The organism is Mangrovibacter yixingensis, from assembly GCF_020523985.1.
Taxonomy (GTDB): domain Bacteria; phylum Pseudomonadota; class Gammaproteobacteria; order Enterobacterales; family Enterobacteriaceae; genus Mangrovibacter; species Mangrovibacter yixingensis.
The window spans coordinates 171,771-229,441 of sequence record NZ_JAIVKM010000001.1; the positions used below are offsets into that span (position 1 = coordinate 171,771).

The 57,671-nt window shown below is 52.4% G+C and carries 49 protein-coding genes and 1 riboswitch (2 of these 50 cut by a window edge); of the genes, 24 read left to right on the forward strand and 25 right to left on the reverse strand.

Going from position 1 to position 57,671, the window contains the following annotated elements; genetic code table 11:
- Both LC084_RS00875 and LC084_RS00880 read left to right on the forward strand, forming a co-directional pair.
- On the forward strand, positions 1-1,090 hold the 3' portion of the coding sequence (locus LC084_RS00875) for an L-fucose/L-arabinose isomerase family protein (RefSeq protein ID WP_226568544.1). Its footprint begins 329 nt before the window's first position; the window shows 1,090 of its 1,419 coding nt (coding positions 330-1,419); its start codon lies off the left edge, out of view; the stop codon is at positions 1,088-1,090.
- 24 nt (positions 1,091-1,114) lie between these two features.
- Entirely contained in the window at positions 1,115-2,665 is a 1,551-nt protein-coding gene (locus LC084_RS00880; RefSeq protein ID WP_404808344.1) for an FGGY family carbohydrate kinase, read from the forward strand.
- A 60-nt stretch (positions 2,666-2,725) separates the two neighbouring features.
- On the opposite strand, the gene uca is transcribed toward LC084_RS00880, so the two are convergent.
- The 7 genes from uca to LC084_RS00915 form a co-directional block, all read right to left on the reverse strand.
- Positions 2,726-6,304, reverse strand: a complete 3,579-nt coding sequence (uca, locus tag LC084_RS00885; protein WP_226568546.1) for an urea carboxylase — start codon at positions 6,302-6,304, stop codon at positions 2,726-2,728.
- Between the two features lie 80 nt (positions 6,305-6,384).
- Positions 6,385-7,020, reverse strand: a complete 636-nt coding sequence (locus LC084_RS00890) for an urea amidolyase associated protein UAAP2 (RefSeq protein ID WP_226568547.1) — start codon at positions 7,018-7,020, stop codon at positions 6,385-6,387.
- 2 nt (positions 7,021-7,022) lie between these two features.
- On the reverse strand, positions 7,023-7,736 hold the full coding sequence (locus LC084_RS00895; RefSeq protein ID WP_226568548.1) for an urea amidolyase associated protein UAAP1: 714 nt from the start codon (positions 7,734-7,736) through the stop codon (positions 7,023-7,025).
- Between the two features lie 21 nt (positions 7,737-7,757).
- The gene (locus LC084_RS00900; protein WP_226568549.1) at positions 7,758-8,531 is read right to left on the reverse strand and encodes an ATP-binding cassette domain-containing protein; all 774 of its coding nucleotides are present in this window, start codon (positions 8,529-8,531) and stop codon (positions 7,758-7,760) included.
- Positions 8,532-8,555: 24 nt separating this feature from the next.
- Positions 8,556-9,368, reverse strand: a complete 813-nt coding sequence (locus tag LC084_RS00905; RefSeq protein WP_226568550.1) for an ABC transporter permease — start codon at positions 9,366-9,368, stop codon at positions 8,556-8,558.
- Between the two features lie 14 nt (positions 9,369-9,382).
- Positions 9,383-10,438: a putative urea ABC transporter substrate-binding protein gene (locus LC084_RS00910; protein WP_226568551.1), complete on the reverse strand. Its 1,056-nt coding sequence runs from the start codon at positions 10,436-10,438 to the stop codon at positions 9,383-9,385.
- Positions 10,439-10,498: 60 nt separating this feature from the next.
- Positions 10,499-10,593: riboswitch (guanidine-I (ykkC/yxkD leader) on the reverse strand.
- 204 nt (positions 10,594-10,797) lie between these two features.
- Positions 10,798-11,733 (reverse strand): LysR family transcriptional regulator, encoded by a 936-nt coding sequence (locus LC084_RS00915; protein ID WP_226568552.1) that lies wholly within the window; start codon positions 11,731-11,733, stop codon positions 10,798-10,800.
- A 170-nt stretch (positions 11,734-11,903) separates the two neighbouring features.
- Here LC084_RS00915 and LC084_RS00920 point away from each other — a divergent pair, with 170 nt between their 5' ends.
- Together LC084_RS00920 and LC084_RS00925 are read left to right on the forward strand one after the other, a co-directional pair.
- A complete protein-coding gene (locus LC084_RS00920) occupies positions 11,904-13,328 on the forward strand; it encodes a M20 family metallopeptidase (RefSeq protein WP_226568553.1) in 1,425 nt (474 codons plus the stop codon).
- Entirely contained in the window at positions 13,325-14,599 is a 1,275-nt protein-coding gene (locus LC084_RS00925) for an MFS transporter (RefSeq protein ID WP_226568554.1), read from the forward strand. The genes LC084_RS00920 and LC084_RS00925 overlap by 4 nt, the downstream gene beginning before the upstream one ends.
- Before the next feature lie 77 nt (positions 14,600-14,676).
- Here LC084_RS00925 and LC084_RS00930 read toward each other — a convergent pair whose 3' ends face one another.
- From LC084_RS00930 to LC084_RS00940, 3 genes are all read right to left on the reverse strand, one after another.
- Positions 14,677-15,096 (reverse strand): helix-turn-helix domain-containing protein, encoded by a 420-nt coding sequence (locus LC084_RS00930; RefSeq protein ID WP_226568555.1) that lies wholly within the window; start codon positions 15,094-15,096, stop codon positions 14,677-14,679.
- Entirely contained in the window at positions 15,093-15,404 is a 312-nt protein-coding gene (locus tag LC084_RS00935) for a type II toxin-antitoxin system HigB family toxin (protein ID WP_226568556.1), read from the reverse strand. The genes LC084_RS00930 and LC084_RS00935 overlap by 4 nt, the downstream gene beginning before the upstream one ends.
- Positions 15,405-15,584: 180 nt before the next feature.
- On the reverse strand, positions 15,585-17,027 hold the full coding sequence (locus LC084_RS00940; RefSeq protein WP_226568557.1) for an MFS transporter: 1,443 nt from the start codon (positions 17,025-17,027) through the stop codon (positions 15,585-15,587).
- A 107-nt stretch (positions 17,028-17,134) separates the two neighbouring features.
- Here LC084_RS00940 and LC084_RS00945 point away from each other — a divergent pair, with 107 nt between their 5' ends.
- The 3 genes from LC084_RS00945 (at position 17,135) to LC084_RS00955 (ending at position 20,471) form a co-directional block, all read left to right on the forward strand.
- Positions 17,135-17,989, forward strand: coding sequence for a helix-turn-helix transcriptional regulator (locus tag LC084_RS00945; RefSeq protein ID WP_226568558.1), 855 nt, complete (start codon positions 17,135-17,137; stop codon positions 17,987-17,989).
- A 247-nt stretch (positions 17,990-18,236) separates the two neighbouring features.
- Complete coding sequence (locus tag LC084_RS00950) at positions 18,237-19,253, forward strand: ABC transporter substrate-binding protein (protein WP_226568559.1); 1,017 nt, start codon at positions 18,237-18,239, stop codon at positions 19,251-19,253.
- Between the two features lie 135 nt (positions 19,254-19,388).
- Positions 19,389-20,471, forward strand: a complete 1,083-nt coding sequence (locus LC084_RS00955; protein WP_226568560.1) for an MBL fold metallo-hydrolase — start codon at positions 19,389-19,391, stop codon at positions 20,469-20,471.
- A 21-nt stretch (positions 20,472-20,492) separates the two neighbouring features.
- On the opposite strand, the gene LC084_RS00960 is transcribed toward LC084_RS00955, so the two are convergent.
- From LC084_RS00960 to LC084_RS00970, 3 genes are all read right to left on the reverse strand, one after another.
- Complete coding sequence (locus tag LC084_RS00960) at positions 20,493-21,575, reverse strand: GGDEF domain-containing protein (RefSeq protein WP_226568561.1); 1,083 nt, start codon at positions 21,573-21,575, stop codon at positions 20,493-20,495.
- 350 nt (positions 21,576-21,925) lie between these two features.
- Positions 21,926-22,711 carry an SDR family oxidoreductase gene (locus LC084_RS00965; protein ID WP_226568562.1) on the reverse strand — a complete coding sequence of 262 codons (786 nt, stop codon included), beginning with the start codon at positions 22,709-22,711 and terminating at the stop codon, positions 21,926-21,928.
- Positions 22,712-22,782: 71 nt separating this feature from the next.
- Positions 22,783-23,679: a GntR family transcriptional regulator gene (locus tag LC084_RS00970; RefSeq protein WP_226568563.1), complete on the reverse strand. Its 897-nt coding sequence runs from the start codon at positions 23,677-23,679 to the stop codon at positions 22,783-22,785.
- 188 nt (positions 23,680-23,867) lie between these two features.
- On the opposite strand from LC084_RS00970, the gene LC084_RS00975 reads away from it, so the two are divergent.
- From LC084_RS00975 to LC084_RS01005, 7 genes are read left to right on the forward strand one after another with little or no spacing between them, the layout of a single operon-like run.
- The gene (locus LC084_RS00975) at positions 23,868-24,680 is read left to right on the forward strand and encodes an ABC transporter substrate-binding protein (RefSeq protein WP_226568564.1); all 813 of its coding nucleotides are present in this window, start codon (positions 23,868-23,870) and stop codon (positions 24,678-24,680) included.
- Positions 24,681-24,710: 30 nt separating this feature from the next.
- Positions 24,711-25,436, forward strand: a complete 726-nt coding sequence (locus tag LC084_RS00980; protein ID WP_226568566.1) for an amino acid ABC transporter permease — start codon at positions 24,711-24,713, stop codon at positions 25,434-25,436.
- On the forward strand, positions 25,433-26,179 hold the full coding sequence (locus tag LC084_RS00985) for an amino acid ABC transporter ATP-binding protein (protein ID WP_319004386.1): 747 nt from the start codon (positions 25,433-25,435) through the stop codon (positions 26,177-26,179). Before LC084_RS00980 ends, LC084_RS00985 begins: the two co-directional genes overlap by 4 nt.
- A gap of 11 nt (positions 26,180-26,190) precedes the next feature.
- Positions 26,191-27,366 (forward strand): M20 family metallopeptidase, encoded by a 1,176-nt coding sequence (locus LC084_RS00990; protein WP_226568568.1) that lies wholly within the window; start codon positions 26,191-26,193, stop codon positions 27,364-27,366.
- Entirely contained in the window at positions 27,363-28,460 is a 1,098-nt protein-coding gene (locus tag LC084_RS00995) for a mandelate racemase/muconate lactonizing enzyme family protein (RefSeq protein ID WP_226568570.1), read from the forward strand. Before LC084_RS00990 ends, LC084_RS00995 begins: the two co-directional genes overlap by 4 nt.
- Positions 28,450-29,613, forward strand: a complete 1,164-nt coding sequence (locus LC084_RS01000) for a M24 family metallopeptidase (protein ID WP_226568571.1) — start codon at positions 28,450-28,452, stop codon at positions 29,611-29,613. The genes LC084_RS00995 and LC084_RS01000 overlap by 11 nt, the downstream gene beginning before the upstream one ends.
- A gap of 10 nt (positions 29,614-29,623) precedes the next feature.
- The gene (locus tag LC084_RS01005; RefSeq protein WP_319004387.1) at positions 29,624-30,544 is read left to right on the forward strand and encodes a dihydrodipicolinate synthase family protein; all 921 of its coding nucleotides are present in this window, start codon (positions 29,624-29,626) and stop codon (positions 30,542-30,544) included.
- On the opposite strand, the gene LC084_RS01010 is transcribed toward LC084_RS01005, so the two are convergent.
- Complete coding sequence (locus LC084_RS01010; protein ID WP_226568573.1) at positions 30,531-31,646, reverse strand: glutamine amidotransferase-related protein; 1,116 nt, start codon at positions 31,644-31,646, stop codon at positions 30,531-30,533. The genes LC084_RS01005 and LC084_RS01010 overlap by 14 nt on opposite strands.
- A 77-nt stretch (positions 31,647-31,723) precedes the next feature.
- Between LC084_RS01010 and LC084_RS01015 the strand changes: the two genes are divergently transcribed.
- From LC084_RS01015 to LC084_RS01030, 4 genes are all read left to right on the forward strand, one after another.
- Positions 31,724-32,935, forward strand: a complete 1,212-nt coding sequence (locus tag LC084_RS01015) for a pyridoxal phosphate-dependent aminotransferase (protein WP_226568575.1) — start codon at positions 31,724-31,726, stop codon at positions 32,933-32,935.
- Positions 32,936-33,322: 387 nt separating this feature from the next.
- The gene (locus LC084_RS01020; protein WP_226568576.1) at positions 33,323-34,477 is read left to right on the forward strand and encodes a mandelate racemase family protein; all 1,155 of its coding nucleotides are present in this window, start codon (positions 33,323-33,325) and stop codon (positions 34,475-34,477) included.
- Positions 34,478-34,982: 505 nt separating this feature from the next.
- Positions 34,983-36,155, forward strand: a complete 1,173-nt coding sequence (locus LC084_RS01025) for an ATP-binding protein (RefSeq protein WP_226568577.1) — start codon at positions 34,983-34,985, stop codon at positions 36,153-36,155.
- A gap of 454 nt (positions 36,156-36,609) precedes the next feature.
- Positions 36,610-38,424 (forward strand): diguanylate cyclase domain-containing protein, encoded by a 1,815-nt coding sequence (locus LC084_RS01030; protein WP_226568578.1) that lies wholly within the window; start codon positions 36,610-36,612, stop codon positions 38,422-38,424.
- Here LC084_RS01030 and dhaM read toward each other — a convergent pair whose 3' ends face one another.
- Genes dhaM through dhaK form a run of 3 tightly spaced genes read right to left on the reverse strand, consistent with a single transcriptional unit; the run spans position 38,425 to position 41,581 of the window.
- The gene (dhaM, locus tag LC084_RS01035; RefSeq protein WP_226568579.1) at positions 38,425-39,858 is read right to left on the reverse strand and encodes a dihydroxyacetone kinase phosphoryl donor subunit DhaM; all 1,434 of its coding nucleotides are present in this window, start codon (positions 39,856-39,858) and stop codon (positions 38,425-38,427) included. It abuts the gene before it with no gap.
- Positions 39,859-39,863: 5 nt separating this feature from the next.
- Positions 39,864-40,508 (reverse strand): dihydroxyacetone kinase subunit DhaL, encoded by a 645-nt coding sequence (gene dhaL / locus LC084_RS01040; protein WP_226568580.1) that lies wholly within the window; start codon positions 40,506-40,508, stop codon positions 39,864-39,866.
- Positions 40,509-40,510: 2 nt separating this feature from the next.
- A complete protein-coding gene (gene dhaK, locus LC084_RS01045) occupies positions 40,511-41,581 on the reverse strand; it encodes a dihydroxyacetone kinase subunit DhaK (RefSeq protein WP_226568581.1) in 1,071 nt (356 codons plus the stop codon).
- Between the two features lie 606 nt (positions 41,582-42,187).
- Between dhaK and LC084_RS01050 the strand changes: the two genes are divergently transcribed.
- Complete coding sequence (locus LC084_RS01050) at positions 42,188-43,285, forward strand: glycerol dehydrogenase (protein WP_226568582.1); 1,098 nt, start codon at positions 42,188-42,190, stop codon at positions 43,283-43,285.
- 225 nt (positions 43,286-43,510) lie between these two features.
- Positions 43,511-45,424 (forward strand): dihydroxyacetone kinase operon transcriptional regulator DhaR, encoded by a 1,914-nt coding sequence (gene dhaR / locus LC084_RS01055; RefSeq protein ID WP_226568584.1) that lies wholly within the window; start codon positions 43,511-43,513, stop codon positions 45,422-45,424.
- A gap of 34 nt (positions 45,425-45,458) precedes the next feature.
- On the opposite strand, the gene acuI is transcribed toward dhaR, so the two are convergent.
- The 3 genes from acuI to LC084_RS01070 form a co-directional block, all read right to left on the reverse strand.
- Positions 45,459-46,448 carry an acrylyl-CoA reductase (NADPH) gene (acuI, locus tag LC084_RS01060; RefSeq protein ID WP_226568586.1) on the reverse strand — a complete coding sequence of 330 codons (990 nt, stop codon included), beginning with the start codon at positions 46,446-46,448 and terminating at the stop codon, positions 45,459-45,461.
- Positions 46,449-46,469: 21 nt separating this feature from the next.
- Positions 46,470-47,090, reverse strand: a complete 621-nt coding sequence (acuR, locus tag LC084_RS01065) for an acrylate utilization transcriptional regulator AcuR (protein ID WP_226568588.1) — start codon at positions 47,088-47,090, stop codon at positions 46,470-46,472.
- A gap of 297 nt (positions 47,091-47,387) precedes the next feature.
- Positions 47,388-48,584: an MFS transporter gene (locus LC084_RS01070; protein WP_226568590.1), complete on the reverse strand. Its 1,197-nt coding sequence runs from the start codon at positions 48,582-48,584 to the stop codon at positions 47,388-47,390.
- Between the two features lie 541 nt (positions 48,585-49,125).
- Between LC084_RS01070 and LC084_RS01075 the strand changes: the two genes are divergently transcribed.
- On the forward strand, positions 49,126-51,198 hold the full coding sequence (locus tag LC084_RS01075) for a DUF4034 domain-containing protein (protein WP_226568591.1): 2,073 nt from the start codon (positions 49,126-49,128) through the stop codon (positions 51,196-51,198).
- 190 nt (positions 51,199-51,388) lie between these two features.
- Here LC084_RS01075 and LC084_RS01080 read toward each other — a convergent pair whose 3' ends face one another.
- The 5 genes from LC084_RS01080 to LC084_RS01100 form a co-directional block, all read right to left on the reverse strand.
- Positions 51,389-52,225, reverse strand: coding sequence for an urea carboxylase-associated family protein (locus LC084_RS01080; protein WP_226568593.1), 837 nt, complete (start codon positions 52,223-52,225; stop codon positions 51,389-51,391).
- A gap of 1 nt (position 52,226) precedes the next feature.
- On the reverse strand, positions 52,227-52,919 hold the full coding sequence (locus LC084_RS01085; protein ID WP_226568595.1) for a GntR family transcriptional regulator: 693 nt from the start codon (positions 52,917-52,919) through the stop codon (positions 52,227-52,229).
- A gap of 10 nt (positions 52,920-52,929) precedes the next feature.
- Entirely contained in the window at positions 52,930-54,438 is a 1,509-nt protein-coding gene (locus LC084_RS01090) for an amino acid ABC transporter permease/ATP-binding protein (protein WP_226568596.1), read from the reverse strand.
- A 26-nt stretch (positions 54,439-54,464) separates the two neighbouring features.
- A complete protein-coding gene (locus LC084_RS01095; RefSeq protein ID WP_226568598.1) occupies positions 54,465-55,289 on the reverse strand; it encodes an ABC transporter substrate-binding protein in 825 nt (274 codons plus the stop codon).
- A gap of 227 nt (positions 55,290-55,516) precedes the next feature.
- Positions 55,517-55,828: a hypothetical protein gene (locus LC084_RS01100; RefSeq protein WP_226568600.1), complete on the reverse strand. Its 312-nt coding sequence runs from the start codon at positions 55,826-55,828 to the stop codon at positions 55,517-55,519.
- Between the two features lie 415 nt (positions 55,829-56,243).
- On the opposite strand from LC084_RS01100, the gene LC084_RS01105 reads away from it, so the two are divergent.
- The 3 genes from LC084_RS01105 to LC084_RS01115 all read left to right on the forward strand — a co-directional run.
- On the forward strand, positions 56,244-56,624 hold the full coding sequence (locus LC084_RS01105) for a MerR family transcriptional regulator (RefSeq protein WP_226568602.1): 381 nt from the start codon (positions 56,244-56,246) through the stop codon (positions 56,622-56,624).
- Positions 56,625-56,732: 108 nt separating this feature from the next.
- Entirely contained in the window at positions 56,733-57,122 is a 390-nt protein-coding gene (locus LC084_RS01110; protein WP_226568604.1) for a carboxymuconolactone decarboxylase family protein, read from the forward strand.
- Positions 57,123-57,281: 159 nt separating this feature from the next.
- A protein-coding gene (locus tag LC084_RS01115; RefSeq protein ID WP_226568606.1) for a TetR/AcrR family transcriptional regulator crosses the window boundary here: on the forward strand, positions 57,282-57,671 show its 5' portion. 228 nt of this gene lie beyond the right edge of the window; the window shows 390 of its 618 coding nt (coding positions 1-390); the start codon lies at positions 57,282-57,284; its stop codon lies off the right edge, out of view.

Below are 57,671 nucleotides of genomic sequence, written 5' to 3' on the forward strand. Positions count from 1 at the left end.
AGAAGATAATCTGGATAAAATGGGCCTTGCCACCCGCCGTGACAGCTTCTGCGGGAAAATTTCACTCTGTAATAACCTGCGCCAGTACAACATTCCCTTTACGCTGACCACACAGCATGTTTGTGCCCTTGATGGCGACGTGTTCGCGGGTGATCTGCGCCAGTTTGAACAAGTCTGCCGGGTCGTTTCGGCAATGCGTAATGTGCGCGTCGGCGCGATTGGTGCCCGCCCGGCAGGCTTTAACACTGTGCGTTATAGTGAAAAACTCCTGGAACGCATGGGAATTGCGGTGGAAACCCTCGATTTGTCAGAAGTCTTTACCCGTATTGGGCAACTGCGTGATGACGATATTCGTGTGGATGAAAAACGCCGAATCCTGCTTGATAACGCCGATGCCAGCGCTATTCCGGCAGATAAAATACTCACTATGGCAAAACTGTTTGTGGTGATTAGCGAGTGGACCACAGCAAACGATATTGATACCACCGCCATTCAGTGCTGGACATCGCTCCAGGAAAATCTTGGCATCAACGTGTGCTCCATTATGAGTGTGATGTCCGGGCAATTGATGCCCTCCGCCTGCGAAGTGGATGTGATGGGGGCGTTATCCATGTATGCCCTTGCCAGTTGCAACCTAAGCCCAGCTTCAATAGCCGACTGGAATAACAACTTCGGCGATGACCGGGACAAATGCGTCCTGTTTCATTGCGGCAATTTTGCAGCGGCCAGCCTGGAATCGCCCAAAATGGGTACCGCCGATATTATTGGCACCACGGTTGGGAAGGAAAATACCTGTGGTGCTGTGCATGGCCGCCTGAAAGCGGGGCCAATGACTTATTTTCGCTTGAGCACGGATGACCTGACTGGGGAAGTAAAAGCCTATGTGGGGGAAGCGCAATCGGTGAATGACCCGCTGGATACCCCAGGGTGCCGTGCAGTTATTCAGGTTCCTCACCTTGAAATGTTGTTAGCCTGGATTTGCCGCCAGGGCTTTGAACACCATGTTGCGATGAACCACTCATCAAGCAGTGCCGTATTGGTAGAGGCGTTCACCCGTTATTTGGGCGTGAATACTTACCTGCATCAATAACCAGGTCGTTTGATTTGGAGACGCATCATGTCGGTGAAGAAGAGTGTCATCATTGCACTGGATGAAGGGACCACCAATACAAAAGCGATTGCGATTGATGCAGAGGGGAAAATTGTCGCCAGCGCTTCACGCACGCTGAGCATCGAAACGCCCCATGAAGGTTGGGTACAACAATCAGGCGCATTATTGATTGAGGCTTCTTTCGATGTTGTATCCCAGGTTTGCCAGGCAGTTGGCAGTGAACAGGTTGCCGCCCTGGCTATCAGCAACCAGCGAGAAACTGCACTTGGCTGGGAACGGGCAACCGGCAAAGCCATTGGCCCGGCGATTACCTGGCAGTGTTCACGCAGTGCCGGGTTTTGCCACAGCCTGCGGGATAACGGGCTGGAAGCGCGAATCAGGGAACTGACCGGGCTGCCCGTTGCCCCGCTGTTCTCTGGTTCTAAAATGCGTTGGTTGCTCCAGTCCGTACCGGATGGCGAACAACGTGCAGCCCGGGGAGAGATTTGTTTGGGCACGGTAGATAGCTGGCTGCTGTGGCATTTTACTGGCGGGCAGGCATTTTGTTGCGATGAGTCCAATGCTTCCCGTACCCAGCTTTTCAATGTGCATACCGCAGGCTGGGACCCGGAGTTACTGGGTATTTTTTCGATTCCACGTTGTGCTTTACCGGAAGTGAGGCCTTCCAGTGGGCTGTTTGGTTATACCCACTGTCCAGGGGTATTACCGGACGGCGTCCCCATTCTGGCTATGGCGGGGGATTCCCATGCTGCACTGTTTGCCCATACCCTGGGTGAGGCCGGTTGCGTGAAAGCCACCTATGGTACGGGTTCATCCGTGATGGCACCCGTTAACCAACCCGGCGCGGATGTACCCAGCCTGGCAACGACCATTGCCTGGCATGATGGCAGCCAGCGGGTTTATGCCCTGGAGGGGAATATTCCCCATACCGGGGATGCGGTGACATGGATGGTGGAAAGCACCGGGTTAAGCGAGCTACCCGCAGCCGAGGTGCGCGACGCATTAAACCACTTGCCTTCAACGGTGGATTCAACGCTCGGTGTTTATTTTGTACCGGCGCTGACAGGCCTGGGTGCACCATGGTGGAATGACCGTGCCCGTGGGTTGATTCAGGGCTTATCCCGTGGTGTTAAGCGGGCGCATCTGATTCGTGCGGCTCTGGAATCCATTACTTACCAGGTGGCAGATGTGATTGACGCCATGCAGCAGTGCCATGGATTTCAATTGCATACGTTAATGGTGGATGGCGGGCCGACGAAAAATGACTGGTTAATGCAATACCAGGCGGATTTACTCGGATGCCCGGTTATGCGCAGCAATATTGCGGAGTTATCGGCAATGGGTGTGTCACTGATGGCAAGGAAAGCCCTGCTTAACCTGGCAACCCAGGAACTGCGGGCATTTTTGCCGGAGCACATTGCCTTCCAGCCAGACATGGCGCGCCATGAGCGCCTGCAGGTGCGCTGGCAGGAATGGCACCAGGCAGTTGAAAGAACCTTGTGGGCGTGCCGTTCGCCACAGAACAACCTGCCGTCTGCATCCTGCCCACGGTAGTTGTTTTATGTTCCCACCAGGTTTGCGCTGTGGCAGCCTGGCGGGAACACCTTTCTGTTATCAATCTACGGGTTCAATAATGGCAAGCAATTGCCCGGCATCTACCCGCTGGCCTTGCTGGCGCTGCACCTTACGGACCTTGCCCTGCACCGGGGAAACTACCGGGATCTCCATCTTCATGGATTCCAGCAGGCCAATCACCTGGCCGGGCTCAATGCTGTCGCCTTCGCTCACCATCCACTGCCAGATGCTGCCTGCCACCTGGCTTTCCACGCCATAACAGGCTTCCGGGATTTCATCATCGCCTGGTGTGGCGGGGGCATCTTCGGCAACATAGGTGAACTGGCCATCTGCTCGCCAGCGTGCCAGTTCGTCATCGAAAGCCGCCTGGCGCACAGCCTGGAAGTCTTCAATGCTTCGCGTTTCACTTGCCAGCCATTGCTGGTATTCCGCCAGGCTGAATTCACCTTCTTCAATGCGCAGTGGTACTTCGCCCCAGGGGAAACGTTCGCGCAATTGCATCAGTTCATCGTGGCTGACCGGGTAAAAACGGATTTGGTCAAAGAAACGCAGCAACCAGGGTTGGCTAAACTCACGGGTTTGCCGGTCACGGTTCCACATTTGAATCGTGCGGCCAACAAATTGGTAGCCGCCAGGCCCCTCCATGCCGTACACACACATATAAGCGCCGCCAATCCCTACTGAGTTTTCCGCAGTCCAGGTGCGTGCCGGGTTATATTTGGTGGTTACCAGGCGGTGGCGGGGATCCAGTGGTGTGGCAACGGGCGCGCCCAGATACACATCGCCCAGGCCCATCACCAGGTAACGGGCGTTGAACACAATGTCTTTCACCTCATCAATATGCTTCAGGCCGTTGATGCGCCGGATAAACTCAATATTGCTTGGGCACCAGGGGGCTCCTGGGCGAACAGACTGGGTGTAGTGATCGATCGCTTTCTGGCAGGCTTCGTCATTCCAGCTTAAAGGTAACCACAACGTGCGCGAAGGTACCCGCCCGTCGCGCAGGTCGCCCAGTTTTGCATCTGCGGCTGTAATGGCACTGATCAGTTGGTCGCGAGGTAACAGGTGTGGGTCAAAGTGAATCTGCAACGAACGAATACCCGGTGTTAACTCCAGTTGCCCGGCAAGGGGCGCATTTTCCAGTTCCTGCATCAGGGCATGAACACGAAAACGCAGGGTAATATCCAGGCGTTGTTCACCATATTCCACCAGTAAAAAGCGGTCACCTGCGGCCCGCAGGGTTAATTCTGGCATGCCGTCGCGCGCCGGGTCATGCAGCAATATGGGGGAGGGCAGTGAATCGGGGCTGGCTTCTTGCCCGCTTTGTAGCTCGCCAATTCCGCTTAGTGCATCTGCTGTGCTCAGTGTCACCGGAACAAACTGCACGCTGTCCCCGGCTTTAAGTTGCCCAAGCATCCATAAATCTGCATCTATGACTGTTGCCGGGCAGACAAAACCACCTAATGAAGGGCCGTCCGGGCCAAGGATAACCGGCATATCACCAGTGAAATCGACAGAGCCAAAAGCATAAGCATTGTCATGAATGTTTGACGGGTGCATCCCCGCTTCACCGCCATCTGGCCTTGCCCAGTTTGGTTTCGGGCCAATCAGGCGAATACCGGTACGGCTGGAGTTATAGTGCACTTGCCAGCGTGCAGCAAAAAATTCGGCAATGTCGTCCGGGGTAAAAAACTCGGGCGCGCCGTGGGGGCCATAAATCACCCGCAATTGCCAGTTGTTGCTCAGTTCTGGCATAGCGATATCGGTTGGTGTCACGTTGTTACGCACCGCTGGCGCAGCCAGGTGCAGTACATCACCCGTGCGGAGTGCCCGCCCGGCGTGCCCACCAAATTTCCCCAGCGTAAAGGTACTGCGGCTGCCCAGGTAATACGGGCAATCCAGCCCACCGGCAACCGCCAGGTAACTGCGGCAACCTGGACCGTTAATTGCCCCCAGGCTCAGGGTTTGCCCGCGGTTTACGGTAATGACTTCGCCCATTGCTACCGGGGAACTGTCTAACGTGGCCTCGATTGTGGCACCCGTCAGTACAACGGAGCAGGGCTGGTTGAATTTCAGCACAGGCCCGCGCAGGGTGATTTCCAGCCCGGCGGCGTCTGGTGCATTTCCCAATAAAGTATTCGCCAGGCGAAATGAGCGTGAGTCGTAAGGGCCGGATGGGGGAACGCCCACATGCCAGTAGCCTGTCCGGCCCGGCATATCCTGAATTGTGGTCAGCGTTCCGCCACTTAGTACATCCAGCGTGTCAGGTTGCCAGTGGATTTGGCTCAGTGTGGAGGTTAGCATGCGCCCGCCACGCACAGCCGGTTGCTGAAGAATATGCTGCAACCACGCCAAATTGGTTTCAATGCCATATAAACGGGTTTGTGCCAGAGCTGTGTTCAGTGCGTTCAGCGCAGTGTCGCGGTCGGGGGCATGGGTAATGACTTTTGCCAGCATTGGGTCGTACAGCGGAGAAACCTCGGTACCAGTCGCAATGCCGTGGTCGATGCGCAAAGTTGCACCGCAAACCGATGTGGGGAAACTGACATCACTCAGTAACCCGGCAACGGGCTGGTAATCTTTCGCCGGGTTTTCGGCGTACAAACGCACCTGGATGGCATGGCCCTGCGGTTCAGTTTTCAGGCTGCTCAGTGGTGCGAGTGTCCCCTGTGCCAGTTCCACCATCCAGCGCACAATATCCACGCCAAACACCATTTCAGTCACACCATGTTCTACCTGCAGGCGGGTGTTCACTTCCAGAAAATAGAAACGGTCTGCCTCATCGTCGTAGACATATTCTACAGTACCGGCACTGCGGTATTTCACGGCCTGGCACAGGCGGATGGCGGTTTGCTGAAGGGCCTGGCGCGTTGGTGCGCTCAGGTGCGGTGCCGGGGTTTCTTCAATCACTTTCTGGTTGCGCCGTTGAGCGGAACAGTCACGCTCGCCCAGCGCCAGTACATTGCCCTGGCCATCACCAAATACTTGCACTTCAATATGGCGTGCCCGGGCAATAAATTTCTCCAGGAAAACACCGTCGTCGGCAAAGTTATTGCCTGCCAGGCGTTTTACCCGCTCAAAAGCGGCCTGCAGTTCACTGGCGTCATTGCAGCGCTGCATACCAATACCACCGCCCCCTGCGGTGCTTTTCAGCATCACCGGGTAGCCAATTGCCAGTGCTGCCTGCAATGCGGCGTCACAGTCCGTTAATAATGCACTGCCGGGTAACAACGGAACCTGCTGTTGTTCTGCTAATTCGCGTGCCCGGTGTTTCAGGCCAAAGGCGGCCATTTGCTCGGTGGTGGGGCCAAGAAACTTGACACCTGCGGCCTGGCAGGCGGCAACAAATTCGGCATTTTCACTTAAAAAACCATAACCCGGATGCACCGCCTGAGCGCCACTTTCACGGATAATAGCAAAGAGTTTTTCCTGGTTAAGGTAGGTTTCACGGACGTTGCCATCGCCCAGCGACCAGGCTTCATCGGCCAGCCGTACATGGCCTGCATGCTTATCCGCTTCGGCATACACCGCGATGGCGGTAATACCCATCTGTTTCAGGGTACGAATAATTCGCACCGCGATTGCGCCACGGTTGGCAATAAGAATTCGAGTTAACATAAATCACTGGCCTCAGGCTATGCAGGTCGTCCTGCGTCAATCCTGGCGCGTCCTTGCGGGTCGTCCCGCAGCGCCCAACCTTACCAGACCGCGACTTCAATAGGCGTGGGGTGATAACCGTTGCAGGGGTTGTTAAGTTGTGGGCAGTTGGAAATCAGCACCAGTACATTCATGTGAGCTTCCAGTTCAACGTATTTTCCGGGTGCGGAAATGCCATCGGCAAACGTCAGGTCACCCTGTTCAGTCACGGGGACATTCATAAAAAAGTTGATGTTATGGGTGATGTCACGCCGGGTCAGCCCATATTCCGGGTGTTCGGCAACCGCCAGCATCCAGGAATCACGGCAGGCGTGCATATGGCGCTTTTCCAGGTCGTAACGCACGGTGTTACTTTCGGTGGCACAGGCTCCACCCAGTGTGTCATGGCGGCCGCAGGTATCGGCAACAATGGTCAGCATCGGGCGGTCTTCATTGGAGCGCAACACACTACCCGTTGTCAGAAACAGATTCCCCTGGCCGCGCAGTGTGTCGGTCACGCTGTAACGTTCTGCTGTGTCATCGGCATTAAAAAACAGCGTGTCGGCGGCCTGATTACCTTCCAGGTCGGTTATCCGTAATGTTTGCCCGGCTTCTATGCGGTACAGCCAGTAATCTCCGGCCGGTACAGCCATGCGGTACAGCGCATCGTGGGTTACTCGTGGGCTGGTTTGTAACATGTTCAGACTCCTTCGCTCAGGTAATAGAGTTGGTTATTGCGCAGGCCACGCTGGTTTTCTTCCCGTGCCAGGCAGTGCTCTGCCAGTGGTTTACGTTCACCATCAAGGGTGATACCCAAAGAGGCGCGCGGGTAATCACCACCTGCATGTAATGGGTGCGGGCAGGTGTGCAGCAGCACCAGTGTGTCCATGGCAAAACGCAGGCGGACTTCAGCACCCGGCTTGCTGTGCTGCCCCTGGTGTAAAGTGCCGTCTGCGCCCGCAGTCACCTGGGTGAAAAAGTTGATATTGGCGGCCATATCACGTTTTCCCAGACCATATTTCGCCAGCTCAACCAGGAAGCTGTCGTAGCCGTTCTGGTGGCGTTCGTTGTGGGCGGTCTGGTAATTCAATGCACCGAAGCGCTCAGCAACCAGTGCGGCGTTGCTGTTACCACAAACCGTGTCGTGCCAGCCAAAACTGTCCTCTTCAATGGCACAGAAAATTCGCCCCATATCGGAATAGAGGCAGTGGCCACGGCCAAGGCGGAAAGTATGCTGGCATTTCAGCGTATCTGGCGCGTTATACCGTTCCAGTAAGTTCTCCGGGTTGTAAAACAGCATGGCCGCATTGGCTCCGCCGTCAATGTCGGTCAGGGTGAGTGCCGTACCACGGCGCATCACTAGTGACCAGTGGCTGCCCGCAGGCAAAACCGTGTGGTAGTTCAGGGTTGTCATGATTATCTCCGTCATGGTGTATCAGGCTGCGCGGTTAACCAGTGGGGATTGACCGGCAGCAGGAGAGCCCGCTGGAGAACGGTCCAGCGGGATGTCGTAAGTAATGCTGGCACCAAAGGCATCAGGGGCGTGTGGGTCGTGGCGTACTTTATCGAACACCCACAGGCGTGAACCCAGTGAGAAGCCCTCTTTGAGGTCATGGGTTATCATAAAAATAGTGAGCTGATGTCGGGTCCATAGCTCGCTTATTAGCGTGTGCATTTCCGCCCGAATGCCGGGGTCCAGCGCTCCAAAAGGTTCATCAAGCAATAAAATACGTGGTTGTTTGATAAGTGCCTGTGCCAGGGCCAGGCGTTGCTGCATCCCACCGGAAAGCTGGTGGGGGTATTTATCTTGTGCTGCCAGTAACCCTACCTGGTTGAGCATGTTGCGTGCCCGTTCACGAATGGCTGCACGGCGGCGGCCAAAGACTTTGCCAAGCCAGCGGGATTCACTGAATTCCTCCCCGAGCATGACATTGCCCAAAACTGTCAGGTGCGGGAATACCGAGTAGCGCTGAAAAACTACGCCACGGTTGGCATCCGGCTCTTTTGCCAGGGGTTTCCCTGCCAGCAGTAATTCGCCTTTGCTCGGGGCTTCTGTACCCAGCAGCATTTTCAAAAAGGTGGTTTTACCGCAGCCAGATGCCCCGACAATGGATACAAATTCCCCTTCATCGACACTGACATTCAGCCGCTCCAGCACGACTTGCCCGTCGTAGTGTTTCTCAAGGTTTTTCAGTTCAATTAACGGCATAACAGTTCCTTACATGGCTGGCTTTTATTTTGCGTAGTACCAGGGGAAACAGCGGCGATTGATAAAGCGCAAAGCGAAATCGAGCGCAAACGCCAGCAGTGTTATCCAGGCGACATAAGGCAAAATCACATCCATTGCCATATAACGGCGCATCAAGAAGATGCGGTAACCCAAACCGTCGGTTGCGGAAATGGCTTCTGCTGCAATCAAAAATAACCAGGCTGAACTCAGTGACAGGCGCACCGAATCCATCAGCCTTGGCAGTAATTGCGGCAGTACCACGCGCCACAAAATCTGCCCGGAATGCCCGCCGAGGGTTTGGGCTTTCACCAGTTGTTCCTCGGGAATCGACATCACGTGCAGTTGCAGGTCACGCACAATAAACGGTGTGATACCAATAATAATCAGCACGACTTTTGCCAGCTCGCCCAGGCCGAAACAAATAAACAGAATGGGCAGAATTGCCAGCGGCGGCACTAGCGCAATTACGGTGATTAGCGGTGAAAGAAACGCGCGAACTACTGGCAGCGCACCACAGAACAACCCGAAGATCAGCGCAAGCAGGGCGCTGAGCGCCGTGCCCATTAGCAGGCGAGCCAGGCTGGCGCTGGTATCGGCCCATAACAGATATTCCCCGGTGCGTGGGCTGGGGGTAAACGCCATACGCATAATGGCATCCCCCATGGCATTAAAACCGGGAAGTAACTTGTCGGCACTGTTGGCGGCCAGCCGCGCATCAGACGCGACCAGGTAGACAACCAGCACGACTAACAGTGGCAGGGTGCCCAGCAGCAGGCGATTCATCGGCTGGGGTTGGTAGTTGATGATTTTTTGCATTGGGCACCTCCGGGTTACAGTTGGTTACTGGCAGCCATGCGGATAAATTCATCATCAAAGCGCAGTTTGATGTTGCCTGGGTTCCCCCAGTTGCCAGCAGGTGTCGCGACACCCACCACGTCTGCAGAAGGTGCTGCATCGCCTAACAAGCCATGGGCGAAAGAGAACTCGGCCACTTTTTGCATGGTGGTTTTCAACTGCGGGCTGGTGGTGAAGTCCAGTGCTTTTTTCGGTGTGTCGAACAGCCAGGTATCTGCCAGTTGGGCATCAAACCCGGCGAGATCAGTACCGGAATCCGTTGCCATTTGAGTACGGGCCGCCTTCGCTGTGGCGCTGTCTCCTTCCATGGTTTTCAGCGTTTCAAACCAGGCACCTACCAGCGCTTTACCCAGCTCAGGGTGTTTTTTCAGGGTTGCGGTATTCACCACCAATAAGTCGAGAATTTCGCCAGGTATCTGGGCTGAGGTGAACAACGATTTGGCACCGGGTTGTTTGGCGGCTTCTGCCAGTAACGGGTTCCAGGTGACAATCGATTTAACTTCTGGCGTGGTGAATGCAGAGACGATATCGGCATCAGAGGTATTCACGACTTTGATGTCTTTTTCACTCATGCCCGATTGTTGCAGAGCACGGGCCAGTAAGTAGTGAGAAACGGACAACTGCACCAGGTTGATGTCCTGGCCTTTCAGGTCCTTAATGGATTTGGCTGTTTTTGACAGAATGCCATCGTTGCCGTTGGAGTAATCCCCGACAATCAGTGCCGTGCTGTCCACGCCGCCAGCCGCTGGAATCGTCAGAGCATCCATATTGGTCATGGTGCAGCCATCGAACCCGCCAGCGGTGTACTGGTTAACGGACTCAATGTAGTCGTTTACCTGCACGAATTTGATATTGATATGGTATTTATCTGCCCATTTTTTCAGGATGCCGCTTTGTTGAGCGTAATCCCACGGCATCCAGCCCGCGTAAATGGACCAGCACAGTTTGAAGGTTGGTGTGGCGGCGAGTGCGCCCGTGGTGAACAGGGCGAGCGTGACCAGGAGCAGGGCGCGTTTACAGGCTGTGAGCATGAAATTTCCTCTGACGTTGGAGTGAATAAAAGCAGGAGGGCGGCGCGTAATGGTCGCTTATCCTCCCGGGCTTTTATCCCGCCGTGTAACCGCCAGAGGGCGGTCGATCACTCTCGGACCTGCGTCAAAAGACCGGAACCCTAGTGATCCATTTCCAGATTGTCTGGCGACACCGGTTACCCGCTTGTCACCCCTGCTGTTTTAGCAAGGCAAGAATGGTGCCAGTCTGAACAATATTTTAAAAAAATATTTAAAAACAGCTAGATAACACCTGGTCTTCAGCAATATTCTCCCTGTGTCCTGTGGGTGATTTTGGTGCAATGCTCGTAACGGGTGCACTGAACTGGCGCAATTTTGAGTTATTTCGGGGCAGGGTCCGCTGGAGGAAAATGGCTGTGATGTGCCTGAGTAAGTGTTGCCACCGTCTCTTCTAAAAACAGATTCAGGGCGGCTGAGCGGTTCTGGCTTGCCGGGGTTTGTAACTGCAGAGTGCGCTGGCTTAATGTCGGGCTGTCGATGGGTTTTAACACCATGCCATCCTGTTTCGCACGCCACAGCACACTGAAATGGCTGCATACCGTTACGGCTCCAGGTAACTGGCGTGTTGCACCATAGAGTGTCGCGAAATTATTGCAGCTCAGTGCCGGTTCCAGAAATGTGCCGGCCAGGCGGCAGGAAAGGTCGAACAGTTGGCGAATGGTGGTGCCGGGTTCGGGTAATGCCATGGGGTAATCCTGTAAATCACTGATGGCAATTTTGTCCTGCTGTGCCAGGGGGTGTTCCGGATGTAACAGCAATAATACCGGTGCAGGCCAGGTAGTCACAATATCCACATCGCGTTCTGGTGCCAGACTGAACTGGCAGGCTGCGTCACAGGTGCCTTTACGCACCCACTCGGCAACGGCCTGTGCTGTGCCTACTTGTAAGTCAAAACTCACACTGGGGTATTGGCGGCGAAAGCGAGCTATTAATCCGGGAAATAAATCAAACGCCATGCCATCGGTGCAGGCCAGGCGCACCAGCGCCTTACGCACCGCTTTCAGCCCCTGAATTTCTGCCACTGCGTTATCCATATCGCGCAGGCTTTTGCGTACATGGTTTGCCAGTATTTGCCCGGCATCTGTCAGGACCATTCCCCGCGCATGGCGCTGAAACAGTGTGACACCCATACGGCTTTCCAGTTTATGAATTTGGCGGCTGATTGCAGAACCCGCCACATACAGTTGCTGGCTGGCCTGGCTCAATGAACCGGTGGTGGCAACAGCCAAAAAATAGCGTAACTCATTATTTAACATCGTGGTTCCTGCCTGTGCGCCAAAAGTGTGCATATCAGCGTTATAAAAAAGGCAACGCATAATTGCAATTATTATTATTGTGGCAATGCTCTAGTCTGGTTTAGAACAAAAAGAAAACAACAACAACCCGCGCAACATGCAGTGGGCTGATTCCGGACAGGGTACACAACATGAAAACACAACAAGTGATTAACCAGGCGCTGGACTGGTTTGACAGCGGGCACTTCAAAGCGCTGCTGGCAGAGCGTGTAGCGATTGCCAGTGAAAGCCAAAGAACAGACCGGGACGAACAACTGCGCCGCTATTATGACGATGCGTTTATTCCTGCATTCACACACATGGGTTTCACCACAGAAATCATCCCTAACCCGGTTAACCCGGCCCGGCCATTTTTACTGGCGGTACGCGAGGAAGACCCATCACTTCCCAGAGTGATGGGTTACGGCCACGGTGATGTGGTTTTTGGTGATGATGCCCGGTGGAGTGAAGGGTTGTCGCCCTGGCAGTTAGTGGAAAAAGACGGTAAATGGTACGGGCGCGGCAGTGCGGATAACAAGGGCCAGCACAGTGTTAACCTGGCAGCGCTGGAACAGGTGTGGCGTGCCCGTGAAGGGAGACTTGGTTTTAATTGTGTGTGGCTGTGTGAAATGGGGGAAGAAATTAGCTCCCCTGGGCTTGCACAAGTTTGCAGCCAATTGAAAAACCGCATTAATGCCGATTTGTTTATCGCGTCTGATGGCCCTCGCCTTAACGCAGAACGGCCAACGCTTTTCTTAGGGTCCCGTGGGTGTATCAACTTTCGCCTGAGTATTCACGCCCGTGCGAAAGATTACCATTCCGGCAACTGGGGTGGGCTGCTCAGCAACCCGGGTACTCAGTTGGCTAACGCCATTGCCTGCCTGGTGAACGGCCAGGGGGCGATTCAGGTTGCCGGCCTGAAACCACCGGCGTTAACCGAATCACTGAAAGCCATTCTTGCGGATGTTACCCCAGCCGGAAACCCAGGCGACCCGCAGACCGATGCTAACTGGGGCGAACCCGGCTTAAGTGCGGCAGAAAAACTGTTTGGCTGGAATACCCTTGAAGTGCTGGCTTTTCTGGCGGGTAACCCGGCACAACCCATGAATGCCATTCCCGGCCAGGCAACGGCTGTTTGCCAGTTACGCTTTGTGGTGGGAACGGACTGGGAAAATCTGGCCTCCCATGTGCGTGCGCACCTGGACGCCTGCGGTTTTTCCATGGTGGAAATCAGTGAAGTACGGGGAACCCCGGCGACCCGTTTCGACCCTTGCGACCCTCTGGTGAACTGGGCACTCAGTGCGATGGAACACACCACGGGGAAAAAACCTGCGTTATTACCCAACCTGGGCGGCTCCCTGCCAAATGATGTGTTCGCCGGGATCCTCGGTTTGCCCACCTTGTGGGTGCCGCACTCTTACCCGGCTTGTGGCCAGCATGCGCCAGACGAACATTTGCCAGTGTCTGTCGCCCGTGAAGGCCTGGCGATGATGACCCATTTATTCTGGGAGTTAGGCGAAAACGGCAATGCTTTGCTCGCCGCTCACCGCCAGTACCAGGCCGGAGGTGCGCAATGACCAGTTTAGCCCGTGAAAACGACACAATTGCAGTGCGCCCCAGCTTGTATAAAACCTTATTCGCCACCTGTATTGGTAATGCGCTGGAGTGGTTTGATATTGCGGTATACGGCTTTTTTGCCAGTTATATTGCCCATGCTTTTTTCCCGGTAACTGACCCGTCCGTTTCATTGTTACTGACATTCGGCAGCTTTGGTGTGGCATTTTTAATCCGCCCATTAGGGGCCATTGTGCTGGGGGCTTATGCCGACAAACATGGCCGCAAAGCCTCGCTCTTGTTGTCCATCAACCTGATGATGCTGGGCGGGGCGATAATCACTTTTATGCCCGGTTACCAGACCATTGGCCTGGCAGCACCACTGCTGATTTTGGTCGCCCGCCTGATTCAGGGCTTTTCTGCTGGTGGGGAGTTCGGCAGTTCTACCGCATTTCTGGTTGAACACTTTCCTGAGCGCAAGGCGTTTATTGCCAGTTGGCAGTTTGCCACCCAGGGCGCAAGCACGTTGCTGGCCTCGGCGTTTGGTTTAGGGCTGGCACAGTGCCTGTCCACGGACCAACTTATGGCGTGGGGCTGGCGCATTCCTTTCGCGTTTGGGTTAGTCATCGGCCCGATTGGGTTATACATTCGCCGCCATGTACATGAGCCGCAACGTTATGCCCAGGCAGAAAAAAGTACTCACCCGGTGCGGGCATTATTTGGGCGGCAGAAAAGCCTTATCGCAGTGGCGATTGGGTTGATGGTGGTCTCTACCGCCATTAACTACATGCTCAACTATGTACCAACATGGGCAACCCGCACTTTGGGGCTGCCAGCCTCAACTGCGTATACCGCCACACTGGTCGCCGGGATTATTCTCACTGTAGTCACGCCGATTGCCGGGCTGGTAGCCGAGCGTTTTGGGCGCGTGCGCTTGTTATGGAGTGCGCTGGGGTTGTTGGCCTTCACCATTCTTCCGGCATTCTGGCTAATGAGCCGGGATGTGACTGCCTTGTCGCTGATATTGTTAGTGGGGTGGATGGCACTGCTGAAATCGGTCTACTTCTCGACGATTCCTTCAATGATGGCGGATATTTTCCCCATCAGCACGCGGGCCAGCGGCATGGCGGTAAGCTATAACATTGCCGTCACGGTCTTCGGTGGGTTTGCGCCGTTCATTTGTACGCTGCTGATTCGCACGACTGGCTCTCACTTTGCCCCTGGTTTTTACCTGATGGCAACGGTGTTCCTGAGTGTGCTTGCCCTGTGGCAGGCGCAGAAAAAACAACGCTGAGAATAACAGGCAAGGCACCAGGTGTTTCCCGGTGCCTTGCCTGGCATTAAAGCAGTTGGCCTAATGTAAAACGAGGTTTAAAGAAACCACTCAGGTTTTACGCCGAAGCGGGCGGAGAGCGCTTTAATGTGCGTAATGGTCAGAGAACGCTGGCCGGATAAAATCTGGCTTACCAGCGATTTTGAACCGATCTCTTCTTTCAGGTCTGAATAGGTGAGTTTGTGCTGGTCAATAAGCGTTCGCAGCAGCGCCACGCCGACCGGCATTTCAGCCTGGGCTTTATTGAACTCAGCGAAGCGGTCGCTGGTATCCTCATAATCAGCTATTTTGCTCGCCAGGAAGTCAATAAGCGGGTTCTCATCATCGTTTTCGATCAAATAGTCTACCAACGACAGTGCCTCCCGGTAATCGCTCTCTGAAGCGTTACTTCCCAGAAAAGGGACTGCGTCTACGAGTTGTCTGGTAGCTTCAATGGCTTTTGCGGCGTTGGTTATCATTCTTTGTTCTCCCTGTAATAGCGGGTCAACTTGTCGTATTCAGAGTGGGTTGTAATATGCTTGACGTAAAAGCGTTTATTCACAAAGTTAATGTAAGCGACAACCCGAAGGTTGTTGCCTCCCGCATCCAAAACCCACCATTTGTTCCAGTGATTAAAATTGTCCAGGCCCGGAATCAGTGTTCTCATCTCAGCCGGAGAAGAGAAATCTATTTCACGCACTAAGCGGTACAGTGCCTGTATGGCTAACGAATCATTGGGGTACCGCTTTGCCGCGTCCTCGAAAGGCTCCTTTGAAATAACGTGCATCTTGCATTCGTTCCATCCGTTTACATTATGTAAACACTATGACGCTAAGCTGGATGGTTTACAATATGTAAACGAACAACCCGCATTGCTGGAATATCCATTCAGCGGCGCTGGATACCCTGACCGGTTGCGTGCGCGCTGCGGCCAGGGAGCAGTTACAACCCTGGCAGATAACTCTGCTCAGGTGCGTGCCGGTGCTGCCCGCAACAGGCGAACCACACTTGCGGCATGCAACGCGAATTGCAGCACCATCATGAATCCCAGCACCAGCAGGCCAGCTTCCAGCGCACTTAACTGGTGAATATCATCACCGGCGAGGTGCTGAATATACATCGCTCCCGCCAGTGCTGTACCCAGTGCAATAGCGGTTTGCTGCATGGTGGTCATCAGTGCACTGCCAGCACCGGCAAACTGAGAGGGCAAATCGGTTAACCCAATACGCACCGAACAGTTAACGGAAAAAGCATTGCCAATCCCCGTAATTGCCATTGGGGCAATCAGGTCCCAGGGGGTTAGTGCCCCTTGCCGGGCGGTAATCAAATCAAATAACAGCCAGTAACCGGCCAGGTTAATCAGGCTGGCGCACAGTACCACCGCAGAGTAAGAAAAGCGCCCAAACCATTTTGCTACCCGTTCGGTATACAGCGAAGTAATGAAGAAAGTCGCCCCAAGAGCAATAAACGCATTGCCGGATTCAACAGATGACCACTGAAAGCCCGACTGTAACGTCAGGGCCACCACAAACATAAAACCTCCATAAGACGCCACCTGGAGCACCAAACTGCTCACACCTGCCAGAAAAGTACGGCGTTGTAACAGCGCTGGCGGAAGCAGCGGTATTTTGCCAAGCCCTGCCAGGTTCTTTTCCACCCGCACCAGGCCGGGCAACAGTACGATAACTGCCGCAGCACAGAGCCAGACTGGCCAGCCCCATTGCCAATCAGGGCCCCAGGAAATGGCGGTTAAAATCAGCGTAATCACCAACGCCAGGAGTGCGGTACCGTTCCAGTCAAATACGGTTTGGCCGTCTTGTTGGGTTTCTGGAATAAATTTGCGGGCAAAAGAGAGAATGACCAGGCAGACAGGCAAATTAATATAAAACACGCTACGCCATGACAGGCCAAATAAATCGGCGGACACCAACCAACCACCCAACGCCTGGCCAATAACAAATGACAACCCGCCAACTGAGCTATAAATGCCAATTGCCTGCGAGTGGCGGGTACCGGAAAGTGAAACGTGAATAGTGGCAAGAATTTGCGGCATCAACAGTGCTGCAGCCACACCCTGGGCAATGCGGGCGACAATTAACTGATGGATAGTGGTTGCCAACCCACAGAAAAATGAAGCAACGGCAAACAGCGCAATGCCCAGCATAAAGAGCCGTCGCCGCCCGTAGCGGTCGCCCAACCGCCCACTTAACGCAAGGCTTACAGCAAATGCCAGCCCATATAATGAAACAATTAAGCCTAACTGAGTTTTACTGGCATGCAGCGAAATACTCACTGATTCCAGCGCAACGTTAACAATTGAAAAATCCATTTGTGGCATCAATTGCCCCGCAACCAACAACAGCAGACCGGCCATGGTCAATGTGTGGCGCTCCGGGGACGTTTTGTTCATGAAGTGCTCCGAAAAGTAACAGGTCATGCTATATTAGCGTCTATTAAAAGGTGTACCAGAAACCACTAAGACGTGTACTGGAAGTATCTGTTACAGGAAAATCTGCAATGACAAACCCAGAACGGCTGGGCGAATTTCTCCGCCTGAAACGTAACACTATTGCTCCGGAAAGCGTGGGGTTAGGTAAACCTTTGCGTTCCCGTACACCGGGGTTGCGCCGGGAAGATGTGGCAGAACTGGCCCAGATTAGCACTGTCTGGTATGCCAAACTGGAGCGGGGAAAAGCCGAACGCGTTTCCCGCCAGGTGTTACTGGGTATTGCGCACGCTATGCGGTGTGACGACAGCGAAACCCGTTATTTATTGCAACTGGCCGGTTACCAGGATGGCGCAGGGCGGATTGAAACCTGCAACAAACTATCTGTAGCCAGTAAAAATTTACTGGAAGCGCTCAACCCGGTTCCAGCACTGTTTTGTAATGACTTCTACGACATCCTGCAGGTTAACCAGGCTTTTGAATATATGGTGGGGTTCGATGTGAACGCGCTGCCAGTGCACCAGCGCAATACATTCTGGCTACTGGAGCACCACCCACAGTGGCAACATTGGTTGGATGCCAGCTCACCAGAAGAACTGAGAAACTGTATGCTCAATGCTTCTGCCCGGGTGCGCGCAGCACTCGCCAGCAGAGTGAGTGAGCAGGAGTGGCAACTTCGCCTGGAGCAACTGATGGCCTCAGGGCCAATATTTCGTGAAGTGTGGGCCAATCACCGGGTTAAAGCAAAAGAGCAAATTGTGCGCGACTACCGCCATTGCCGGGCAGGCCAGATGCGGCTGGTGAAACAGTCCTGGTCGAATGCCAGTGGGAATATTTCTGGCGATTTACAGGTTTTCTTACCGGAAAACGATACGGATAAAGCCCGGCTACAGGCGGTTATGGCGCTGGTGCCTGCTGTTGTGTAACCCTCTTTTTTTCCGGTGTTAATTCACCGGATCCCTTTCTTTCCATTCATTGATTTTTCCTGGTTTTTTTCTGATTGCAGCTAAATAGCACAAATTGTTATGCGATATATATTGATTTACATAACGAATCTGCGAGCATATTTGTCATACAAAAATAAGCTGTTCCCTTCATTTCCAGCAACAACTTTCCCCCAATGCTCTGCGTGAAGCAGTGCTTTCCATGCAAAATGATTTCCAGGATAAAGTGATGAAACAGCAGGTAGCAGTCTTTCTTTTGTGTCTCACTTGGCTTGCCGGGACAGCCCATGCCAGCCGTCAGGTGGTGGATGATGCCGGTAATACGGTGACAGTGCCAGATACTGTTACTCATATTGCGGATGGTTGGTACGCCCACCACTCCATGTTGATGACACTGGGCGTTGGGAATGAAATCGTGGCAACGGTGAATCACCCCGACAGCCACCCGTGGATGTTTAAAATAGACCCGGCACTTAATCAGGCGCTACAGGTTCACGGTATTACTTTTAACAGTGAAAGCCTGGTGACACGCCATACAGATGTGCTGTTTGTAGCAAAAGGCAACCCGGATGTTGCCGGATACCGCCAGGCTGGGATCCCTACGTTGGAAATGGCTTTTACGGATTACCCGTCCATGGCGCGTTCGATAATGACCACAGCAGAAGTGATTGGTACGAGTGCTGCACGCAACCGGGCGCAGGACTGGGTTGATTACCTGCACCAAACGGTTGCCAGCATTTCTGCCAAAACTGCAACACTTACTGATGCACAGCGCCCGAAGGTACTCCATATTCAGTCCCTTAACCCGCTAAAAGTAGATGGCAGCGGCACGTTGATTGATACCTGGATTCACCTCGCCGGAGGGAGAAACGCGGCAGCGGAAGTGAAGGGGAATATGAAAGAAGTCTCCCCAGAAATGGTGTTGTACTGGCAACCGGATGTCATCATTCTTGGCCAGGGTTGTGGCGATTTTGCCCATTCACGTTATGCCAGCCTGTTTGCCGGGTTAAAAGCGGTGAAGCAAGGGCGGGTATGGCAAAACCCGGCGGGCGTGTTCCCTTGGGATCGTTATGGTACGGAAAGCGCATTGCAGATCCAGTGGGCTGCACACAAGCTGCATCCTGAGTTATTTACCGCTACCAATATGACCAGGATAACCCAGGATTTTTACCAGCGTTTCTTTGACTATTCACTGACAACCGCGCAGGCACAACGCATCCTGCATGCACAACCGCCAGAGCAATAACACTCCAGCCCCGCACAGATTGTTACATCTTTTCCACCTTGAAAGTGGTTACATTACCACCAGTAATAAGGGGAAGGTGGCAGTGGCTGTTAAGGGCGCTGTCACCTCTCTTTTCTCTGCTAAAGTAGGTGGCTTATGTATGTTTTGCTGGTGGTGGCAATCGTTGTATTTGGTGTGTTTGTCTGGCTAAAACAGCCCCAATATGTTGCGCCCGAGCGTGATGCAGGCGGTGAAAGTGCGTTGTATCGTGACGGGCAATTCAGTAACCCCGTTTCGCCTGCACCAGCTAATAGCGGTGGCTCACGGGGCGTGATTGCTATTTGGTACCGTTTTTTGTTTTTCAAACCAAAGGACGCCATACCGCAGCAGGCATTGCCTTCACTTAAAGTGGACCTGCATGCACTGCCTGGTACCGATAACGTGATTATCTGGATGGGGCATTCCAGCTATTTTTGCCAGGTAGACGGGTACAGATTTTTGGTGGACCCGGTGTTCAGTGAAGATGCGTCTCCTGTGCCCGGAACCAACCGGGCCTTTAAAGGCAGCAATGTTTACCACGCCATTGATATACCAGAGATTGATTATCTGCTTATCACCCACGATCATTGGGATCACCTGGATTACCCAACCGTTTCCCAACTGCGTGACAAAATTCGCCATGTGGTAACACCCACAGGTGTTGGGTCTTATTTTAAAAAATGGGGGTTTCCTGACAGCGCTATTACACAAGGGGAGTGGTACAGCACGGTTGAACAGGGCGATTTAACACTGCATATTTTGCCCAGCCAACATTTTTCCGGGCGCTTATTTAAACGCAACCCAACACTGTGGGGATCCTTTGCCATTATTACGCCGCATCACCGCCTTTATTTCGGGGGTGACAGTGGTTATGGCCCGCATTTTCAGGAAATTTACCAACGGGTTGGCGAATTTGATATCAGCGTGCTGGAGTGCGGGCAATACGACGATGACTGGCCGCGTATCCATATGACTCCGGAACAAACCGCACAAGCTGCGTCCGATTTACACAGCACGGCGGTTTTGCCTTCCCACAATAGTAAATTCAAGCTGGCGCACCACGCCTGGTATGAACCACTGGAGCGTATTTCTGCCGCCAGCAAACACCATAGCTGGCAGCTAAAAACCCCACGCATTGGTGAACGCATTAACATTGATGACCCGCAACAAGCATTTACAGCCTGGTGGCGTAGCCAGTAATACTGCCTGGTTTGTTATTTGTTATGTGAGGGAAACAATACAATCTCTACCCTGTTTTTTCGCTTCATATAACGCACTGTCTGCCCGGCCCAGAATATCGGTAAATGTTTCTGGCGGGCGAAACTGCGTAACACCAAAACTGGCCGTGACGCTACCCGCAGCACCAAAGTTGCAGGCGTGGATCTTCGCCTGTAATTGCCGGGCCAGGTTACAGGCTTCAGCAAGGCGAGTTTGCGGCAATAAAATAATAAATTCTTCACCGCCCATGCGGGCTACATTATCTTCTGGGCGTATATCGTCACGCAGTAAATGGGCAAAGCGCACTAACACTTCATCGCCCGCAATATGGCCAAAGGTATCGTTAACCTGTTTGAAGTGGTCAATATCCAGCATAATCAGGGATAACGGCGTAGGGCTGTCAAGGGCCAGCGCTTTTTCCTGTTCGAACAACACTGTCATTCTTGCCCGGTTCCACAACCCTGTCAGGCTGTCGCGTGAGGCACTCCAGGCCAGGTCCATTTGCTGGAGGTACAGCGTTTTTTGTGCTTTCTCTATCACCATCCCACCCAACAGCCCAAACAAAAAAGCAGACGTTATCCATAACAGGTGCAGGTCGATAAAAACAGCGTTCACGCCGCGGTTGACTGTCATCAATAGTGCCATCAACACATTGACTGATGCTGCACTGATAGCGTATTTAAGCGTCAGGCCTGAAACCGTAAAGGTCCAAAAAATACACAGGTATATTTCAGGCGCAAAAAACGCAAAATCGGGTTTTCCCAGATTCAGCCACAGATTGGTTGCCATGGCACAGACTGGCGCAATAGTCAGCAGCAGGCGCATCCACCGATATAGCCGGGGGTAATAGCTCATTGCCGTTATTACCAGTAATGTGCCTGGTACAATAAAACCATGTACCAGCAGGCGTATTTCGCTGAAGTTTAGCGCCATGCTGTATTCAATTGATGCATAAAGGAAATACAGCATGGCAGTGAGGAATGCCATATAGCGAATTTGTGGCACTTTGCTGCGTAAATGCCACTGCTGGAACCCTTGCTGCCAGGGTTCACGCAGAGCAATGCTCTCAGGCGATACACTTAACAAGGTTGCAGGTATCCTCAGATTGATGAAAAAGAAGGGAAAAGCGTGGTTTTTCCTTCTTTTTAGTTAGCAGCCGAAAATCAATAAATTGATTTTCCTGGTCTTTTATTAGGTGACATCCTCTCGTTCTGTGCGAACATGAGGCTTGTAATCATACTCAGGAATCCTGTTGGTATTTTGCTGTGTGTTTTTTTATTCAGGCTAACAGTACAGAGTAAAAAAACAATGAAAATATATCCGGGAATACCCTTTATTCACACAGGCGGTTATTGGCTGGCTGGGAAGTATTGCGGGAAAGTTTCGAGGGAAAGTATTGCGGGCAGGAACCAGGCCAGCCCGCAATAAACTTAATATCAAATAGAAGGAATCAGCCCGCCGTCAACGCGCATCACGGTGCCGGTAATGTAACTGGCCTGTTGGCTTGCAAGGAAAGCCGCCGCCGCGCCATATTCGGTGGGTTTACCATAACGGCGTGCCGGAATACTCAGGCGGCTTTTCTCGGCAATGGCTTCCGGTGTGCTGTTTTCCCGGCCCGCTTTTGCAGCATCCAGTTGCGCGACCCGGTCAGTGGCGATACGCCCCGGAACCAGCACATTCACCGTCACGCCATCAGCTGCCACTTCGCTGGCCAGCGTTTTGGACCAGCCCAGTAAGCTCATGCGCAGTGCATTGGAAAGCGCCAGGCCCGGAATTGGTGTGATAACACCCGAGGATGTACTGGTAATAATTCGCCCCCAGCCCCGTTCACGCATGGCGGGAAGCAGTTTATCTGTCAGTTGAATCAGTGAGCCAACCATTAATGAAAACTGCTTGTGCCAGGTCTCCTCTGCCACGCCCTGTGCCTGTGCAGGCGGCGGGCCACCCGAGTTGTTGACCAGGATGTCAATATCACCCCAGTGCTGGCGAATAGCATTCAGCGTGGTGTCGAATTGTTCTGGCGCGGCCAGGTCGAGTTGCCAGGCGCGTGCTTTACCGCCTGCTTCTTCAATTAATGCTACGGTTTGCGCCAGTTTTTCCAGGTTACGCCCGGTAACCGCTACTTTTACCCCTTCTTGTGCCAGCGCCTGTGCCATTGCACGCCCCAAACCACTTCCGGCGCCTGTTACCAGCGCGACACGGTTTTCTATCTGCAAATGCATTCACTTCTCCTGATTGTATTGCTGTTGCTGATTTGTATTTTCAGGTTCAATAAATGCAAAAATGATGCCGTTCAGGCTTTGGGCACTTTGCTGGCAACTTGATCGTAAGCGTATTGCAGGTGTCTGGTCATCAGGCTGGCGGCTTCTTCCCGGTTGTTTAGCCGAATGGCATCAAGGATAGCAACATGCTCTTCACACCACTCTTTAACCCGCCGTTTATTGTGATAACTGCCAAATTCCATCAGGCGGCGCAGGCGGTTTTGTTGCTGTATAGCCTGTAATACAAACAGGTTGCCGCTGGCTTCCGCCAGCATTTCATGGAAAGAGGCATCGGTTTCAAAAATATCTTTAGGGGGAACCTGGGTGATATCCGGGTGAGCAATCAGCCATAAGTGGCGGGCGCGCATCCGTTTTAATGCATGCCTGTCGAGGTGAAAGTGCGGAGAAAGCAGGGCACCTGGCTCAATCATCAGGCGAAAGCCATAACCATTTCGCAGCGCAACATCGCTATTCAGTGTTTGCAGGAAACGCCAGCCATGGCCTGGGTTACGGGCAATCAGGCCATCTTCCGCAAGGCCCAGTAAAGTGCGGGTCAGAACGCCCCGGTCTGCTTCGTAACGCTGGGCAATCTCGGTTTGGGTAAAAGAGACAGGCAACAACCCGGCGATACGGTCATGGACTAATTGTTCGTAAAGATTTTGGTCGGTGGTTTTGGGCTGTTCAATGGTTAACGCCTGCAACTCTTCGACGTTTTTAAGTAAGTAAAACCCTTGATTTGGCCGGGCTTCTACCGCGCCGAGCTGAGTCAGCTCTTTTAACCCTGCGCGTACAGGCGTGCGTGATACACCCAGCGCATCCGCTAAATGTTGCTCGCGCAAATGATGACCTGGATCGAATCTTGCTTCAGTTATCAGGTCAAGTATTTGTCGGGCTATCCGGCGACTGCTTGCTGTAGAAGGAGATTGCATGCTGGTGGCTTCCTAAAATGCATTATTGTAGTCGGAATATACAATATCACAGGAAGCCAGATGGAACGAAATAAAGCAATTAGCGCACATTTTGAGGGCAGGCGCACCAAGATGACACTTTGTTTTGCGCCTTTAATTGTATTTATTGACACAACAAATCCAATCGTTAAAAGATTCAGGAGAAGCGTATGTCCAGACACAATCCACGTATCCGCCTTGCCGCAGTGTTGATTGCACTCAGTGCTTCACTGCCATTGTGCAGCCAGGCGGCCAGTGAACTTGTTACACCAGGCAAATTGACTTACGGCACAGCAGCCACATTCATGCCATTTGAATTTATGAAAGATGGCAAGCTCACCGGGTTTGATATCGACATGATTAACGCCCTGAGCAAAGAGATAAAACTCACCCCAGTGGCGATGCCGATGGAGTTCAAAGGGCTTATCCCCGCGCTCCAGGGCAAGCGCCTCGACATCATTAACTCCGCAATGTACGTCAACCCGACGCGTGCCGCTCAGGTGGATTTTGTTCCTTACCTGAAAATCGGCAGCCAGGTGATCGTACGTAAAGGCAACCCGGCAGGCATTACCGGGCGCGACCTCTCACTGTGCGGCAAAAACATCGCCGTGACACTGGGCGGCATCGAAGAGAGCCAGGCGCGTGAAGACAACAAACACTGCCTGGCTGCCAATAAACCAGCCATTAACGTGATGACTTTCCCGGCGGCAACAGACTCAGCGGTTGCTGTAGCCCAGGGGCGCGCTGATGCGGAGTTTCTCTCAACACCAGGCTCTGTGGCGCTGATGACAGAAAAACCTGGCATGTTCCAAACGACAGGTGATGAATTTGAAGCCAATACCCACATCGCCATTGCGGTGCGTAAAGGCGATACCGAAACCAAAGTACTGCTGGAAAAAGGCCTGCAAGCCATGGTGAAAGATGGCACTTACCAGCAACTGATTGAGAAATGGCACTTCCCGGCGTCAGTTTCCATTTTCTGATCCCGCTTTTTTGTCCCAACGGAGGATGCTATGTCGATTGATTTAATGTGGCAGTACGTGATTTCCCCCGCGTTTTTGCAAGGGGCGTGGATGACGCTGCTTATCACTCTCTGCTCATTATTGTGTGGGGTAGTGTTAGGGCTGGTGCTGGCTTTATTGCAGGAAGCACCATTTCGAGCTGGCAGAATGCTGGCGTTCTTCTATCTGTGGCTGTTTCGTGGAACGCCAGTGCTGTTTCAGATCATCTTCGTCTATAACGTGCTGCCCGGCTTCGGCCTGCGTTTCTCCGCATTTACTTGCGCCGTTTTAGCCTTATCCCTGAACGAAGGGGCATATATGGCGGAGATCCTTCGCTCTGGCTTGCAGGCAGTGAAAAGCGGCCAGCGTACAGCCGGGATGGCACTGGGGATGACCAATGCGCAGATTATGCGCAAAATTGTGTTACCTCAGGCAGCCCGTATCGTGCTGCCCCCCATGGGCAACCAGATGATCAGCATGCTGAAATCCAGTGCTCTGGTCTCTGTTATTGCCGTTCAGGAACTGTTGCTGGTTGCCAACCAGGCAGCCAGCGCCAGCTTCCGTTATTTCGAAGCGTTGTGTGCCGCGGGTATCTATTACCTGCTGTTAACCACGCTGTTCATGATTTTCCAGTCCTGGCTTGAACGCACGCTGGACCCCAAACAGCGCCGTCGCCGCAGCCAAAAGAAGCCAGACCAGGCTCTCTCCCCCACTGATGCTGTTAAGGAGCTGCCATGAGCAATGAAGATAAACCGATGCTGGAAATGATTGGTATCGATAAAGCCTTTGGTCGCCAGACAGTGCTGAAAAACTGTTCACTAAGTGTGAAGCGTGGTGAAACCGTTGTCCTGATTGGGCCCTCTGGCTCCGGTAAATCCACCTTGCTGCGCTGTGTGAACCTGCTTTCCCCGGCAGACAGTGGCGATATTTTCTTTGCCCGGCAAAACATCAGCCGTGGCGAGATCCCGGCGACAAAAGTACGCCAGCGCATAGGCATGGTGTTCCAGAACTATGAGTTGTTCTCTCACTTAACGGCAGCAGAGAACGTGATGCTGGCCCCCATGACTGTGCTTGGTATTAACCGTATTGAAGCCCGCAAACAGGCCGATGCCTTACTGGCGAAAGTACACCTGTTTGACCGGGCAGATCACTTCCCTGATGAGCTTTCTGGTGGCCAGCAGCAGCGTGTCGCTATTGCCCGCGCACTGGCGATGAAACCGGAACTGATGCTGTATGACGAGCCGACATCGGCACTGGATCCGGAGATGATCCGCGAAGTGCTGGATGTAATGGCAGAGCTAAGCGCAGAAGGCATGACCAGCATGGTAGTGACCCATGAAATGGGGTTTGCCCGGCGAGCAGCCAACCAAATTCTGTTTATGGAGCAGGGCGAGATCATTGAGCGCGCCAGCGCGAATGACTTTTTTGAAGGCCAGGTCAGCGCCCGAGCGCGCCGATTCCTCGACCAAATTTTACATTAATTGGAGTCTGTATGAGTGGCTTTAACGCGGACAGCGCCCGCATGAAAAAAGACCTGGCGACACTGGTCGCTATTAACACTGAAAACCCACCAGGCCGTGAGCGCGAAGCCGCGGAATGTGTTGCGGTCTGGCTGACTGCCGCCGGGTTTGATTTGTCATTCAGTGAGTATGCGCCTGGCCGGACTAATGTTATTGCTGTACTGCAAAATGGCCCTGGGCCTTGCTTTGCATTTAATACTCACCTGGATGTCGTCCCGGCTGGAAAAGGCTGGCAACGTGAACCTTTTACGCTGGTAGAAGAAGATGGCCGGTTGTACGGCCGTGGTTCTTGTGATGCGAAAGGCCCCTTGGTGGCGATGGTGGAAGCGCTGCGTATGCTTGCGGGCAACCGAGACAGCTGGTCTGGCACATTAATGGGCGTATTTACCGCCGATGAAGAAGTTGCCAGCGAAGGGGCGAAGTTTTATGTCAAAGAGAGCCCGGTCGCCATTGATTTTGCGGTGATAGGCGAACCCACCTCCAACGCCACGTTTTCAGCGCATAAAGGCAGCTTGCGCCCCCGTGTGCGTGTGAATGGTGTCACTGCCCACTCCGGAACACCAGACCTGGGCGTGAATGCTATTTATAAAGCCGGGCAGTTGCTGGGCCTGGTGGAACATAACCACCAACATACCGTTTGTTGCCGCCACCATCCGTTGGTGGGGAATGCCAGCCTGACGGTAACCCGTGTACATGGCGGGCATGCCGATAATGTGGTGCCGGACAGCTGTGAATTGCTGCTTGATCGCCGCATGGTGCCGGGCGAAGACGAAGACGCTGTTAAAGCAGAAATCCAGCAATTGCTGGATACCGCACGCCAGGAATTTAATGTGGATGCCGAAATTATTGGCTGGCAACCCACCACTGGCGGTGCCACTGAAACCGACAGCAACGAAAGCATTGTACAGGCGAGCCTTGAAGCTTGCCGACGCCACGGCCAGCCAGAGCCTGGGCCATTTGGTTTCCAGGGCGGCTGCGACCTGGTGCATTTCCGCACGCTGGGTGCCAAAGGCGTGGTGATTGGCCCAGGCGCGCTGGCAGTCGCTCATAAGCCAGATGAATTTGTGCCTGTCGAAGAGTTTATTGCAGCCGCATATATCTACCTGGATATTGCCCTGGCAATGTTGCCAGTGGGGAGCCAGGCGTGAAAGGGCGTTTGTACCGGGGAATGTTGCACTACCAGGGTGTGACATTACACACGGCGTCTTCTGGCTCGGTTAGCGGGCTGGATTCGCTGTGGTTACACCTTGAATGTGACGGGGTGTTTGGCACCGGTGAAGTGCGGCTTAATATCCGTTATTTGCATGGCTACAGTGAGCAACAGGTGCTGGATAACCTGACCCACTGGCTCAACACGCTGAACTGGCACACCACGCCTTCCGCCATGCTGGAAGCCGTACACCACGCGGACAGCACGCTGCTGGCACCTGCCCGCATGGTGGTGGACATTGCCCTGCACGACTTACTGGCCCGCCAGCAGGGGCAAAGCCTGGCAGCCTGGCTCGGCCACCCAGACAGTGCCTGCGCTTTCCCAACCAACCAAACCCTGTTCTGGGGCAGCGAACAGCAGTTACTGGACCAGGCGCAACACTATGTTGACAGAGGCTTCACCCAGCTCAAGTTGCGCACTGGTGTGGCGGATTTTGCCACCGACTTGCGCCGCCTGACGGCTCTGCGTGAGCGTTTCGGTTCGTCCATTTCGCTGGCGATTGATGTGAATGGCCAGTGGTCGCCTGAACAGGCTCAGGCATATTTCCTGCAATTGCGCCCATTACAGCTCAGTTATATCGAACAACCGCTGGCACCCGCCGACGACAGCCGCCTGGGCGAACTGTCTGCTCTGGGCATTCCCATCATGCTGGACGAAAGCCTTAACAGCCCGGCGGCGATAACCCGCCTGATTGAAGCTGACGGCCAACTGCGCGGCCATTTAAAGCTGGTGAAAATGGGGGGGATCGCGCCGTTACTGGATGCCGCCCGCCAACTGCAACTGGCTGGTGTGCCGTTTATGGTCGGCCAGATGAATGAAGGCCATGTGGCCACCGCTGCCGCCTTGCAGGTCTGCCGGGTGTTGCAGCCAGTTTGGGGCGAGCTTTATGGCGCAGATGGCCTGACAGACGACCCGGCCAGCGGGCTTTTTTACCACGACGGCACAGTGCGCGTCGCCGAATCTGCCGGTCTGGGGGTGGTGTTTAACCCCGCCCAGGCCACATTTATTCAGGAGTGGAATTATGCAAACTAATGTTATTCAGGGGCGTGAATCTGCCTTTGCTGCAGAAGAATATCAAGACCGTATCCAGCGTGCCCGTGCACGCCTGAGCGCTGCGGGTGTTGATGTAATGATTGTGACCGGCCCGGAAAATATCTTCTGGCTTACCGGCCAGCAAACCCCAGGCTATTACACCTTCCAGGCGTTACTGCTGCCCGCAGAAGGGGAGCCGGTGTTTGTTATTCGCCAGCTCGAATACTTCAACTTTATTGCCAACACCTTTATTTCTGATGCTGCGGTTTACCAGGATGGCGACAATCCGGTGGATTTTTTATTCAGCATGCTGCAGAAAAACAACTGGCAGAACAAACGGATTGGTATTGATAAACGCGGCTGGTTCCTGCCCATCGCTGTGTATGAAGCTCTGCAAAGCAAATTAGGTGAACTGGCAGATTGCGCTGGCATCATTGAGCCACTGCGGGCAGTGAAATCTGCGGCTGAACTGGAAAAAATCGCCACGGCGGCACGGTATGTTGACGCGGGTATGCAGGCAGGCCTGGCAGCTATTCGTGAAGGTGCTGATGAAAACGCCCTGGTGTCAGCCATGATGGGCGCAGCTATTGCCGCTGGCTCTGAATACGTAGGGATGGAACCCCTGGTTTCCACAGGGCCACGCAGCGGTGTGCCGCACGGCACCTGGCGCAGGCGCGTGATGGAAGCGGGCGACCCAGTATTTTTAGAAATGTCTGCCGCCCATGACCGTTACCATGCAGCACTGATGCGTTCAGCATGGTTAGGCAAACCCCCGGCTATTGCGCTGGAAATGGAAAAAGTCTGCCAGGAAGCGTTACAAGCAGCGTTGGATGCCATTCGTCCAGGTGAAACTTGTGCCGCCCCTCACCTGGCCTGCCAGCGAGTTATCGACAAAGCGGGTTTCACCGACAACTTCAAAAAACGCACCGGTTATTCCATTGGTGTTGCGTTTGCGCCGGACTGGGGCGAAGGCGGCATTCTTAGCCTGTACAGCGGTGTGGATACCGAGTTGCAACCAGGCATGACCTTCCATATTCCCCCTGCATTACGTGTCTATGGCCAGTTCACTGTCGGTGTCAGTGAAACAATCGTCGTGACAGAAAACGGCTACCGCCAACTGGGCTCACTGGCCCGCCCTTTAACCCTGCTGTAAGGAGCAACTTGTGAAAAATATGAATGAAACCCGGGAGCGCCTGCGCGGCATTTTCAACATCACCGTTACCCCCTTTAATGCGCAAGGCGATATCGACTTTGCCGCTCTCCAGGAAAACATTGAGCGCGTTATTGGCCTGGGTTACGACGGTATCCTGATTGGCGGGACTTATGGCGAATTCCCTACTTTGTCGGTTGCTGAGCGCCGCGAGCTGTTCACCCGTGTAATGGACATTGTGGGTGACCGCGTGCCAGTTATGTTGTGCAGTGCCAGCTCAGACCCGCGTGTTGTACGTGAATTAACGATTCTTGCCGGGGAACTTGGTGGGCTGCCCATGGTAACCCCGCCGTTTGTTACCGAAATTACCGATGCGCAGATCATCACGTTTTTCGAGGAAATGGCACCGCTCTCAGCCACCGGTATTCTGATTTATAACGCGCCAGGCATTGGCATTACGCTGTCTCCGGCACAGCTGGAAAAACTGGCGGATATCGACGGCGTGGTGGGAATTAAACAAGGGGATTTAACCCCAACTGTTGTGGACCAAATTGCCAACCGCCTGAGGGGCAAAGTTCGCCTGTTCTGTGCATCAGACCTGGTATTTAACGGCCCCATGATGGCCGGGTTTGATGGTATCAGCACCACCAACAGTGGCGCATTGCCTGAACTTATTCTGGCGACTTTCCGCGCGGTAGAACAAGGGGATGCCCACACCGCGCGCGATTTACATAATCTTTGGTACAGCTACCGGGCATTGGCGCGCCAGCATGGCCAGCCGCAACTGGTAAAAGCGGCGATGGCGTTGCGTGGTTTTAACGGCGGTACTGTTCGTGCGCCATTAAAACCCATTTCTGACAGTGCGCTGGCAGCCCTGCGCGAGGTGATGAACACCCTGGCACAGGACCCGCGCAGTGGCGTTACGCTAGCGTAACCCGCACGGCTTGTAAAAAAGCGCAAAACAGTGGGTGAGGGGCCTGTGGGCGTGAAGCCAGTTCCGGGTGGCCCTGAACCCCGTGCCAGAACGGATGGTTACTCAGGCTGATAGCCTCAATAATCCCGTCTGTTTCTGCGCTGATTTGCCCGTTGCCTGCACAGAGTTGTGCGCGCAGTGCCGGGTTGAACGCATAACGGTGGTTGTAGTGCATGTCTTTGGGCGGCATCACATTGCTGAGTAATCCCTGGGGATGAAATGGCAACACACCGCAGCGGTGGCGCAAGTCTGTAAAGCGCACAAAACTGTGGCAAGGCGCGTCAGGGGCGGCTTCGGCCAGGTTTGCTTGCTCAAACCCCGGATTTTGGCGCACCAGGGCTGTCGCCATACTTTGCATGCCAAGGCACAACCCCAGTGTGGGCAAAGCACGTTGGTTTGTGGCGACCGCCAGGCGAATTTGCCCGTTAACGGCCGCCATGGAAGAGCCACCAGGCAGGATCACGCCATCCAGGCCATCCAGCTCGGCAAGGTTTTCAGATAGCGTGGCCGGGGCGAAAAAGTGCAACTGAACTTGCACACCGATGGCATCAGCGGCATCGCCCAGTGCAGCAACAATCGCCGGGTAACTCTGGCGGTGGTCAGTTTCACGGCCCGCCAGCCCAATGTGCAGAGTAGTGCCCTGGCTGGGTTGTGCCGGAGCCTGCCAGCGGCCCCACGAATCTGCCTGCCACTGGGCGACAACCTCGCGCCCGGCGGTGAGCAGTTGCAGGGTATCGCCCTCATGATGGGTAAACAGATGGGTGCCTGGCAACGTAGCCGTAGCAGCACTGTGGGTTGGGTTGAGCACAATGACGCTGTTTGGCTCAGCACTGGACAACTGGGATACCTGTGCGACTTCTTCGCAGAGTGTATCGCTAAGCCACAGGCCACTGGTTACGCAGTAACCTGCCTGGCACACATGCTGGTGGCTGTCGGGGAAATCGCCGCTAAATGATGGGCGTAGGCTCCATAACGGGCGTTGCTGGGCATTGGCCCACAGGCTGGCGGCGACACCAAAACGTGCCGGGTACGGGGAATCATCAACGACAAAAGTCTGTGTCACGGGGTGCTCCCGGTTTTTAAGTGTATTAACAGGCTTACGATTGTATTAACTGACTCATTAGATACAAAAGAGGATTTATGAATAATAACGCGTTGGCGCGCCGGATGCGCCGGGTAAGGCCCTCGCCCACAGCGGCAATCTCTGACCAGGTGCGTGAACTGGAAGCCCAGGGGAAAACAGTGATTAACCTTGGCGAAGGTGAACTGGACTTCGCAACGCCGGACAACATCAGTTATGCAGGTATTCAGGCCATTGTGCACCACCAAACTAAATACACTGCAGTTGCCGGTACCGCAGAACTGAAAGCGGCTATTGCTCATAAATTTGCCCGCGATAACCAACTGCATTACACCCCAGGGCAGATAATTGCTGGCAGCGGAGCAAAGCAATTAATTTTTAATGCTTTCCTGGCGACGGTGGATGCTGGCCAGTCGGTGATTATTCCTGCGCCTTATTGGGTATCTTACCCGGATATGGTAGCCCTTGCGGAAGGGGAACCGGTGATAGTTCCTTGTGATGAAGCCCATGGCTGGAAATTGCAACCCGAGCAACTGGCGCAGGCCATAACACCCGCGACTCGCTGGGTGGTGCTTAACTCGCCTGGTAACCCGACAGGTGCGGTTTACCGTGCAGAAGAACTGCGTGCCCTGGCCGATGTGTTACGCGAACACCCCCAGGTACTGATCCTGGCTGATGATATTTATGAGCCACTGCGTTATGACGATACCCCGTTTGCCACTTTTGCCCAGGTTGCACCAGACCTGGCAGACCGCACGTTGACCGTTAATGGTGTGTCGAAAAGCCACGCCATGACGGGCTGGCGGCTCGGTTATGCTGCCGGGCCACAATGGCTTATTAATGCTATGCAGGTACTGCAATCACAAAGTACCTCTAACCCCAGCACAATCTCTCAGGCGGCAGCGGTTGCTGCTCTGACACAACCCGATAGCTTTTTCCACGCCTGGCGGGAAAAACTGAACGCACGCCGCCAACTTGTGCTGGATACACTGGCCGCTATTGATGGCATCAGCGCTCAGCCCCCGGAAGGTGCATTTTATATTTTTGCCAACTGCCAGGGCCTGATTGGACGTGTTACACCTCAGGGCAATCGCCTTGAAAGCGACAGTGACGTGGCGGCGTGGCTGCTGTCGGCTGCGCATGTTGCGGTATTGCACGGTTCGGCTTTTGGCACACCGGGTTATTTACGCATTGCTTATGCTGTAGAAGATAATCTGTTGCACAGTGCCTGCCAGCGCCTGCTGGCAGCATGTGAAAGCCTGACTGCGTAGTTTTATCATTTCCTTTCGCCGCAAAACGCTGTGTTTGCGGCGCTTAGTCTTTTTTCATTACTGTGGTTTTTCTGTAGCCGATTTTGTGAAAAATATCACCCGTCATCTGGCGTATGCACAAATCTCTGTTGTTTTTTTTCGTGTCTGCATAATGCCGGGTGGTTTTTTTTCACGTAGAATTCATATTTGAAACATCTTTTCAAAAATATAATTTTTTGTTTTCTCAGAATGAAACTGAGTCATAGCGTTCATTGATGAACACTTCCACTTATTTTTTCAGCCAGGTGAATAAAGACTGACCTAACCGCATATGCCATGGGCGGCGGCTGGATGTTTCGTCGCAGGCATACGCGCAGATAATACAAGCGGTAATCCTGAGGAACTGGAATGAAAATCGAATCTATCAATACCACAACTTTTAGCTGGATGAGCCCACGGGTGTCTGACAGTGCCGGGCACTCGCACCCGGGCGACCCACATCCGGCAACAATGGCTATGCTGACTATCACCGCAGATGATGGCACGCAGGGCTTTTCTTTTGCCCCACCAGAAATTGTCCGCCCTTATGTTTTGGATGCTTTTTTCCGCAAAGTCATGGTGGGGCAGGACCCGTTCGACCGTGAGCGCTTGTGGCAAGAACTGGTGCTGTGGCAGCGCGGCAGTGCGCACCAGCTAACTGAGCGGGCAATGTCATTTGTTGAACAGGCTCTGTGGGATTTAATTGGCCGCAAACTCAATATGCCTGTCTGGAAAATACTCGGGGGCTACCGCGATACGGTACCCGCCTATGGCAGCACCATGTGCGGCGATGAACTACGCGGGGGCTTGTCTACGCCACAAGAGTATGGCGATTTTGCCGAAAAACTGGTGGCTCGGGGTTACAAAGCGATCAAATTGCACACCTGGATGCCGCCAGTGGCCTTCGCGCCAGACCCAAAAATGGATGTGAAAGCCTGTGCCGCGGTGCGGGAAGCAGTTGGCCCAGATATTGAGCTGATGCTGGATGGCTACCATTGGTACAGCCGCAGCGATGCGTTGTATATCGGCAAGGAGTTGGAAAAACTGCGTTTTGCCTGGTTTGAAGAGCCCATGCAGGAAGAGAGCATGTCTTCTTATGCCTGGCTGGCAGATAACTTACAAATTGATGTTATCGGGCCGGAAAGCCTGGGTGGCAAATATCACTCCCGTGCCGACTGGGTGAAAGCGGGTGCCTGCGATATTTTACGTGCTGGTGCGAACGGTGTGGGCGGTATCTCACCTTGCCTGAAAGTGGCTAACCTGGCCGAAGCCTTTGGTATGAACTGTGAAGTGCATGGCAATGGTGCTGCCAGCCTGGCTGTGATTGGTGCGATTAAAAACTGCCGCTGGTACGAGCGTGGTTTGCTGCATCCGTTCCTGGATTACGACCAGCCTGCTCCCTGGCTTAACAGCCTGGTGGACCCCATGGACCGCGAAGGTAACGTACAGTTACCCACAGCACCGGGTCTGGGCGAAGACATTAATTTTGCGTATATCGAAGCCAATACAATCAGCCACGGCTGATAAATAAAAAAACCTCAACCCTACGGCGGTATACAACATGAAAACCAGCTCCCGAATGGGGGCGTGGCTGCTCACGCTCCTTATCATGCTGGGCGGTGGTCAGGCATGGGGGAAAACCCCTCCTGATCAACTGATCATCGCATGATTCTCGCTCAATATTCGTAACCAGTAAGCGCATACCCCAAATCACTTAAAAGTGTAATTCTCAGGGTGCGAATGACTATAGTTCGCTCTTAGCTGCCGTTGAGGCAAGGCATCAGGGGCAACTTCTTGCCAGGAGCGGATGTTGCTAAATCTACTCTGTATTAAACATTAGGGAACAGGTCATTACTCCCTCTGCGAGCCCTGAAATATTACATCACCAACTTCGTATACCCTGGTTTCAAGTCGGAGACATAAAAACTACGGCAATACAAGATATCTTGCAAAAGAGCATCGATAAGTTATATTCAGTTTATTGTGTTTATGTTTTTTTCATAAACTAACTAAACTTTATAGGAATTCCATGAACCGTGTAATGAATCCTTTCTCCCCGGGAGCCGGAGCAGTACCAATGGAGCTGGCAGGAAGGGGGGAAATCCAAACTAAAATAGCTGAAAATCTGGAGAGAATACGCATAGGCAGAAATAGTCAGGGCGTAATTCTCGTCGGGCTGCGTGGAGTGGGCAAAACGGTATTACTTCAGACAGTTTTGTCTACCGCAGAAGAAAATGGCTTTCATACCATCAACATCGAAGCCTCCGAAAGAAAATCACTCCCTGCGATGCTGGCGCCGGACATTCGAACCGCACTTTTGAGATTGAGCAGAATGGAGGAGGTTAAAGATCTGGCTCTGCGCGGATTGACTGCGCTTGCTGGATTTGCCTCGAAGTTAAAGGTCACATACAACGATATTGAGGTTGGTTTGGATCTGGAACCGGAGCCGGGGTTAGCCGACAATGGTGATTTAGAGATAGACCTGACAGCACTTCTTGAACAGGTCGGAATTGCAGCTCAAAAGGCCAAAACGGCACTGGTAATATTTATTGATGAACTGCAATACATTCAGGAAAAAGAGATGTCAGCTCTTATTTCCGCATTGCATAGATGCTCACAAAAAAAATATCCAATCACACTTATAGCAGCAGGCCTTCCTCAGTTGAGAGGACGAATGGGTGATGCTAAATCTTACGCTGAAAGGCTTTTTGAGTTTGTTGATATCGGTCCGCTGAATAAAGAATACTGTATTGATGCGATCAGAAAACCGATTGAGGCGGAAAGAGAGTCAATTAATGATGATGCTATTGACTGCATTTTTGAAAACACTCATGGATATCCCTATTTCATTCAGGAGTGGGGCAGCCATACCTGGAATATTGCGAAAGCTTCACCAATTACCAAAGAAGATGTTGTAGTCTCAACTTCAGAAACAATGGCCAAACTCGATGCCAGTTTCTTCATGGTTCGGTTTGATCGCTTAACCCCAAAAGAGAAAGAGTATCTAAAAGCGATGGCTGTACTTGGCCCTGGTCCGCACCGCTCTGGTGATATTGCCAGTGGATTGGATAAGAATGTCAGATCATTAGGGCCAGTGCGGCAAAGCCTCATAGACAAAGGGATGATTTGGAGCCCATCTCATGGTGACACTGCGTTTACCGTACCTTTGTTTGATCAGTTTCTGAATCGCGTTATGCGATGAAAAATGGATTTGGATGCTCTTGGACATGAGGTGAATGTACTCTGAACCTAATGCAAGGAACGGGTGTGACCTGCTCCCCGTTAAGTAACACACCGAACTTTAAGTTGCACCTTCATCACAGTTGTGAGAACAACTGTGACTTCCGTCTCACGCCCTGAGACATTCGACAAGCTTTTTATAGCTTCAGTAAAGGAGAGTGTCGAGCTTCCAGTGCCAGCAGATATTTCACTTACGACTTTAATTTGTGTCGCCAGTGCTGTCGCCATCAAAGCATTAGCCTCGATAACACTCGGGTCTGTAGTTAATGGGGAGATTACAGCCTGGTGTTAACAGTTTTTTTGTGCGCTGGATTCCAGTTGGTGAGATGTTTTATGCTTTGCTGGTCGTAACTCGCGCCTTACTGGCTGTCATTACTACACTTTTCATCAACCTTCCAACATAAACGAGGCTCCCTGTGCGTATTGCCACCATTACTAACTGGGCTTACGGCATCACTGTGGCATTCACGTTAATTTCTGGGGGCGCGCTGATTCTTGCATCCAGAGCAGATACCGCTGAGCGCCAGGCCGTGGCGCAAAGGGCCGCGTTGGACGACCTTAGTGAACAACTGGATAAAGACGTCTACCAGGAAAGTGATCTCGCCCGTGACTATGTTATTGACCATGACCCGCAGGATTTGCTGGCGTGGCAGCAATTACAGGTTGTGGAGAATAAACTGGAAATCCGGCTGGAACATTACCGCGTGTGGGGGCTGCCTGACAGCGCGCTGGATGCACTGCGCAAAGGCCTGGTACAGAGTGATGCTCTCACGTTACTCCAGCACCAGGCCATAGCTGAGAAAGATAATGGCAACGATCACCAGGCGGTGAATTTACTGTTTAACCGTGAATACCAGCAACAACTGGTAGCAATAGATACCGCACTGACTGCGTTTTATCACCAGGTGAACGCAGAGGCCGAAAACGTTGTACAGCAAACCGGGAAAACGGCGCGCCAGTTACGCACGTTGTCTGAAATTATGGTTGTAATGACATCGGGGTTATTTTTGCTGGTATTGGGGGTTATCTTACGCCGCCGATTATTACAGCCCGTTGTGAAATTGAGTGATGTGGTCAGCCGCCTGGCAGCGCAGGACTATGCCGCTGAACCACCCGATTACCGGCAAATCGACGAAATTGGCGATATGGCGCAGGCCTTGCGTATTTTTCGTGAAAATGGCCTGGTGCGCCAGCAACTGGAGCAGGAGCGTGAGGCAGACCTGGCGCGGCGGCGTTTGCTGGCTACGATGGCTCAGCGCCTTCAGGCCTGTGAGCACCGCAAAGATATTTACCGGGTGGCGAGTGTGTTTACCCCAGAAATCGCACCGGGGATTGGCGGGCAACTTTTTGTGCAAAAAAATGCCTCGGAAGAAATGCACTGTGTTGCTGCCTGGCAAGGCATGAACCGCGATTCAGCCCCTTTTTTACCTCAGTCTTGTTGGGCGATTCGTCGTGGTCACCGCCACAGTGCCACTTTGCTGGGTCCGGATATGCGCTGCCTGCATTTGCCTGAACCGGGCGAGGATGCCCGCCACCATGTTTGTGTGCCTTTAATTGCTCATGGGGAAAATATTGGTGTGATGGTATTGCGCCAGAATGACCCGTCGGCTGAATTTCCGCTTCTGTATATGGACCTGGTGGCGGAAACATTGGCACAGGCGCTGACCAGCCAGAAATTGCGCGAAGCCTTACAGGAAAAAGCACTGTTTGATTCCCTGACTGGGTTGCGTAACCGCTATTACCTTGAAGATGCCCTGAAAAACTGCCTGAGCCAGGCAAGACAGAATAACCAGCCAGTCAGCTGCCTGATGGTGGATATCGATAACTTTAAACTGCTCAATGATAAATTTGGCCATGAAGCGGGTGACGATGTGATTCGCCAGGTGGCAGCAACCTTGAAACGCGTGGTAGGGGATCGGGGCTATTTGTGGCGCTACGGTGGAGAGGAGTTTCTTATCTTACTTCCTGAGCTGAACAGCATGGCGGCAAAAAGCCTGGCATGCCAGGTACTGGAGCAGGTCTCGGGGATTAACCAGTTACCCGATTACCACCATTTTGGTGCGGTTACGGTCTCGGTTGGGGTGTCGACATGGCCGGAAGATGCCCGCGAGGACCAACTGGTCAGCCGGGCAGATGAAGCCTTGTATCATGCTAAACATGCAGGCAGGGCTCAGGTGGCGGTGGCGTCAGAATTGCCACCTGGGCCTGATGGGCTTGAAGTGAGTGGGTAATCAGTTTTCTTCTCCAGGGCGGGCTATTTTGCCCGAACTGAATACGGTGATGGGCTCACCCTCTTGCCAGTTATCCAGCGAGGATCCCAGCCCGGTCAGCATGACGATACCGCGCTGATGAGCAATAATCGCACTGTGGGATTGCGGGCTGCCAGCACGCAGGCAAATGGCTCGGACTTCGTTTGCGGGCAACTGCATTGCCAGTGAAGGCCACAGGTTTTCTGCACACAATACGCTGCCTGCGGGGTACGCGGGTATAGCAAGCGGTATCCCGAGCAAGTGGCACAATGTGCGGTGCAAAATATCTTCGATATCAATATAACGCGCCTGCAAGTAGGCATCGCCCAGCTCGCGGTAGCTTTCTGCTACCCCGGATAGCACCTGGAACCATGCCAGCGCAGCACTGTGTTGATGCTGTTGCATGTGCGCGCGTGTTTCCGTCAGCAAATCCGGGTCATCCAGCAGTGTATGTTGCCCGCTGAAAATGGCGGAAATATCTGCCAGCCCATCATGTTCAGCCAGGTGGGCCAGTGCAAGCAGGTCATCCAGCGTATGGTTGATAGCCTGTTCCAGTGCGGGAAATTTCGCCGTTGACCGGGCCAAAGAATCGGGCAAAAAAGGGGTGTTTTCCTGTGCCAGCCAGTGAACGGCCCCGGTAATTTTTGCCGGTAATTCATTGGCGGTACTGTTCGTGGCTTCCCCTTCACCAAACTGGTTATGTGCCAGAGCCAAAAACGCCTCAATGGCCGCAGCGGCATCCTGCCCTTGTGCAATCAACCGCAATGTATCGCCACAGCGTACCTGGAGCAGGGCGATTTGGTTGAGTGTAATTGGCGAGATGCATTTGCCCTCTTTTTCCAGAGACAGCGCGGCATTAAACCCACTCAGCGCCGCAACCAGATGCGCGGCCGGGCGCACATGTAGCCCGTGAGGGTTGGTGACTACCCAACTTGCTGTCATGGCGCTCTCTCCCGGTGCTTGCGCCAGGGTAACCGGTGGTGGCAATGGGGCGCTGTCTTCTACCCCTAACTGAACACGTTTTGCCTGCAGTGCATTTTCTGCTTCGGCTTTTACCCGGTCGATACTGGCACCTGTCGCGGCAATACTGGCGGCTGCCAGCGCGCCTTCCACTAGCGGTGCGGCACAGAGCGTCACTTTTGCTGCAACCTCCGGGTCAAGCAGTTCCAGCGCTGTTTCTGCGCTGAGCAAGGCGCTGCCCATATCCATCAACACCAGAATATGCTCAGCATCGGCAACGCTTGTGATAGCGTCCATGACTTTTACCGGGTCGGTGCCGATGGGAAAATCCGGGTCATCCAACCCGGCGGCAACAGCTATCCGGCAGTTCGTTTTCCCCTGCAACATTTGTTGCGACAACGTACACACGCCCTCACCCAAAGCGGCACTGTGTGAAACGATAACCAGATTAACCATATTTATTACTCCTGTGCCTGTGCCGCTTGTGCCAGCGCCTGCACCATAAACATTACTGAGGTCGCCCCTGGGTCCTGATGGCCGATACTGCGCTCACCCAGATAGCTGGCTCGCCCTTTACGCGCCTGCATAGTGATGGTGCTGTGCGCCGCCTCTTCGGCGCAACGGCTGGCTGCGGTAAGTGCATCGTTCAGGGATGCTTGTTGCAGGCTGGACTGGCGTAAGCTTTCTACCACCGGCCCCCAGACATCGCACATGGTTTTATCGCCCGGCTCGGCCTTGCCGCGGCTTGCCACTCCTGCGGCACCTTCCTGAATAACCTGGGTCAGTTCTTCCAGTGTTAAAGCCTGGTGCGCCTGTGCAGGTTGAGCTGCACGCATAAAAAAGGTGCCGAACAGTGGGCCGCTGGCGCCACCCACACTTGAAAGCAACGTCATGCCGGTATTTTTTAAAATAAAACCGATATCTTTATCTGCCACGGCAGGCAGTTTTTCTGCCACTTTATTAAACCCACGGTGCATATTCAGCCCGTGGTCAGCATCACCAATTTCTCTGTCCAGACCGGTCAGAAAATCACTTTCACGGGTGAAAACGTCGGTACATAAGGTTAACCAGTTGACGATTTGTTCACGGCTTAATGACTGGCTCATGATTATTCTCCCCATCTCAGCGCGGGTGTATTGACTGGTGCATCCCATAATGACAACAGCGTATCATCCACTTTCAGTAAAGTGATAGAGATGCCGGACATATCCAGCGATGTGCAGTAAGACCCCACCAGATTGCGTTCAATCGTCAGCCCTGCCTGTTGGCAGCAATGTGCCAGCCGGTCGTAGACACCATACAATTCAGAAAGTGGCGTTGCGCCAAGGTTGTTGACCAGGGCAATAACACGGTCACCTTGTTGCAGTGCCTGTTTTTGTTCAGTGTGTTCCTGCCACTCACCTTGCTTGCAATCCCACTGGCGCAGTGTGCGTTGCCATGTGCCATTTTCCAGAAGTGTGGCAAACATGGCATCGACAGTATCGTTAAGGTTTGTGAAAGGGCGGCGGTCAATTCCCGGCTCACCATGAATACCCACACCGAACTCCATTTCATGTTCATTCAGGGTAAATGACGGGGTTCCGGCTGCTGGCACGGTACAGGCACTGAGGGCAATACCAATTGAATGCCCCTGGTTATTAATTTGCCAGCCTAGTTGAGCGCACTGGCTCAATGAATCCCCACGCTGTGCGGCCGCGCCCAGCAGCTTTTCAATTAACACCGTGTTTGCCACGCCGCGGCGCCCAGCGGTATACAGGCTGTCTTTTACTGCCACGTCATCATCGACTATCACCGTTGCGACTTGCACACCACTGTCGTGCAGTAATTCTGCCGCGGTTTCAAAATTGAGAATATCGCCGGTGTAGTTTTTGATTATCATCAGCACGCCTGCGCCGCCATCTATGGCCTGGGCACACTCAAAAATTTTATCGGGCGTAGGGGAGGTGAAAATCTCGCCTGGGCAGGCACCGCTCAACATTCCTTCGCCAACATAGCCACAATGCATTGGTTCATGGCCGCTTCCGCCGCCAGACAATAGCGCCACTTTGCCACTCACCGGCGCATCTGCCCGGGTGACATACAACGGGTCCGGGTGAAGATGCAGTGTGGGGTGTGCTTTTACCAGACCGGCAAGTTGTTCCGTTAGCACAGTTTCAACATCATTAATTAGCTTTTTCATTTTGTTCGATGCTCCATTCAGGGCTGGCTGGTTTACAGAGAGTCTGTATCAATGTTCGCAACGTTATTCTTGCCTGGCCTTTTGTGAAATAAAAAAGTAAATATTGGTGTTTCATAATGGAACGTAAAAATAAATAAATGTTCCATTATGAAACGTATTTTTGGCAATAGAGGAAAAACTGAGACGGGCATCAAATAAATTAATTTATTACTCATTTTATTATGCGCGGAATAAATGCGTTATTACGGGTGAGTCTGGGTGTTATTAATTTGGTGTGTCTGCATCTTATGGTTTTTGGCTCCAGGGGGTTAGCCAGAATCCCATGAAGAGGGCAGGCTTGCTATTTTGGGTGCTGCCTGGATCGCACTTTCCTCTGGTTTTATGAATATCTGTTTCTGATTGAAACGCTGTATTTATTAATACGTTCCAAAATGGAACATTAATATTTTTATTTTTTATTCGATAGCAAAGGCCAGAATGACATCAGTGCATTAAATAGTGACAAGGATTTAGCCCAAATGATGCTGGAGCGCAGAAGTGTAATCGTAACCCGGCTTTAGCGGTAATGCGGGCAGGAAAACAACCTGGTTGTGGAGGATAACACCAATGCTCAATGTAATTCAGTCACCTTCTAAATATTTGCAAGGCCCGGATGCAGCAGCACTGTTTGGCGAATATGCCAAAAACCTTGCAGACAGTTTCTTCGTTATTGCCGATGACCTGGTAATGAAACTGGCCGGGGAAAAAGTGATAGATGGTCTGCACCGTAACGATATCCAATGCCATGCTGAGCGTTTTGGCGGCGAATGCAGCCACAATGAAATTAACCGCCTGATAGCGCTGATGAAAGCACAAGGCTCGAAAGGGGTAATTGGCGTTGGCGGGGGGAAAACGCTCGATACCGCAAAAGCAATGGGTTATTACTTGCATTTGCCGGTTATCGTTGTGCCAACGATTGCTTCTACCGACGCACCAACCAGTGCGTTATCCGTGATTTATACCGATCAGGGCGAATTTGAAGAATACCTTATCTACCCGAAAAACCCGGATATGGTGGTAATGGACACCGCTATTATTGCAAAAGCACCGGTGCGGTTGCTGGTTGCGGGGATGGGGGATGCGCTGTCCACCTGGTTTGAAGCTAAAGCCTGCTATGACGCCCATGCAGTGAGCATGGCGGGTGGGCAATCTACCGCTGCGGCACTCAGCCTTGCACGTTTGTGCTATGACACGCTACTGGCTGAGGGGGAAAAAGCGCGCCTTGCCGCTCAGGCGGGTGTTGTGACCACGGCGCTGGAGCGGATTATTGAAGCCAATACTTACCTGAGCGGCATCGGCTTTGAAAGTAGCGGGCTGGCGGCGGCCCACGCCATCCATAATGGCTTTACTGTGCTTGAATCCTGCCACCATTTGTATCATGGCGAAAAAGTGGCATTTGGTACGCTTGCTCAACTGGTGTTGCAAAACAGCCCCATGGAAGAGTTGGAAACGGTGCTGGGCTTCTGCCACCGGGTCGGCCTGCCGGTTACTTTGGCTGAAATGGGTGTCACGTCCGATGTGCAAAACAGCATTATGGCAGTGGCAAAAGCCAGTTGTGCTGAAGGTGAAACAATCCATAACATGCCCTTCCCGGTTACCCCTGAGCAGGTTTACGGTGCCATTCTGACCGCAGATTTACTCGGCCAGCAGTGGCTGGCGAAATAAGATAATTCCCTCGCCAGGCGGAGACTGGCGGGGGATTAACAAAAAACATGATCCGTCTCGCCCCCTTTTTTTGTCAGGTACGGATAATAATGGCCTGATATTCTTCACTCTTCGAATTGCAGGTGTGCGGGCTACACTGATTGATCCCGGTTAGTGAAAGTCTCTGGGCGTTTGGCTCGCTGTCATTCGAATTATCTTGTCCCTCTACTGTTACCGGATCCCTGCATGCCAGATATCGTAACGTCCTCGCCAGAATATCCGCCTTATATCCATGAGTCCTGGCACCGCTGTGCCGCTATTATGCACCGGGAAACCTGGCGCCAACCCCACCGGGCATTGGGCGTAACATTTCGCTCTATTTGCCAGCGTAAAGCTGCCCTGATAACCATTGCTCAGGCGGCGCTGGAAGATGCCCTTGAATTTATGGACCAGCGTCACTGCGCGCTATTGGTGTTGGACGAATCCGCGTGTTTGCTGGAAAGCTGTGGCCATCCAGAGACGTTATCCGCACTGGCTGAACTTGGGTTCAGCTCTGGGTGCTATTGTTCGGAAAGCATTATTGGCAGTTGCGCGCTATCCCTTGCCGCCCAACTGGGCCAGCCGGTGAAAACCGCAGGCGGCGCGCACTTTAAACAAGCGTTGTTCCCCTGGTGTTTTTGCGCCACGCCGGTATTTGATAACCATGGGCGCCTGGCGGGATCAGTGGCGTTGGTATGCCGCAGCACAGACTCTTGCCCCGGTGATTTGCCTTTGACCCTGGCGATTGCTCGTGAAGTGGGCAATTCATTGCTGACCGACAGCCTGCTGGCAGAATCCAACCGACATTTAAACCAGTTGTATGGTTTGCTGGAAAGTATGAATGACGGCGTGCTGGCCTGGGATTCACAAGGGGTTGTGCAGTTTCTGAACCCGCAGGCTGCCGAATTATTGCTGCTACCGGCACAACTGAGCCAGGGGCGGCCATTACAGGAATTGGTTACCTTACCTGCGTTGCTGCGCAGAGGTATTCGCAAGCGCCAGCGGCTCAATCATGTTGAAGTTACGTTTGAGAGCCAGCACCAGTTTATTGACCTGGTGGTAACACTCAAGCCCATCCATGATGCTCAGGGCGACAGTTTTATTCTGTTGCTGCATCCGCCAGAACAGATGCGCCAGTTAATGACCAGCCAGATAGGGCGGGCCAGCCACACCTTCGAGCAGATGCCTCAGCAGGATGCTGACTCAAGGCGTCTGGTACACTTTGGGCGCCAGGCGGCAAAAGGCAATTTTCCCGTTTTACTGACCGGTGAAGAAGGTGTGGGGAAAACAAATCTCAGTGAGGCAATTCACAATGAAACCCGCCAGGCGGGTGGGCCATATATTGCCATTAACTGCCAGCGTTTTGCCGACCCGAACGCTGTGGCTGATTTCCTGGGCACCGGCCCAACAGATGAGCAAAACGGCCAGTTAAGCAAGCCTGAGCTGGCTCATGGTGGAACGCTTTTTTTGGATAACATTGAATTTTTACCGGGAGAAATACAGTCGGCACTGCTGCAGGTTATCAAGCAAAGTATGGTCACGCGCCAGGGATCGCAGCGTATGATCCCGGTGGATGTCAAAATTGTGGCCGCGACAGGGCAGAACCTGGAAGACCGGGTGTCGCAAAACCAGTTCAGCCGCCAGTTGTATTACGCCTTCCACGCTTTTGAAATTCATATTCCACCATTGCGCCAGCGTAAAGCCAGTATTCAGGACCTGGTTCGCCATAAGCTGGCTCAACTGGAAAAACCCTTCGCAACCCGTTACAGCATTGAAAGTGAAGTGCTGGATCAACTGGCAAACTATACCTGGCCGGGAAATGATTTTGAGCTGAATACGGTGGTCGAGAATATGGCCATGCGTAGTGATAATGGGCGAATTCGGCTCAGCCATTTACCCGATTATTTGTTGAGTATTTCCGCATCCGGGGAAACAGCCTGGCCTGCGATGTCTTCGGGCTTATCTTTCCCGGCAATAGAACGGGATGCCATAGTCCATGCCGCCAGAGTGACTCAGGGGCGAGTGCAGGAGATGTCTCGTTTGCTTAATATTGGCCGCACCACGTTGTGGCGAAAAATGAAGCAATACCATATTGATGCCCGGCAATTTCGGGAGCGATAAACCCCGCCAGCAGGAAACCAGCGGGGCAGAGCGATTAGCGGTTTACATCCACCACCAGGCGGCCACGGATTTTCCCGGCCAGCAAGTCGCTGGCGGCTGGAATGGCTTCTTCCAGGCTAATGGTGCGGGTGATCCCTTCCAGCAAGGAGAAGTCCAGTGTTTCAGCCAGGCGGGACCAGGCTTCAGTGCGTTCTTCGTAAGGGCGGGTAACACTGTTAATACCCAGCAGGCTCACGCCACGCAGGATAAACGGCGCAACAGTTGACGGGAAATCCATACCTTGCGCCAGGCCACAGGCTGCCACTGCGCCATCCGCTTTGGTGGTAGCACAGGCGTTTGCCAGTGTGTGGCTGCCAACAGAGTCAACCACACCAGCCCAGCGTTCTTTCCCTAACGGGCGGCCGGGTTGGCTGAGGGTATCGCGGTCAATAATCGTGCTGGCCCCCAGCGCTTTCAGGCCATCAGCCAGTTCCGGGCGGCCAGTGGATGCCACCACGTTGTAGCCCAGTTTTGCCAACAGAGCGACTGCTACACTGCCAACACCGCCATTCGCGCCGGTAACCAGAATTTCACCATCCTGCGGTTTAATGCCATGGCGCAGCAGTGCCATCACACACAACATAGCAGTATAACCCGCAGTGCCAATCGCCATTGCCTGGAAAGGCGTGATACCTGTTGGCAGTGGCACCAGGAAATCGCCATTAATCCGGGCCTTTTGCGCCAAACCACCCCAGTATTGTTCGCCAACACTCCAGCCATTCAGCACCACTTTGTCGCCAGCTTTAAAGCGCGGGTGGGCACTGTGTGTCACAGTCCCCGCCAGGTCAATACCTGGAACCAGTGGGAAGGTGCGTACCACCGGGCTTTTCCCGGTAATTGCCAGCCCGTCTTTGAAGTTCAGTGTGCTGTATTCAACATCAATTGCGACGTTTTCATCAGGCAACTGGCTTTCATCAAGGCGTTGGGTGGTGCAGCGGTAGCCCGCGTCATCTTTTTCTACCAGCAGTGCATTAAACTGACTCATAAAAACTCCTGTTAGCTTGTATTAAATTCGGGGAAGACCAGCAAGGAAGCCTGCGAGGAATAACCGCATTGGGTCTTCACTGCGTGTCAGGCGGGCGCGCAAAACCGCGCCTTCCCAGCCAATCCAGAAAAAGGCGGCCAGTTGCGCACAGTTTGCTGTAGGCGCGAGTGTGCCGTTATCGCACGCAGCTTTGAGTGTTTGTTCCACCATGGACTGCCAGCCTTGCAGCACAGCCTCCAGCCGGGCACAAAAATCGGCAGAGAGTAAAGGGCCTTCTTGCCCGAGGTTGCCAACCAGGCAGCCCCGGGTGAACTGGTATTTCGCCATGCCAGCACAGGCCTGGTCGACAAAATCCGCCAGGCGGCTGAGAGGAGGGCGAGCCGTGTTATTCAGGTGTTTTTCCAGCATGCGGCGAAAGAATGCGTCGTACCACTCAAGCACCGCCATTCCCCAGGCCTCTTTGCTGGAAAAGTAGTAGTAAAACGAACCCTTAGGTACACCAACTGACTTCAGGATTTGGTCCAGGCCAGATGCGGTAAAGCCGTTACTGGTCATCGCTTCTGTCCCGGCTCTGAGCAGGGCTTGTTGGGTTTCTTCGCGGCTGCGCCCTTCTTTTGGCGGGCGGCCACGGCGTTTTTGCATAGTGGGCATGTTCATGGCGCTTAATTTAGACTGGTCGTCTATAAAATACAAGAATAATGGCACAATAAAATAATGGGTTTAAGATTTGTCCATCCTTTCTGGATTGAAAATGCGTGTTGAAGTGAGTGTCAGTCAGCTATTTTTGGCACTGTGGAAACGGGAAGTATCTATATGAAGAGAATACCTGGCAACGGCAGTATTTTCTCTCCGTCAGGGGAAAGTAGACTGGCAGGTATACCATTGCGACCACCACACCCCGGAAAGCCAGAGTGTGGTATTGATAACAGAGTAACGGCTTTACGGTGTGGGTGTTTTGTGGCTCGAAGGGGAGCGGGTGTTAACCCATAACATTAGCCCCCATCCGGCCATTACCATGATGGCCGCACACAGGTAGATTGACCTCATTCCCCACAAGCCGCTTATCCACCCGGCAACTGGCCCGGTGATCCCCAGCGCCAGGTCGAGAAAGGCAGAAAATACCCCCAGAGCGGAACCCTGATTTTGCTCTTCCACGCGGTTAACAGCTTCAACACCCAGCGCCGGGAACACCAGTGAGAAACCAAATCCCGCCATAAATGCGCCCGCTCCGGCAAGCCAGGCGTTTGGTGCGAGCCAGATAAGCAATAACCCCAGGCACTCAACAATAAAACAGGCCAGTGAAACTCGTGTACCACCAAAGCGAATAATTGTATTGCTCAGAATCAGGCGCACACAAATAAACCCAATGCTGAACAAAGAGAGGGTGAACGCCGCGCCTTGCCACTGTTGTTGGGCAAAATAGAGGGTAATAAATGTGGCGATAACCCCAAAACCAATGGTGCCCAGACCAAGCCCCATCCCAAACGGGAACACGCGGGCGACAACTTTATGAAAGGGCGCGCGTTTACCTGCAACCACTTTTACATCGGCTTTGCCACGAGCAAAAGCCAGCCCTACGGCGGCGATAGCAATAATGAGCACTGAAAAGCCAGCCAGCCCGAAGTACTGGTTCAGTATCACCCCAAGTGGTGCGCCGGATGCCATGGCGACATAGGTTGCCACGCCATTCCAGGAGATAACCCGCGAGGTATGAATGGAACCTACTGTTTTAATACCCCATAACGTTGCGCCGGTGGCTGTGAAGCTCTCTCCCACGCCAAGAAACAGGCGGCCAACCAGTAATGCTGCAATGGCCAGTGCAGGTGAATGGGTGAGAAACGAAGCAACCAGGGTGGACAACCCACTTAATCCACAACAAATGATCCCCAGGGAAACAACCTTCTTTGGGCCCCAGGTATCGGTGTAACGCCCAGCGTGTGGGCGGCTGAACAGGGTTGAAATGTACTGAATGCTGATAACAATGCCTGCCAGCAGTGTGCTGTAACCTAAATCGTAATGCACAAAACCGGGTAAAACGGCCAGCGGTAGCCCTATAGAGAAGTAGCAAATGCAGGTAAAAACAACAATAGAAATAATGCGCAAATTCAGTTTGGCACCAGTTAATGGGGCTGACATGACATATCCCAGACAACAAATTGGTATGACAAATGTAACTGATTAGCCAGGTCTGTTACCAGTGTGTACCCGTACTTCTCCCTGCGATTTATACCAAAAAAAATGTAAGAGAGCTTTTCTCTCTCTTCTGGCGAGGCCTGGCGCGTGAAAAATATTAATCAGTGAGGAGATAATCGCGATATAAATGATTTCGGCAGTTAACTAATTTAAGCATGAGGAGTTACCTGTGCAGTTTATATAGTTATACATAATGTGTTTTGTTAGTAATTAAAGCGATGTTTTAAATGTACGCTTATTTTATAGTGGTGAGTTTTTTATTATTGAAAATAAACGGAATGTAGGAAAATTCTTAAATATTTACTGATTTAATTCCTTTTATTTCAATATGTTATACTAAAACCAACTAAACCTGGTAAATTGACTTAAGCCAATGCCTGGTACAAGCTTAGGCTAATTTGATGTTTATCTTCGCCGGTTTCAGAGAAGCTTCTCTGCGACTGGCTAATTTTGTTTTTTGTTTACGAATTAATGGGGCGTGTGGATGTATTCATCTCTGGATGAATTGTATGAATTGCAGTACCACCTGCATGGCTTGCTAAAAGAAAAAAAATACCAGGCGCTTAGCCTGATTTTTAACTCTATACGGCAAGCTAAACATTCCTGTTTACCCGCTGGCAGGCTGGCATTGATATGTTCGTTGGATTTTTTGTTTCCACAGTATATGCCTGCTCGTGAGCCCGTACATGCTCAGTTGCTGGCGTGGCATTTTGCCTGCCCGGAAGATGCAACACCTTGTTTACTGTTGGCCGAAAGTTGGTTTGCTATTGCCCATGAAACGCGCCTGACAGGCGCAACTGCTACGCCGGGAGGGCAACCTGTTCCACGGGTGGTTATCGCAAATGCTGCGGGTTTTGCATGGGCAATACAGGCGATAGCCTCCGGTAGTTATTGTGCCAAAGTTTTTATGCTGTTGATGAATGCAGCTGGCTATTTAGGTACACCCGGTGGGGCGAAAAATGGCTTATGGCCGGTGGTATTTTCGGTGCATCAGTTTTGTGATGACGCGCTGGCTTTCGCCCGGCAGTTTGGCGCATTACCTCTCGATAAAGGCCCTGTTTCTCTGGCGTTGCGACTACCGACTTATTCGGAAACACGTTTCCCGGCACTGTACTGGTTTAACCGCACTTTGGAATACGACCCTACAAATATTGCCGTACGCGAGCAGTGGGTGCAGTTATTGTCACCCCTGTATTATGGTGATTCACGTTACCAGGCTGTGAACCATTTTCTGAGTAGTGAACATTGCCAGAGCCTGGGGTTGCCAGAGCGTAACCAGCTTTGGCGTATGAAAATTTATGACAAGATAAATAACCCTGTGCTGTGGCCTTTGCCTGGAAAAACGTACCGTATTCGCCGCCTGGATGCGCATTTCCGCCGGTTGTTAGCTCTCCCTTTACACCCAGAAGCGCAGGCCTGTGGGTATCAGGCTTATGCCCGTTTTTGCCAGCATTTTCTTCTTAACAGACAAGGGCGATCGTGGCGGCTAACCCCCTGGTTTGCCGGGCAGATTGTTCAGTGCGTTACAGCCCTTGTTAAGATAGATGCCCCTTGTTTTTGGTTGATGCACAGCGACCAAGTCTTTTCGCTGTTGGCGTTGTTACTGGAGAATAAACTTGCTCCAGAGGCGGAGATAAAACAGGTGTTAGTAAGCGTTGTCGCATTGACTCGCGCCCGTGGCAGTTCTGTGTTTGATGCCTTGTTGACACTACTGTCTGCGACACAGCGGGGAGTTGCAGGACTGAAACAGGCGCTGCCAGCCAGCCAGTTACTTACTCTGCAGTCGCGTATACAGCAAGCGGCTGCTGGGCAATTATGGCAGGCTTGCAACAATTTGGTTGCACTCGGTTACGGCCAGGCGCTGGGTGGAGTGCTGTTGCAGGCAGCGCAGCAGGGAGGACGCCAGGCCGCACTGTTTCTGGCAGATGTTCAGTCAGGCGCTAATCCACAGGCACTGTCTGCCATGGCGCTGCCTGAAAACCTGTTGCAGGCACAATACGTATTTATCCAGGCAGGAGAGCAAGGCGATGCACACGCCCGGTTTCTGCACAGCCGGTTACTTGAAAGGCTGATTGGGCGTACATCTAAGCCCAGCGAGATAACCCGGTTGGTGCTGGCAAGAGAGAAGTTGTTATACCAGTCTCAACATGCCGGGCATGCGCTTGCCAGATATGACTATGCCTGTGCATTGGCACTGTCCGATTCTCCGGAGAAAGTGCAGCAGGGGTTGGAACAACACTGCCCGGCAATTTTGCTGTCAGGGAATATCAGTGGCGATTACCGGGCTTACATTGCCTATTTGTTTGCGTTTTGCGCCTTGCATGGCCGAGGTATGGCGAAAAATTTGTGGCTGGTCGATTTCTGGATACAGCGTGCCTGGTTATGGAGTTTATCGCCGCGTTATCTGCAATTTCGTGATGATGTTGTTTCCCGTTACCCGTTATATATGCTGTACAGGCGCCGGGTGAAGATGCACCAGAAAAGTGTCCCTGAATGGCAGATTCGGCTTATTCGGCAACTGGGCTTTGAAGCAAGTGTTGTGGAGGTATTAGCATGATTGTACTTGGCGTGTTTGTGGCCGTCGTGGTGGTGCGTTATGCCTGGTGCTGGAGAACCGTTGCGGGGCGGGATACTCCTTTGCCCCGCAAGCTGTAAGTGCAGTAAAAAAGCGTTATTCCTCTTCCCTGAAAATAACGCAACCACAGCACAACACAACTACATAACACAACTACACAACACAAACACTGTTACCAACTGGTGGCTTTCAACTTCATGCCGTGGTTCCCTTTGTAGTCTGGTGACTTAGGTGATTCCCAACCTGCTATCAGAGCCGGGTCTGGCTGGTAAATTTCAATACCCAATGGGCGGCATACTTTCAGTGTGTCTTCGGCTTCATCTCCCCACATAGGTAGCGAGAGATCGCCACCCGGGCAGGTAGAAATGGCACACAACAAATCGATTTCCGCAAAGAATTCCAGGTAGTCCCCCTGGCGCGCCGGGCAGGCTTTCATAAAGTATTTATCTTCATCGTTAAGCCCGGTGCACTGGAATACGTTCATTACGTCATGTACATCGAACTCAGTCAGCCCCCAGGGCTGAATAGCGCGGGTCAGGTTGGAGTGGCAGTGAAAATCAAAATCTTCACCTGTCAGCAGTTTGTTTACATAAGGATCGCAGCGTGTGCCAAGCAGATCATGAACACGTCCACCATGCTCATCTACACCATAATCGGCAAGTGAATCAGCGGTTATCGTGGCGATAGGGCGCATAAAGGGCAATGTAGACCAAAGCCGGTCAAAGGTGGACAAATGCGCTCGCTGCAACTGGCGGGTACGTGATACCCACATTCTTTCCCGTGGGTTATGCAAATTCCACATATTCAAATCGCCAACTTGCGGGCCTTGCGGAGTGGTGATTCGGAAAATATGACCAGCGGGGACTTCCCAGGCATAGCCGGTGCGAATCGGAACCAGGTGTTCGGAAATCTGAGTGCGCTTGCCATCAGCCAGAGCCTGGTAAAAGTCACGATTGACATCCAGGGCTGAGCCCTTGGTACTCTGGTATGCAGCAGGATAAGAAGACATATTAAACTCCGTTCATTCGCGTCGTAAACGCAGACATAATCTGTTGTTCAGATTGTTCAAGATAAGCAGTAAGCGACTTGCAGGCTTCTGTAGTACGTTGTGCTTTCAGCAAGTCAAAAATGGACTGGTCGCGTTCAAGCCAGGGGCGCTGGAAGTTACCTTCATGTTCCCCACTGGCAAACAACAAACGTAACTGAGCAAGCAATACGCTGAAAAACTCATTGAACCGGGCACAGCCGAGCATATGGACGATGCGCTGGTGAAAACGCAGGCTGTGTGTCCCGAAAGTTCGCCAGTCATTGTTGTTGGCGGCGGTGAGCGCAAGGTCGAGCTGCCCGGCCATTTTGTGCAGGTGAAATTCACTGATGTTGGGCGAAGACTGTATTGCCAACACTTCCAGGTAGCGGCGGGCTTTATAAATGTCACGCACATCACGCTGGGTTAACTGGCGAACAAACACGCCACGGTTATGTTGATAATCCATCAGCCCTTCACCATGCAAAAACCGCAGCGCTTCGCGCAAGGTATTGCGCGAGGTGTCACACAAGGCCGCCAGTTCGTTTTCTGCCAGTGCCTGTCCGGCCTGCAGGTTGCCGTTAATAATGTTTTCTCTTAACAGCACCGCAATACGCTGGAAAGCGGGCAGCGTGTCGGTGGACATCTCTTCGGGTACTTCAATTTTCAAACTGAGCATCTTTGCGGCCTCAGGCGGTTGCCATATCCTGAATGAAACGGTTAATGCGATGTTCTCGCATTTGCAGGATAGCATTGGGTGAGGCATCCACTTCAATATTGCCATGTTCCATAAACACCACCCGGTCCGAAATGGTGAATGCAAACTTCATTTCGTGGGTCACTATCAGCATGGTGATACCTTCCTGAGCCAGCTTAGCGATAACATCCAGCACTTCAGTAACCCGTTCAGGATCCAGTGCAGATGTGGGTTCATCAAATAACACTACGCTTGGGCGCATCACCAGGGTGCGGGCAATAGCGACACGTTGTTGTTGGCCGCCAGATAACTGATGTGGGTATTTGTTGGCGTGTTCGAGCATGCCTACTTTGTCCAACATGGCAAGGCAGCGTTGTTTTAAGCCTTCAGGTTGTTCTTCGAAGTGCAGGCGTGGTGCCAGCATCAGATTTTCTAGCACAGTTTTGTGAGGGAACAGGTTAAAGCCCTGAAAAACCATCCCGAGTTTGGTAATGTTGCTACGCCATGAAAGAGCGTTATCTGCCTGACCCGCCTCAATAAAATCATGCCCCAACAGCCGTACAGTGCCGCCATCAAGGGTTTCCAGACCATTAATGGTGCGAATCAGTGTGGTTTTCCCTGAGCCAGAAGGGCCTATGATGGAGATAATCTCACCTGGGCGTACGGCCAGGTTAATGCCGTTGAGCACGGTTTTGCCATTAAACGCTTTTTGGATATTGCTCAGTTCCAGAATTGGTTTTGCAGAAGGGCTGACACTGCGCCGAGTGCCCGGAACCAGAGCCGGTAGTGTGGCTCGTACCTGGTCGGCATCAATCATTGCTGGCTGGCGGCGCTGAATATCCAGGCGTTTTTCCAGCCAGGAAAATAAACGCTCAAACAAGGTGACAATTAGCACGTAGTAACAGGCGACCGCTAATAACGTTTCCATCACCTTAAAGTTTTCGGTATATAACCGCTCACCGACCATCAGTATTTCTGAAAGTGAAATAACAGAGACCAGTGAAGTCATTTTTACGATGGTAATAAATTCGTTCACCAGCGTAGGCAGTGAAATACGCAGAGCCTGGGGAATGATAATCTTAAGGCGAATCTGTCCGTTTCCCAGCCCCAGTGCTTTACCGGCCTCGTACTGCCCGCGTTGTACCGAAATTAAACCACCTCGGTGAATCTCAGCAATATAGGCTGTTTCGCTCAAAATAAGCGCGATAGCACCGGCGATAAAAGGGCTGCTCAGCAACGCCCCCGTCTCTGGTATCATTTGTGGCAGGTTAAAGATAAAAATCAGCAACACCAATAAGGGAAGGCTGCGAAACAGCCATATATAAACTGCGGCAGCCTGGCTGACCCAGCGGCGTGGAGACTGGCGGGCAAAAGCCAGACCGAGCCCCAAAACCACACCGCCAACCCAGGTCAGCAAGCTTAATTGCACAACCAGCCAACTGGCATGCCAGAAATCAGCAAAGGTGAATAAACTGAACAGATAATGCCAGTCAAACTGCATAATGCTCTCTCCCAAACAGGTAGTGGTTAAAGCGTGCCAGCCAGCGCTTTGTGGATTTCCCCGGCATCGGGCATCTGTACGTTGTATTTCTTCAGTAACGTTGTGTATTCACCATTTTTCACAACATCATCGAACGCTTTTTGCAGCTGGTCGCGCAGGGCAGTGTTGTTTTTATTTACAGCCAGACCAACAACGACCGGGTACAACACGCTGTCAGAGCTGATAACCAGGCGGTTACCGGTTTTCTCAACGGTCGCTTTAGCAACAGCGGCATCTTCATACTGAACATCAATGGCACCAGAGAGCAGAGCCTGGGTCGTTTCGGGTGAGGAAGGAAATTCCTTCACATCGATAGCGCCGAGCCCTTTCACCTGGCAATAATCCGCAGACACTTTCTGTAATTTAGGGATCCACGCGCCGCCTTTAATTGACCCTACTTTTTTACCGCAGAGATCTTCAGGTTTTTTGGGTTGCCAGGTACTGCCCTGTTTCACCATCAGTGAGCCGCCAGTCTTCATATAGGGGATAAAGTCCACCTGCTGCGCACGTTCGGGTGTGACATACAGCGTTGATGCGATGACATCAAATTTCTGGCTTTTTAGCCCCATTATCAGGCTGGCGAAACGGGTGTCTTTTACTTTCGGTTTCAGATGCATGTCGTTACCGATTAGTTGCATAAATTCAGCATCAAAACCGGCAGGCTGGTTGTTTTTAATAAAGTTATAAGGTGGGTAGGTTAAATCGGAACCAATGATGAGGTTACCCGGCTGTAAGGTGTTGCCAGCCAGGGCTGGCAGTGAAGCCAGCATCGTTACGGCACTACCAAGAAACGTCGTGATTACTTTTTTCATGTCGAACCCCTGATAATATTGTTCAACAATGATTAAGCATTAAGTGTGCCAATTTTAATTTTGATGAAAATATACAGCCTTACAGCAGGTCTGGGGAAAATGTGCTGGATCAAAACGGGGCTTGTGTTTTCTGGTGGTGCGTTAAATGCACCATGCCAGGGCGAAAAGTGCTCTGGAAGGATGAAAAGCGATCAACAGATGCCGGGCATTTGTGCCCGGCAGAAATTTTACAGAGGTAAACCGCGGCGCAGCATTTCCTGGGTAATAAATTCACTACGGCGTTTATTGGCGGAGATCAACAGTAGGGCACCAAAACCAAATACCAGAAACATAATAATTTTATGGCTAATCCGTTTGGACTGTTGGCTGCCCTGATACATTTTTACCAGAAATTTATCTGATATACGCCCGGCATTAATATGCTTTTGCAGTGCCCATAGTGAACATTTACTGATGAACATAATAAATACATAAAAAACACCCCAAATTACTGCAACCGCAATAATACCCAACAAAATTTGGTATATGTTATGTAACATCTGAGTCTTCCCGACAGTGTGTGAGCCCGTATAATACGGTGTATATACCCGTCATACTTCACGTTGCAGGTGCGTTGGCTGCGGTCATTCACCCGAGTCACTTATTACAGTAAGCTCATCGGGATTCATTCACTTGCCGACTGCCTGCAACCCGGAATATTTAGGGTATAACCAGACATGGCTGAAAGCATGCTGGAATGCCAACCGGTGAAAAATGAATACAAGTGTCTGCTGGTAGTGGATACCAGGCAATGACAACCGTTTTCTTAGGTGATAACTGAATAAAATATGGTGATATTTTAATTGCCGGGCTGTTGGTCTGCAATAAAGAATAAACACATAACCCCCACTAATATTAGCCCTGCGAATAAGAGCTGTCTTATTGCGCTGGTAACAGGAAGGTCCTGGAGAACTAATGAAAATTGCCCGTTTTGCCGAACGTACTCAGTTAAGCCCGTACACCCTGCGTTATTATGAAACGCTTGGGTTGCTGCATATTGCACGTGATACCAGTGGACACCGGCAGTTTGATGAAAAAGATATTGAATGGGTTAAATTTATTACTCGCCTGAAAGAAACGGGTATGCCTTTGGCGCAAATCTGCGCCTATGCCGTGCTACGGGGAAAAGGGGCTTCAACACTTTCACAAAGACGGCAAATGCTGGCAGATCACCAGGCGGTGTTGCAGGCACATATTGCTCAGGCTCAGGCACATCTACAGGCACTGGACAATAAAATAGCTTTCTATGATGAGGCATTGCGGGAACAAGTGGCACACCAGAACGCATCTGCTTGATTTATCTTCGGGAGTGCGTGTTATTTTGTGGCTGGTAATCTCTCTCTTGACTTAGAGTGTACTCTAACTTTTAGCCTGTTACCTGTACTGATTAACTGGAGGTAACACATGCAACAATCACGCTATGAAAGAGGGTTAACGAAGCTCGCTGAGATTGATGGTAGGGCGGGTGAAAATGTTATTAACGGGCTTGCTGATATCTGCCCTGATCTTGGGCGCTATATTGTGGAGTTTGGGTTTGGTGATATTTATTCCCGCCCGCAACTGAATCTTAAATCACGGGAAATTGCTACCGTGGCTGCATTAACCGCAATGAGCCACTGCGAACCACAATTGGCTGTACATATTCATGGTGCGCTGAATGTTGGGTGCAGCCGCGAAGAAATTATCGAAGTGATGCTGCAAATGGCGTTATACGCCGGGTTCCCGGCGGCACTCAAAGCGGTGGCTGTTGCTCGCGATGTATTTTCTCAGGCGGGACACGAGAGCCATATATAACATCCTCAATGCGCCAGGCCTCTGGCGCATTGCCTGCATTGCCTGCATTGGCACAAATTGCTTATCGCCGTTTCTTGAATATTTCCGTTGTTTACACGAGAATGACCATTCTCATCTGAGGGTTATTACGCCCCGAACTTCTGCGAACACGGAAAATATATGACTACGGACCGTATAAGCCGCCAGGATGCCAGGCGCAACACGATTATTCAGGCTGCCCGCAACTGTTTTCGGGAAAAGGGCCTGCACGGCACTTCCATGGCGGATATCGCACGGGAAGCACAGCTTGGGCCTGGCCAAATCTACCGTTGTTTCCAGAATAAAGACGCGATTGTGGAAGCCATTATCAAGGCGATAATTGGTGCTCGTGTGGAGCATATGCTGGCCGTTAACCATGATTTGGTGCGCAAAGCCGATGAGTTTACTCAGGGGCTGGCTGGTATTGCCGCATTTGACAGCCGCGATGATGCATTGCTGCTGGAAATCAGCGCTGAAGCAACCCGTAACCCACGTATTGCCCAACTGATGGTTGAGGCGGATCTGGACTTA

Excerpts from the sequence above, each read along its gene's own strand:
- uca (WP_226568546.1), bottom strand. The coding sequence starts at position 6,304 with ATGTTAACTCGAATTCTTATTGCCAACCGTGGCGCAATCGCGGTGCGA.
- LC084_RS00890 (WP_226568547.1), bottom strand. The coding sequence starts at position 7,020 with ATGTTACAAACCAGCCCACGAGTAACCCACGATGCGCTGTACCGCATG.
- LC084_RS00895 (WP_226568548.1), bottom strand. The coding sequence starts at position 7,736 with ATGACAACCCTGAACTACCACACGGTTTTGCCTGCGGGCAGCCACTGG.
- LC084_RS00900 (WP_226568549.1), bottom strand. The coding sequence starts at position 8,531 with ATGCCGTTAATTGAACTGAAAAACCTTGAGAAACACTACGACGGGCAA.
- LC084_RS00905 (WP_226568550.1), bottom strand. The coding sequence starts at position 9,368 with ATGCAAAAAATCATCAACTACCAACCCCAGCCGATGAATCGCCTGCTG.
- LC084_RS00910 (WP_226568551.1), bottom strand. The coding sequence starts at position 10,438 with ATGCTCACAGCCTGTAAACGCGCCCTGCTCCTGGTCACGCTCGCCCTG.
- LC084_RS00915 (WP_226568552.1), bottom strand. The coding sequence starts at position 11,733 with ATGTTAAATAATGAGTTACGCTATTTTTTGGCTGTTGCCACCACCGGT.
- LC084_RS00920 (WP_226568553.1), top strand. The coding sequence starts at position 11,904 with ATGAAAACACAACAAGTGATTAACCAGGCGCTGGACTGGTTTGACAGC.
- LC084_RS00925 (WP_226568554.1), top strand. The coding sequence starts at position 13,325 with ATGACCAGTTTAGCCCGTGAAAACGACACAATTGCAGTGCGCCCCAGC.
- LC084_RS00930 (WP_226568555.1), bottom strand. The coding sequence starts at position 15,096 with ATGATAACCAACGCCGCAAAAGCCATTGAAGCTACCAGACAACTCGTA.
- LC084_RS00935 (WP_226568556.1), bottom strand. The coding sequence starts at position 15,404 with ATGCACGTTATTTCAAAGGAGCCTTTCGAGGACGCGGCAAAGCGGTAC.
- LC084_RS00940 (WP_226568557.1), bottom strand. The coding sequence starts at position 17,027 with ATGAACAAAACGTCCCCGGAGCGCCACACATTGACCATGGCCGGTCTG.
- LC084_RS00945 (WP_226568558.1), top strand. The coding sequence starts at position 17,135 with ATGACAAACCCAGAACGGCTGGGCGAATTTCTCCGCCTGAAACGTAAC.
- LC084_RS00950 (WP_226568559.1), top strand. The coding sequence starts at position 18,237 with ATGAAACAGCAGGTAGCAGTCTTTCTTTTGTGTCTCACTTGGCTTGCC.
- LC084_RS00955 (WP_226568560.1), top strand. The coding sequence starts at position 19,389 with ATGTATGTTTTGCTGGTGGTGGCAATCGTTGTATTTGGTGTGTTTGTC.
- LC084_RS00965 (WP_226568562.1), bottom strand. The coding sequence starts at position 22,711 with ATGCATTTGCAGATAGAAAACCGTGTCGCGCTGGTAACAGGCGCCGGA.
- LC084_RS00970 (WP_226568563.1), bottom strand. The coding sequence starts at position 23,679 with ATGCAATCTCCTTCTACAGCAAGCAGTCGCCGGATAGCCCGACAAATA.
- LC084_RS00975 (WP_226568564.1), top strand. The coding sequence starts at position 23,868 with ATGTCCAGACACAATCCACGTATCCGCCTTGCCGCAGTGTTGATTGCA.
- LC084_RS00980 (WP_226568566.1), top strand. The coding sequence starts at position 24,711 with ATGTCGATTGATTTAATGTGGCAGTACGTGATTTCCCCCGCGTTTTTG.
- LC084_RS00985 (WP_319004386.1), top strand. The coding sequence starts at position 25,433 with ATGAGCAATGAAGATAAACCGATGCTGGAAATGATTGGTATCGATAAA.
- LC084_RS00990 (WP_226568568.1), top strand. The coding sequence starts at position 26,191 with ATGAGTGGCTTTAACGCGGACAGCGCCCGCATGAAAAAAGACCTGGCG.
- LC084_RS01000 (WP_226568571.1), top strand. The coding sequence starts at position 28,450 with ATGCAAACTAATGTTATTCAGGGGCGTGAATCTGCCTTTGCTGCAGAA.
- LC084_RS01015 (WP_226568575.1), top strand. The coding sequence starts at position 31,724 with ATGAATAATAACGCGTTGGCGCGCCGGATGCGCCGGGTAAGGCCCTCG.
- LC084_RS01020 (WP_226568576.1), top strand. The coding sequence starts at position 33,323 with ATGAAAATCGAATCTATCAATACCACAACTTTTAGCTGGATGAGCCCA.
- LC084_RS01025 (WP_226568577.1), top strand. The coding sequence starts at position 34,983 with ATGAACCGTGTAATGAATCCTTTCTCCCCGGGAGCCGGAGCAGTACCA.
- dhaM (WP_226568579.1), bottom strand. The coding sequence starts at position 39,858 with ATGGTTAATCTGGTTATCGTTTCACACAGTGCCGCTTTGGGTGAGGGC.
- dhaL (WP_226568580.1), bottom strand. The coding sequence starts at position 40,508 with ATGAGCCAGTCATTAAGCCGTGAACAAATCGTCAACTGGTTAACCTTA.
- dhaK (WP_226568581.1), bottom strand. The coding sequence starts at position 41,581 with ATGAAAAAGCTAATTAATGATGTTGAAACTGTGCTAACGGAACAACTT.
- LC084_RS01050 (WP_226568582.1), top strand. The coding sequence starts at position 42,188 with ATGCTCAATGTAATTCAGTCACCTTCTAAATATTTGCAAGGCCCGGAT.
- dhaR (WP_226568584.1), top strand. The coding sequence starts at position 43,511 with ATGCCAGATATCGTAACGTCCTCGCCAGAATATCCGCCTTATATCCAT.
- acuI (WP_226568586.1), bottom strand. The coding sequence starts at position 46,448 with ATGAGTCAGTTTAATGCACTGCTGGTAGAAAAAGATGACGCGGGCTAC.
- acuR (WP_226568588.1), bottom strand. The coding sequence starts at position 47,090 with ATGCAAAAACGCCGTGGCCGCCCGCCAAAAGAAGGGCGCAGCCGCGAA.
- LC084_RS01070 (WP_226568590.1), bottom strand. The coding sequence starts at position 48,584 with ATGTCAGCCCCATTAACTGGTGCCAAACTGAATTTGCGCATTATTTCT.
- LC084_RS01075 (WP_226568591.1), top strand. The coding sequence starts at position 49,126 with ATGTATTCATCTCTGGATGAATTGTATGAATTGCAGTACCACCTGCAT.
- LC084_RS01080 (WP_226568593.1), bottom strand. The coding sequence starts at position 52,225 with ATGTCTTCTTATCCTGCTGCATACCAGAGTACCAAGGGCTCAGCCCTG.
- LC084_RS01085 (WP_226568595.1), bottom strand. The coding sequence starts at position 52,919 with ATGCTCAGTTTGAAAATTGAAGTACCCGAAGAGATGTCCACCGACACG.
- LC084_RS01090 (WP_226568596.1), bottom strand. The coding sequence starts at position 54,438 with ATGCAGTTTGACTGGCATTATCTGTTCAGTTTATTCACCTTTGCTGAT.
- LC084_RS01095 (WP_226568598.1), bottom strand. The coding sequence starts at position 55,289 with ATGAAAAAAGTAATCACGACGTTTCTTGGTAGTGCCGTAACGATGCTG.
- LC084_RS01100 (WP_226568600.1), bottom strand. The coding sequence starts at position 55,828 with ATGTTACATAACATATACCAAATTTTGTTGGGTATTATTGCGGTTGCA.
- LC084_RS01105 (WP_226568602.1), top strand. The coding sequence starts at position 56,244 with ATGAAAATTGCCCGTTTTGCCGAACGTACTCAGTTAAGCCCGTACACC.
- LC084_RS01110 (WP_226568604.1), top strand. The coding sequence starts at position 56,733 with ATGCAACAATCACGCTATGAAAGAGGGTTAACGAAGCTCGCTGAGATT.